General features: G+C 53.6%; 47 protein-coding genes and 1 riboswitch (2 of these 48 only partly in view). Of the genes, 33 read left to right on the top strand and 14 right to left on the bottom strand.

All coding sequences use genetic code 11. The annotated features are described in order from the left end of the window. From FHS30_RS04340 to FHS30_RS04315, 6 genes are all read left to right on the top strand, one after another. A protein-coding gene (locus tag FHS30_RS04340) for a flavin-containing monooxygenase (protein ID WP_183908661.1) crosses the window boundary here: on the top strand, positions 1-1,340 show its 3' portion. It extends 13 nt beyond the left edge of the window; the window shows 1,340 of its 1,353 coding nt (coding positions 14-1,353); its start codon lies beyond the left edge, outside the window; it ends in the stop codon at positions 1,338-1,340. Next, entirely contained in the window at positions 1,340-2,245 is a 906-nt protein-coding gene (locus tag FHS30_RS04335; RefSeq protein WP_183908659.1) for a bile acid:sodium symporter family protein, read from the top strand. Before FHS30_RS04340 ends, FHS30_RS04335 begins: the two co-directional genes overlap by 1 nt. Further along, entirely contained in the window at positions 2,235-3,191 is a 957-nt protein-coding gene (locus tag FHS30_RS04330; RefSeq protein WP_246341123.1) for an SDR family oxidoreductase, read from the top strand. The genes FHS30_RS04335 and FHS30_RS04330 overlap by 11 nt, the downstream gene beginning before the upstream one ends. Beyond that, a complete protein-coding gene (locus FHS30_RS04325) occupies positions 3,181-3,981 on the top strand; it encodes an SDR family NAD(P)-dependent oxidoreductase (RefSeq protein WP_183908657.1) in 801 nt (266 codons plus the stop codon). The genes FHS30_RS04330 and FHS30_RS04325 overlap by 11 nt, the downstream gene beginning before the upstream one ends. Beyond that, positions 3,978-4,709, top strand: a complete 732-nt coding sequence (locus tag FHS30_RS04320; RefSeq protein WP_183908655.1) for a sulfite exporter TauE/SafE family protein — start codon at positions 3,978-3,980, stop codon at positions 4,707-4,709. The genes FHS30_RS04325 and FHS30_RS04320 overlap by 4 nt, the downstream gene beginning before the upstream one ends. Before the next feature lie 146 nt (positions 4,710-4,855). Beyond that, positions 4,856-5,620, top strand: a complete 765-nt coding sequence (locus FHS30_RS04315; protein ID WP_183908653.1) for a hypothetical protein — start codon at positions 4,856-4,858, stop codon at positions 5,618-5,620. A 60-nt stretch (positions 5,621-5,680) separates the two neighbouring features. Here FHS30_RS04315 and FHS30_RS04310 read toward each other — a convergent pair whose 3' ends face one another. The 5 genes from FHS30_RS04310 to cobA form a co-directional block, all read right to left on the bottom strand. Then, positions 5,681-7,444: a bifunctional protein-serine/threonine kinase/phosphatase gene (locus FHS30_RS04310; RefSeq protein ID WP_183908651.1), complete on the bottom strand. Its 1,764-nt coding sequence runs from the start codon at positions 7,442-7,444 to the stop codon at positions 5,681-5,683. Positions 7,445-7,485: 41 nt separating this feature from the next. Beyond that, positions 7,486-8,955: a NarK family nitrate/nitrite MFS transporter gene (locus tag FHS30_RS04305; protein ID WP_183908649.1), complete on the bottom strand. Its 1,470-nt coding sequence runs from the start codon at positions 8,953-8,955 to the stop codon at positions 7,486-7,488. Between the two features lie 370 nt (positions 8,956-9,325). Further along, positions 9,326-9,652, bottom strand: a complete 327-nt coding sequence (gene nirD / locus FHS30_RS04300; protein WP_183908647.1) for a nitrite reductase small subunit NirD — start codon at positions 9,650-9,652, stop codon at positions 9,326-9,328. A gap of 53 nt (positions 9,653-9,705) precedes the next feature. Continuing rightward, positions 9,706-12,249 carry a nitrite reductase large subunit NirB gene (gene nirB / locus FHS30_RS04295; RefSeq protein ID WP_183908645.1) on the bottom strand — a complete coding sequence of 848 codons (2,544 nt, stop codon included), beginning with the start codon at positions 12,247-12,249 and terminating at the stop codon, positions 9,706-9,708. Between the two features lie 14 nt (positions 12,250-12,263). After that, positions 12,264-13,136, bottom strand: coding sequence for a uroporphyrinogen-III C-methyltransferase (gene cobA / locus FHS30_RS04290; protein WP_183908643.1), 873 nt, complete (start codon positions 13,134-13,136; stop codon positions 12,264-12,266). Between the two features lie 495 nt (positions 13,137-13,631). Between cobA and FHS30_RS04285 the strand changes: the two genes are divergently transcribed. The 6 genes from FHS30_RS04285 to FHS30_RS04260 all read left to right on the top strand — a co-directional run bounded on the left by FHS30_RS04285 (position 13,632) and on the right by FHS30_RS04260 (position 21,381). Then, positions 13,632-15,881 (top strand): molybdopterin oxidoreductase family protein, encoded by a 2,250-nt coding sequence (locus FHS30_RS04285; protein WP_183908641.1) that lies wholly within the window; start codon positions 13,632-13,634, stop codon positions 15,879-15,881. A gap of 151 nt (positions 15,882-16,032) precedes the next feature. Beyond that, the gene (locus FHS30_RS04280; protein ID WP_183908638.1) at positions 16,033-18,036 is read left to right on the top strand and encodes a DmsC/YnfH family molybdoenzyme membrane anchor subunit; all 2,004 of its coding nucleotides are present in this window, start codon (positions 16,033-16,035) and stop codon (positions 18,034-18,036) included. Positions 18,037-18,079: 43 nt separating this feature from the next. After that, complete coding sequence (locus FHS30_RS04275; protein WP_183908636.1) at positions 18,080-18,454, top strand: hypothetical protein; 375 nt, start codon at positions 18,080-18,082, stop codon at positions 18,452-18,454. Positions 18,455-18,531: 77 nt separating this feature from the next. Continuing rightward, the gene (gene moaA, locus FHS30_RS04270) at positions 18,532-19,512 is read left to right on the top strand and encodes a GTP 3',8-cyclase MoaA (protein ID WP_183908634.1); all 981 of its coding nucleotides are present in this window, start codon (positions 18,532-18,534) and stop codon (positions 19,510-19,512) included. A gap of 161 nt (positions 19,513-19,673) precedes the next feature. Further along, positions 19,674-20,990: an extracellular catalytic domain type 2 short-chain-length polyhydroxyalkanoate depolymerase gene (locus tag FHS30_RS04265; protein ID WP_183908632.1), complete on the top strand. Its 1,317-nt coding sequence runs from the start codon at positions 19,674-19,676 to the stop codon at positions 20,988-20,990. 118 nt (positions 20,991-21,108) lie between these two features. Next, a complete protein-coding gene (locus tag FHS30_RS04260) occupies positions 21,109-21,381 on the top strand; it encodes a hypothetical protein (protein WP_183908630.1) in 273 nt (90 codons plus the stop codon). Between the two features lie 204 nt (positions 21,382-21,585). Here the strand turns inward: FHS30_RS04260 and FHS30_RS04255 are convergent, their stop codons facing one another. After that, positions 21,586-22,284, bottom strand: a complete 699-nt coding sequence (locus tag FHS30_RS04255) for an alpha/beta fold hydrolase (protein WP_183908628.1) — start codon at positions 22,282-22,284, stop codon at positions 21,586-21,588. Positions 22,285-22,481: 197 nt separating this feature from the next. Between FHS30_RS04255 and FHS30_RS04250 the strand changes: the two genes are divergently transcribed. The 4 genes from FHS30_RS04250 to FHS30_RS04235 all read left to right on the top strand — a co-directional run bounded on the left by FHS30_RS04250 (position 22,482) and on the right by FHS30_RS04235 (position 24,420). Then, positions 22,482-22,808 carry an ArsR/SmtB family transcription factor gene (locus FHS30_RS04250; protein ID WP_343048912.1) on the top strand — a complete coding sequence of 109 codons (327 nt, stop codon included), beginning with the start codon at positions 22,482-22,484 and terminating at the stop codon, positions 22,806-22,808. 3 nt (positions 22,809-22,811) lie between these two features. Further along, positions 22,812-23,228 (top strand): SRPBCC family protein, encoded by a 417-nt coding sequence (locus FHS30_RS04245; protein WP_183908626.1) that lies wholly within the window; start codon positions 22,812-22,814, stop codon positions 23,226-23,228. 33 nt (positions 23,229-23,261) lie between these two features. After that, entirely contained in the window at positions 23,262-23,654 is a 393-nt protein-coding gene (locus FHS30_RS04240; RefSeq protein WP_183908624.1) for an MAPEG family protein, read from the top strand. A 112-nt stretch (positions 23,655-23,766) separates the two neighbouring features. Beyond that, positions 23,767-24,420: a class I SAM-dependent methyltransferase gene (locus tag FHS30_RS04235; RefSeq protein WP_183908622.1), complete on the top strand. Its 654-nt coding sequence runs from the start codon at positions 23,767-23,769 to the stop codon at positions 24,418-24,420. A gap of 23 nt (positions 24,421-24,443) precedes the next feature. Here FHS30_RS04235 and FHS30_RS04230 read toward each other — a convergent pair whose 3' ends face one another. The 3 genes from FHS30_RS04230 to FHS30_RS04220 form a co-directional block, all read right to left on the bottom strand. After that, entirely contained in the window at positions 24,444-25,931 is a 1,488-nt protein-coding gene (locus FHS30_RS04230; protein WP_183908620.1) for an amidase, read from the bottom strand. Positions 25,932-26,104: 173 nt separating this feature from the next. Continuing rightward, positions 26,105-26,920, bottom strand: coding sequence for an SDR family oxidoreductase (locus FHS30_RS04225; RefSeq protein ID WP_183908618.1), 816 nt, complete (start codon positions 26,918-26,920; stop codon positions 26,105-26,107). Positions 26,921-26,944: 24 nt separating this feature from the next. Continuing rightward, entirely contained in the window at positions 26,945-27,709 is a 765-nt protein-coding gene (locus tag FHS30_RS04220) for an enoyl-CoA hydratase (protein ID WP_183908616.1), read from the bottom strand. Between the two features lie 157 nt (positions 27,710-27,866). Here FHS30_RS04220 and FHS30_RS04215 point away from each other — a divergent pair, with 157 nt between their 5' ends. The 6 genes from FHS30_RS04215 (at position 27,867) to FHS30_RS04190 (ending at position 35,226) form a co-directional block, all read left to right on the top strand. Continuing rightward, positions 27,867-28,397 (top strand): GNAT family N-acetyltransferase, encoded by a 531-nt coding sequence (locus FHS30_RS04215; protein ID WP_183908614.1) that lies wholly within the window; start codon positions 27,867-27,869, stop codon positions 28,395-28,397. A 77-nt stretch (positions 28,398-28,474) separates the two neighbouring features. Further along, entirely contained in the window at positions 28,475-30,535 is a 2,061-nt protein-coding gene (locus FHS30_RS04210; RefSeq protein WP_183908612.1) for a S9 family peptidase, read from the top strand. Positions 30,536-31,004: 469 nt separating this feature from the next. After that, positions 31,005-31,469 carry a hypothetical protein gene (locus tag FHS30_RS04205; RefSeq protein WP_183908610.1) on the top strand — a complete coding sequence of 155 codons (465 nt, stop codon included), beginning with the start codon at positions 31,005-31,007 and terminating at the stop codon, positions 31,467-31,469. 222 nt (positions 31,470-31,691) lie between these two features. After that, positions 31,692-33,386, top strand: a complete 1,695-nt coding sequence (locus tag FHS30_RS04200; protein WP_183908608.1) for an amidohydrolase — start codon at positions 31,692-31,694, stop codon at positions 33,384-33,386. A 177-nt stretch (positions 33,387-33,563) separates the two neighbouring features. Then, positions 33,564-34,076 (top strand): outer membrane beta-barrel protein, encoded by a 513-nt coding sequence (locus FHS30_RS04195; protein WP_183908606.1) that lies wholly within the window; start codon positions 33,564-33,566, stop codon positions 34,074-34,076. Between the two features lie 121 nt (positions 34,077-34,197). Further along, the gene (locus tag FHS30_RS04190) at positions 34,198-35,226 is read left to right on the top strand and encodes a COX15/CtaA family protein (protein WP_183908604.1); all 1,029 of its coding nucleotides are present in this window, start codon (positions 34,198-34,200) and stop codon (positions 35,224-35,226) included. 33 nt (positions 35,227-35,259) lie between these two features. Here the strand turns inward: FHS30_RS04190 and FHS30_RS04185 are convergent, their stop codons facing one another. Together FHS30_RS04185 and FHS30_RS04180 are read right to left on the bottom strand one after the other, a co-directional pair. Further along, positions 35,260-35,919 carry an SDR family oxidoreductase gene (locus tag FHS30_RS04185; protein WP_183908602.1) on the bottom strand — a complete coding sequence of 220 codons (660 nt, stop codon included), beginning with the start codon at positions 35,917-35,919 and terminating at the stop codon, positions 35,260-35,262. 38 nt (positions 35,920-35,957) lie between these two features. Then, on the bottom strand, positions 35,958-36,302 hold the full coding sequence (locus FHS30_RS04180; protein ID WP_183908600.1) for a DUF3088 family protein: 345 nt from the start codon (positions 36,300-36,302) through the stop codon (positions 35,958-35,960). A gap of 49 nt (positions 36,303-36,351) precedes the next feature. On the opposite strand from FHS30_RS04180, the gene FHS30_RS04175 reads away from it, so the two are divergent. The 5 genes from FHS30_RS04175 (at position 36,352) to FHS30_RS04155 (ending at position 46,318) form a co-directional block, all read left to right on the top strand. Further along, positions 36,352-36,894 carry a hypothetical protein gene (locus FHS30_RS04175; RefSeq protein ID WP_183908598.1) on the top strand — a complete coding sequence of 181 codons (543 nt, stop codon included), beginning with the start codon at positions 36,352-36,354 and terminating at the stop codon, positions 36,892-36,894. A 335-nt stretch (positions 36,895-37,229) separates the two neighbouring features. Continuing rightward, positions 37,230-39,374 carry an extracellular catalytic domain type 1 short-chain-length polyhydroxyalkanoate depolymerase gene (locus FHS30_RS17065; protein WP_246341122.1) on the top strand — a complete coding sequence of 715 codons (2,145 nt, stop codon included), beginning with the start codon at positions 37,230-37,232 and terminating at the stop codon, positions 39,372-39,374. A 202-nt stretch (positions 39,375-39,576) separates the two neighbouring features. After that, a complete protein-coding gene (locus FHS30_RS04165) occupies positions 39,577-40,650 on the top strand; it encodes a GGDEF domain-containing protein (RefSeq protein WP_183908596.1) in 1,074 nt (357 codons plus the stop codon). A gap of 192 nt (positions 40,651-40,842) precedes the next feature. Beyond that, complete coding sequence (locus FHS30_RS04160) at positions 40,843-43,083, top strand: S9 family peptidase (protein ID WP_183908594.1); 2,241 nt, start codon at positions 40,843-40,845, stop codon at positions 43,081-43,083. Between the two features lie 205 nt (positions 43,084-43,288). Next, a complete protein-coding gene (locus tag FHS30_RS04155) occupies positions 43,289-46,318 on the top strand; it encodes a ligand-binding sensor domain-containing diguanylate cyclase (protein ID WP_183908592.1) in 3,030 nt (1,009 codons plus the stop codon). Here FHS30_RS04155 and FHS30_RS04150 read toward each other — a convergent pair. Further along, a complete protein-coding gene (locus FHS30_RS04150; RefSeq protein ID WP_183908590.1) occupies positions 46,315-46,716 on the bottom strand; it encodes an SMI1/KNR4 family protein in 402 nt (133 codons plus the stop codon). The genes FHS30_RS04155 and FHS30_RS04150 overlap by 4 nt on opposite strands. 290 nt (positions 46,717-47,006) lie before the next feature. On the opposite strand from FHS30_RS04150, the gene sstT reads away from it, so the two are divergent. From sstT to FHS30_RS04120, 6 genes are all read left to right on the top strand, one after another. Beyond that, on the top strand, positions 47,007-48,206 hold the full coding sequence (sstT, locus tag FHS30_RS04145; RefSeq protein ID WP_183908588.1) for a serine/threonine transporter SstT: 1,200 nt from the start codon (positions 47,007-47,009) through the stop codon (positions 48,204-48,206). 51 nt (positions 48,207-48,257) lie between these two features. Further along, positions 48,258-49,694 carry an alpha/beta fold hydrolase gene (locus FHS30_RS04140; RefSeq protein ID WP_183908586.1) on the top strand — a complete coding sequence of 479 codons (1,437 nt, stop codon included), beginning with the start codon at positions 48,258-48,260 and terminating at the stop codon, positions 49,692-49,694. Between the two features lie 30 nt (positions 49,695-49,724). Continuing rightward, positions 49,725-50,459: an ABC transporter ATP-binding protein gene (locus FHS30_RS04135; protein ID WP_183908584.1), complete on the top strand. Its 735-nt coding sequence runs from the start codon at positions 49,725-49,727 to the stop codon at positions 50,457-50,459. Continuing rightward, entirely contained in the window at positions 50,456-51,622 is a 1,167-nt protein-coding gene (locus tag FHS30_RS04130; protein WP_183908582.1) for an ABC transporter permease, read from the top strand. The genes FHS30_RS04135 and FHS30_RS04130 overlap by 4 nt, the downstream gene beginning before the upstream one ends. Positions 51,623-51,645: 23 nt before the next feature. Continuing rightward, complete coding sequence (locus tag FHS30_RS04125) at positions 51,646-52,062, top strand: DUF1801 domain-containing protein (protein WP_183908580.1); 417 nt, start codon at positions 51,646-51,648, stop codon at positions 52,060-52,062. Between the two features lie 68 nt (positions 52,063-52,130). After that, a riboswitch (SAM-I-IV-variant riboswitch) is annotated at positions 52,131-52,270 on the top strand. A 133-nt stretch (positions 52,271-52,403) separates the two neighbouring features. After that, on the top strand, positions 52,404-52,754 hold the full coding sequence (locus FHS30_RS04120; protein ID WP_183908578.1) for a hypothetical protein: 351 nt from the start codon (positions 52,404-52,406) through the stop codon (positions 52,752-52,754). A gap of 76 nt (positions 52,755-52,830) precedes the next feature. Here the strand turns inward: FHS30_RS04120 and FHS30_RS04115 are convergent, their stop codons facing one another. Further along, a complete protein-coding gene (locus FHS30_RS04115; RefSeq protein ID WP_183908576.1) occupies positions 52,831-55,395 on the bottom strand; it encodes a TonB-dependent receptor plug domain-containing protein in 2,565 nt (854 codons plus the stop codon). 211 nt (positions 55,396-55,606) lie between these two features. Then, positions 55,607-57,671, bottom strand: partial view of a TonB-dependent receptor domain-containing protein gene (locus FHS30_RS04110; protein WP_183908574.1) — the 3' portion only. 776 nt of this gene lie beyond the right edge of the window; only the last 2,065 of its 2,841 coding nucleotides appear in the window; its start codon lies off the right edge, out of view; its stop codon occupies positions 55,607-55,609.

Genomic DNA, 57,671 nt, shown 5'->3' with positions numbered 1-57,671 from the left:
ATTACGCTGTAATTGGCGCAGGCCCCATGGGGCTGTGCACAGCGCGACAATTGAAGCGATTTGGCATCCCCTTTGTTGGCCTTGAGCTGCACCGAGACGTGGGCGGTCTGTGGGATATCGACAATCCCCACTCCACCATGTACGAGACTGCGCACCTCATCAGCTCCAAACACATGACGGAGTTTGCCGACTTTCCCATGGCCGAAGAGGTCGCCACCTATCCGCGTCACGATGCCTTGCGGGACTATTTTCAGGCCTACGCGCGCGCGTTTGAACTCTACCAACACTACGAATTTGAGACCCGCGTGCTAGAGGTAAAGGCCAATGAGCGCGGCTGGCAGCTAACCAGTGAGTGCGCGGGTCAGGTGCAAACTCGCCAATTCAAGGGGTTGCTCATTGCCACCGGCACCCTGCACCAACCCCTGCAGCCGGCCCTGCCCGGCGAATTTTCGGGGGAGCTGCTACACGGTGCGCAGTACACATCGCCGCAGCAGTTCGCAGGTAAACGCGTGCTGATTCAAGGCTGCGGCAACAGCGCTTGCGACATGGCCGTGGACGCCGTGCACCACGCTGTATCGGTAGATATGAGTGTGCGACGTGGCTACTACTTTTTACCAAAATTTCTCATGGGCAAACCCATCGATACCTTGGGCGGCTTGGTCAAAATGCCTCGTCGGATAAAACAATGGCTGGACGCCCGATTGATTCAAATCATTATGGGTAAACCCAGCCAATTCGGCTTGCCCGATCCCGATTACCGCATGTACGAATCACATCCCGTGGTTAATTCGCTAATCTTGCACCATTTAGGCCACGGAGACGTTGGTGCGCGCCCCGATATCGCCGCGGTTTCGAACCGAACGGTGACCTTTACCGATGGTTCCCGCGCCGAATACGACATGATTTTGCAGGCCACCGGTTATCAACTTGACTACCCTTTTATCGATCGCGCCGATTTAAATTGGCAGGGAGATGCGCCGGCACTCTACCTCAACATGTTTCATCCCGAGCGCGAAGATTTATTAATGATGGGCATGATTGAGGCCACGGGGCTCGGCTGGCAGGGTCGCAATGAACAAGCAGAATTGGCTGCACTTTATCTGGCACAGCGCGCGCACGGCAGCGACAGCGCAGGTGCACTGCGCGATACCATCCAGCAAAAAAATGCCCAGAAAGTCGATGGCGGCTATCAGTACTTGAAGCTTGCTCGCATGGCCTACTATGTGGACAAAGCGAGCTATCGAGCTGCACTCGCGCGCCATCGGCGTGCACTGGTTGCAGACTGGCCCTCAAATAAATCGCTACCCAGCAGCCACTCCCCCACGACAGGATGTCAATAATGGAACCGGTAATTCACTTTGGGCCAGAACAAGTGGTGTTGCTCAACACCATCATGGCCATCATGATTTTTGGTGTATCGGTCACCCTCAAGCCCGCCGACTTTACACGGGTGATTAAAAAACCCAAAGCGCCGCTAACGGGACTCTTTGCGCAATTTATACTCTTGCCCGCCATGACGTGTGGCCTGACTTGGCTATTAGATGTCGATCCAGCAATGGCCATGGGCATGATGTTGGTTGCCGCCTGCCCCGGCGGCACCTTTTCCAATATCATGACGTTTTTAGCCCGTGGCAATACCGCGGTATCCGTGTCGATGACTGCCGTGTCCAGCGCGACTGCGGCGGTGTTAACGCCCTTTAACTTTGCGCTTTATAGCAGCTTAAATCCCAACACACTGCCGCTCCTTAAAACCATTGCTATGGATCCCGTGCGGCTGGCCATTCTGTTCTTTTGCGTACTGGTTATTCCGTTAGTATTGGGCATGCTTTTTGGCCACAGGTGGCCGGCACAGGCCCTCAAAACCGAGCGGCCATTCCGAATATTTTCTATCCTGACTTTGTTTTCATTTGTGGTGATTGCGGTAGGCCAAAACATTGAAACACTGATGACTTATATGGGCTTGCTGGTGGCGCTCGTGGTCGGTCACAATGCCCTTGCTCTCCTTCTTGGATATCTCTCAGCGCGCTTTGCGCAATTAAACACGCAGGATACACGGGCTATCACGCTCGAAGTGGGTATCCAAAACTCCGGCCTAGCGCTCGCTATTTTATTTACCTTTTTTCCAACCCAAACCAGCATGATGGTGGTCGCCGCCCTGTGGGGCGTGTGGCACTTGGTCAGTGGTGGCCTGCTTGCATTATTCTGGAACCGCAAGGTGCTGTGTGAGGATTGCTTTGTCCGCTAAGCGAATTTTGATTACCGGTGCCGCTGGTTACCTGGGTCTGCAGCTGGGCCATCGGCTAATGGATGACTTCTACCTGCTCGGCTTGGATGTAAGGGGCAATCCCACCGCTCGCTTTCCCATTGAGCAAATGGATATTCGCAGCCCGAATCTGCAAAATTTTATCGCCCAACACCGCTTCAGCCACGTGGTTCACTTAGCGTCAGTGGTGGCGCCATCGAACGATAGCGTGCGTGATTACGACATCGACGTGAATGGCACGCGCAATTTATTGGCGGCCTGTGCCACACAGGGTATCAAGCATATTACAGTTACCAGCTCTGGGGCTGCCTATGGCTATCACGCAGATAGCCCTGCACAACTGCGTGAATCCGACCCGCTGCGGGGCAACACCGAATTTTCGTATGCCTATCACAAGCGTGAAGTTGAAGCGCTGCTCACCGACTACCGCCTGCGCACCCCGCAACTGGCGCAACTCATTTTTCGCCCCGGCACCGTATTGGGACAGCACACTGACAATCTCATTACCCGCCTTTTTACGGGTTCACATCTAATCGCCATCGCGGGCTCCGATTCTCCATTTGTATTTATTTGGGACCAAGATGTGCTGGCGGCAATTGAGCAGGGCATACGCCTCGACAGTGCGGGCATTTACAATTTAGCCGGTGACGGCGCGCTGTCCATGGCCGCCATTGCGCGGCGTTTGGGCAAGCCGTTGATCAGCCTACCGGCGTGGCTGGTGCGCACCGCGCTCGCCATCGGTCACAGCTTGGGCGCAACGCGCTACGATCCATCGCAAGTTAATTTTTTGCGCTATCGCCCGGTGCTAGACAATCGCGCGCTCAAACAAGATTTTGGTTACACCCCCCAAAAAACTTCCGCTCAAGTATTCGACTATTTTATTGCGCACCACATCAACCTAACACAGGCCAAACACCGTGAGCCCTAGACCGGTAGCACTCATCACCGGCGCAGCCAGCGGATTGGGTTGGGCACTGAGCCGTGCACTCGCACCCCATTGCGACCTGCTGATGACCGATATAAATGGCGATTTACTGCGCACCAAAGCTGGCGAATTGTCGCAACCGTTTGTTGCGGCGGATCTCGTCGACGCTGACGAGCTAGCGCACCTAGTGGCAGCCCTTGAAGCGCGATTTGAACGATTGGATTTTCTCATCAATTGCGCCGGCATTACCCATCGCTCACTGGCCCAGCACACAGACCCGCAGGTGATTCAACAGGTGATGGCAGTGAACTATCAAGCGCCGGTCAATCTGGCACTCGCCTGCCTACCGCAGCTCAAGCGCTGCGGTGGAAAGATTGTCAACATAAGCTCTATGGCTGGCTGGATGCCGGTGCTGGGTCGAGCCGGCTACTGCGCCGCAAAAAGCGCCTTGCACCAATTTTTTGAAACCCTGCGCTGCGAAATTCGCGCAGAAGGTGTGCGGGTGCTCATGGTCTACCCGAGCTTTCTGGATACCGCCATCGAAGCCAACGCTCTCGGTGGCGATGGCAAACCCGCGCGCCACCCGCGCTCGATAATCGGCACGCCGCGCACGCCGGAATGGATGGCCAATCGCATTTGGAGTGCCATGCAACGCTCACAAGAGCGACTTTACCCCGATCCTTTCACACGTTTGGCGGCGCTACTCTATGCCCTTGCGCCGGCATTTTTTTTGCGCGCCATGACCCGAAAATTTGCCAGTGAACTGACCGCTTCAACATCAAGTAACCTATGAGTGGCGTGCTGTTAGGCCTGTTTATATTAGTGAGTTATACCATCGAAGCGATGACCGGCTTCGGCTCTATTGTCATTGCCCTATCGCTGGGCGCGATCATTTTGCCCATAGATACCTTGCTACCCATTTTAGTGCCACTCAATTTAGGTCTGTCTGGCTATTTAGTGATTAACCATCGGCAGCACATCCAATGGCCGCTGCTGCTCAAAGTCATTGCGCCACTGATGCTATTGGGCACACTGGTGGGCATCGCCCTTCGGCCCACACTGGGCAATCAACTTTTGGCCACCTTGTTAGCCGTTTTGGTGGCCGGATTTGGCGCACGGGAGTTATGGAAGGCAAGGCGCAATATTCTGGAGCGGCCACACCGCCGAAGCGTAAACCAACTGCTCATTGCCGCAGCCGGCATCACCCACGGGTTATTCGCATCGGGTGGGCCCCTGTTGGTATTTGCCCTTGCGGGCAATCGGTTAAACAAGGCGCAGCTGCGGGCGACCCTACTGACCGTTTGGTTTAGCTTAAATGCCCTACTGACCTGTCAGTTTGCGTTGCAGGGACAACTTCAATCTGCGCTGTCCGATATTGCAATCTACTTGCCGCTGGTGGTGGGTGGTTTATTCCTTGGTGATTATTTGCACCAGCGCGTGAGTGAACACCACTTCAAGCAATGGGTTTACGGCGTATTAACTGTCGTGGGCGTATTGCTGCTTGTGCGTGCAGCCTTGTGACGCACACAATTGCCAAAACGCACCAATGTGCAGCGTGCAATGCACACAAACTGAAAAATAACCGAGTAATGGCCATCAAATTAACTGGTATAGCCTTTGCATCGTCCTGAGTACGGATAAACCGAAACGTTAATCAGGATTGAATTATGCTTGCCTACGCCAACGAACGAACCCTGCCACAGCACACAGCACAACTCGAATCTGAACTGGCTTTACTGGCCGAACTGATCGGTCTATTGCAAATGCACCGCGGGGCAAGCCTCGCCGCTCTTGGTGGAGCCGCTGGCTTTCAACAAAAAGTTGAAGAATTACAACCCACAATTGACCAACTCATTGCGCGCCTATCCTACGGCTCCTCCCAAGCAGATCCCGCCCTGTGGCAACTGATTCAGAGTGAGTGGCGCAATACCCGCAAGCATTGGCGCAAGGACAATCCACTCAACAATTTTGAGATCCACAGCTTTCTCATCGAAAACTGCCACCGAATGCTGTGGCATCAATTAAAACCAAGAGTGGCGAGCTGCGCACACACCTGGGCTTTGCTAAAAGAGCTCGCTGAACACACGGAGTGCATTGCACAACTGCGCGGATTGGTAAGCTATGGGATGACGAATCACAACAACCCATCAAGCACGATTGATGTACAGGATCGAATTGTGCAACTCAATCGACAAAGCCAATGTGGACTCATCGATACACAGCAAAAACTCATAAAACTATCGAGCCAACAATCCACACCCATACCGGCACTGCGCGCGCGCATACAGCTGACGGGGCAATTTTTACAAGCCGTACAGGCCTATATCAACACCCGCCAAGGGCCACCAGCGGACACAACCTTTCACCTAGGCACGCTGGCGATAGAGGCCAATCAACGGGTATGGCAAATCTTATTGTCGATAGAACATTGATAGCAGCCATCGAGAGCTGCCATTGAAAAGGAAAAAGATTTTCGATCGAGCGGCGTCTTATTAGCCCACAAGATACAGACTTTGCACAATTAACAACACAAATAGTAACAGCGCCAAAGTACGCCAGAACAACACGGGATTGCGATCCAGCAGCGGTTCGGATTCAAACTTTTCGAGCAATTGTGCATTGGGATTTGTTATATCATGCAAGAATTCAGAGAAACCTCCATAGCGCTGGTTGGGATTGGCAGCCAGCGCCTTTTCCAGTGCAAGGTCCAGCCACAGGGGTACATCCTTACGCACCTGCCGAAGCGGCTTGTAACGCCATGGCGCTAGGCTGCGCGGAATATTATTGCGGAGATTAGGCAAGGTATACGGGAGTTTTCCACTCAACATTTCATAGGTCATTGCGGCTAGCGAAAATAAATCCGATCGGTCGCTACCCACCTGCCCCATGAGGTATTCCGGGGCGATGTAATCTACGGAACCCACCGGCAGCTGTTCCATCAGTGGCGAGGCAATCTCACCCAGGCCTGCTACATACACAGTGCCAAAATCGATAATTACCGGCCGCCCACGAGGGGTGACAATAATATTTTCAGGCTTTAGGTCTCGGTGAATCATGCTCAAACGCTGGAAGGCTCGCAAACTTTTCACCAGCTGTTCCACCAATTCCCGTACCTGATTGAAACTCGGCACTGGATTATCGAAAATCCATTGCCGCAGCGTGACGCCTTCGATCCATTCACACACATGGTATAAAAAAGGACTTTGCTCCGGCCGGGGGTATATTTTCATCACGCCAGGGTGGCTAATGCGACGCCCTACCCACTGTTCGCGCACAAAGCCCTCCAGGTATTGAACGTCGTCACTAAAATTATCAGACGGCGCCTTTAGTACACATTCTCGCTTAGATTCAAGATCCAGTACCCGATACACATGGGAACGCGTGCCACTGTGGAGCACCGAAATCACCTCATAATGATCGAGCCGATTGCCCTCCTGCAACACCGGTGGAATAACTAACTGGGTCAGCTTTCGATGCACTTCCTCCAGCTCCGCCAGTGGCAGTTGATCAACCCGCACGAGCAAGCAGGTGATATTGTCATCACTGCCATTGGCAACCGCACGCGCACAAATACCCTCAGCGGCGCTTTCCAAATCGGCGCCCGCATCACATATCCACTGCTTCAGCTCTGCGTCTGTCACCCAATCATGAACGCCATCCGTGGTCAGTATGAAGATGTCATTTTCCGACGTTTCCTCCTGAATGTAATCCACCTCTAGATGACTATCCATGCCTAGCGCACGGGTCAAAAACTGCTTGTTACCCTGCGCTCGGTGGCAGTGCTCCCGGGTTAGGGTTTGCATGTCGTTGTTGCGCAGCACGGAAATGCGGCTATCGCCAGCGTGAAAAATGTGCGCCGTGTTGGACTTGATCAGAAGCGCGCTAAAGGTCGTCACCAATCCATTGTGGCGTGCGCTCGCCTGTTGGCCGTGGTGGTACAACCACGCGTTCAGGGAGGACAGCACACGATTCGCGGCTGTCTTGACGGGCCATGTGTCGGGCGTAGAAAAATAATCTTCAATAAATAAGGTGACGCTCGTGGACGAAGCCTGTTGCGCGTTATCACTGCAACTGACTCCATCGGCAATACAGGCTACTGCGCCCTTCAAAAGCGCAGCCGCACCTGTGGGTAAGTGTGCGGCAAAGGCATCCTGATTTTCAGACTTTGCACCCGCGGCAGAATAGCCGCCAAAGCTGAGCTTTAACGCTCTTTGACCGCCAATGGCTAAGTCGCCGAGCGCTTCAATTGCTGTCATAGTCCTATTTCCATTCTGAATGCCTCACCGACCGGTCGTGATTAAGATACGGTAATTAATTCCACTGAACCGTCCTCTCGCACTTCGGCTATGTGCCCAGCGGGCTCCTCCATGAACAACAAGGTGATGAAGCCTAGAACCGCCGTACCCGCAATGACAAAGAAGAAGCTGGAGTAATCCACGAAACTCAGCACCGTCAAATAGACAACCGCACCCACATTACCGTAAGCACCGGTCATGCCTGCGATTTGGCCAGTGAGCCTGCGCTTAATCAAGGGAACTACCGCAAACACCGCACCCTCTCCTGCCTGCACGAAGAAAGAACACGCCATGGCGGCTATAACAGCCAATACCAATGGCCAACCGGAATCAACCATACCCATCAATGCATAACCCAAAGCAAGGCCCGCGGTTAGAATCAACAAAGTGGACTTGCGACCAAAACGATCCGACAGCCAACCTCCACCAGGACGGGACATGAGGTTCATGAATGCATAAGCGGAGGCAACCATGCCAGCCATTACCGGCGTCAACGCAAAGGTGTCGGCGAAAAACAGCGGCAACATAGAAATCACTGCCAATTCGGAACCAAAGGTGGCGAAGTACAAAACATTGAGCACGGCCACCTGTTTAAATTTGTAGCGGTGAATTTCAGCCACAGGTTGTTGGAAAATATTTTTATTCACTTTCCAGACGTGGGACATCTCATAGCAAAAGAGCAGCGCCAAGCCCACGTAGAAGCACAGGGCCACCGTGTGCGACAACATGCTTACACCTTCTGGTGACAATTTCCACGTCAGCAACGCTAAGGCGGCATACATCGGAATTTTCATCACGATGAGCAAGAAAAAATCACCTTTACTGGTAACCTCCAATGCACCCAAATTTTTCGGGCGAAAATAGGTTGATCCCTTTGGCGTATCGCTGACATTCAGGTAAAACACCACCGAGAAAATCAGGCTCAAGACACCGGTAAGGCCAATGGCGTAGCGCCAACCGTCATCGCCACCAAACAACAATGCAACGGTGGGCAAGGTAAACGCAGCCGCCGCCGACCCAAAGTTGCCCCAGCCACCATAGATTCCCTCGGCAGTGCCCAATTCATTGGCGGGGAACCATTCACTCACCAGGCGGATACCAATCACAAAGCCCGCACCAATAAATCCTAGGGCAAAGCGTGCGATTGCGGCCTGCACAAAGGAATCAGCTAATGCAAACATCAAACAAGGGATGGCACACACCGCTAGCAGCCCAGAATAGACGAGCTTTGGACCATATCGATCGGTCAGCATGCCTATCAACACGCGGGCGGGGATGGTGAGCGCCACGTTCAAAATAAGCAGCGTTTTAATTTCTGCGGGGGCCAAACCTAGCGACGCGGCCACAGCCTGCAACATAGGTGCAAAGTTAAACCAAACCACAAAAGTGATGAAAAAAGCCATCCAGCTCAGGTGAAGAATCTTCATCTTTCCCGAGAAGGAAAACAAATTGAACGTTTGTGCGTGACTCATATCAAGCTCCCTAGATTAAATAACCTGCGTTAGGGGAGCTAGAGCAAAGGCCATGCCTAAAGTGCTAAATAATTAAATATATTCGTGAAGCACCAGCACCACTGGCCAATAGCGATAATAAATGGATGCAATACAATGATTCATACTCATTTATGTGCATGATAGATGCGTAAAACCGCACAGACATAGTGCAGACCGCACTTGTGCGGGGCAGTGTTGATGAAACCAATATTGGGTCGCGACGTTAGGGTGATAACGATTGCCAGGAATCGTTTACTGCAGAGCATTGACTATTTCGGATGGCGCACAACAGCAATACAAAAAGGGCGGCGCAGGAAATTTCCTGACCGCCCACAGATGCAAATTGACATTATGCCGCGACTTCAATCAGTCCATGTTGTTCGCGTACTTCATACACAGGAATGCGCACGTCCTCCTCTAGACAGAGGCCCGTCGCCAACGCAAAGTGCTGTTTATACAGCGGTGAAGCCACCACCAGGGTTTCGCCAATCGAACCCTGTATCCCTCGCGACAACACATTGGCTCTACCAATGGGGTCAAAATTATCGAGTGCGAATAGCTGTCGATCCTTAAACGTTCGAAAAATTGCCACCTGCTTGCCTTCAACCAGCGCGCACACCCCGGTGCCAGGGATCACCGCCTCTGAACGACACACTACATGCCACGATACACTCATCGCTGAACTCTCCTGTACTCAAATAGTTTGTTAACACGCGTATGACATTGCGATTAAACCAACGCTGGCTCAACCACTTCTACTGTACTAATTCGCTCTTGTTCGCGGGCCGGCCGGACCTGTGCACGCTCTTGCACATAAACCAGATTGTCATCGCGTGCATCCGAGTTGATGAAATGACTAAATCGTTTCAGTTTGGCGGGATCACTTAAGGTCGTTTTCCACTCACACTGGTAGCGAGATATTACATGCTGCATCTCAACTTCCAGTTCTGCGCCTAGGCCTAAACTGTCTTCGATGATCACCTGTTTGAGGTAATCCAACCCACCTTCTAGATTTTCTAACCACACAGAGGTGCGCTGCAGACGGTCAGCGGTGCGCACGTAGAACATCAAAAAACGATCGATATATCGAATCAGCGTATCGCTATCCAGATCTGTGGCGAACAAGTCTGCGTGACGAGGACGCATACCGCCATTGCCGCATACGTACAGATTCCAGCCCTTTTCAGTGGCAATGATGCCAACATCTTTGGATTGGGCTTCCGCACACTCACGGGTACATCCGGACACAGCGAACTTTAATTTGTGGGGCGAACGAAGGCCTTTGTAGCGATCTTCAATGTCGATGGCCAGCCCCACGGAATCATCAACCCCGTAACGACACCAAGTCGAACCCACACAGGATTTCACCGTACGCACCGACTTTCCGTAGGCATGGCCCGTTTCAAAACCCGCATCCACCAGTTGCTGCCAAATAGTGGGTAAATCGTTTAATTGAGCGCCAAACAAATCGACTCGCTGCCCACCAGTGATCTTCGTGTACAAATTAAATTGTTTGGCGACTTGTCCCAATACGATGAGCTTTTCAGGTGTAATCTCGCCGCCGGCAACACGGGGTACAACCGAGTAGGTCCCGTCTTTTTGCAGGTTTCCTAGAAAGATATCGTTGGTATCTTGCAACCCAATGTGGTCGTCCTCGAGAATGTAGTCATTCCAAAAGGACGCCAGTATGGAGCCTATCGCGGGCTTGCAGACATCGCAGCCATGGCCCGTACCATGACTTTCCAACAGTGCAGAAAAACTTCGGATTTTCTTCACCCGAACAATATCCGCCAGCTGCTGTCGTGAATATGCAAAGTGCTCGCATATATCATTGTTCACTTCGACACCCAGCTTTGTAAGCTCTGCGTCCATAACTTGTTTTACCAACGCCGAGCAGCCGCCACAGCCCGTCGACGCCAGTGTTGATGCCTTTAGCTCACCCATATTTTGGGCACCCGCCTGCACAGCACAACAAATGGCACCTTTTGAAACGTCAAAGCAGGAACAAATTTGAGCGGTATCCGGTAGAGAATCCACACCCATTAACTGGGCTGCCCCATCAACTGCGGGAAGGATTAACACATTTGGATCTGCAGGTAGGTCCATGGCATTGACACAGAGCTGCTGCAAGGTGCCGTAGGCCTCAGCGTCCCCCACCATTACCGCACCCAACAAGCGTTTGCCATCGGCCGAAACTACAATGCGTTTATAGATATCCTCCACATCGTTGCTGTAGATATAACTTTTACTGTTTGGCGTGCGTCCCTGGGCATCGCCCACCGACGCGACATCGACGCCTAACAACTTGAGCTTGGTGCTCATGTCGGCACCGGTAAAGGCCTCGTCACCTCCCATAATATGAGACAAAGCAACTTTGGCCATGTGATAGCCGGGTGCAACCAATCCAAAAATTTGTCCGCTCCAGAGTGCGCACTCACCGATGGCGTACACATCCGGCTCCGATGTCTGGCAGTAATTATTTACTTTAATGCCGCCACGCTCGCCCAGTTCGAGACCACACAGCCTTGCCAATTCATCCTGCGGTCGAATACCGGCAGAGAATAGAATCATGTCGGTTTCAAGGTGGCTGCCATCTGCAAAGTTCATGCGATAACGGCATTTTTCGCCAGCGACGATTTCAGTAGTTGCCTTTTGGGTGTGCACCGTCACACCCATGGCTTCAATTTTACGTCGCAGCAATTGGCCACCACCTTCATCGAGTTGTACCGCCATCAAGCGCGGGGCAAATTCAACAACGTGAGTGGAGAGCCCGGCTTGCTTGAGGGCGTTGGCCGCTTCTAATCCAAGCAAACCACCGCCCACCACAACGCCAACCTGGGATTGCTTGGCGGACTTGGTAATAGCCTCTAGATCTTCAATCGTGCGATATACCAGGCAGTGAGGCTGATCGTTTCCGGGAATGGGAGGCACAAAGGGAAAGGAGCCCGTAGCCAACACCAACTTGTCGTAGGCTTCACGTCTGCCGCTGGCGGTGATCACTTCCTTATTGATGAAATCCAGTCGTTCAACTTTATCTGACAGCACATAATTAACACCATGGGCCTGATAATAGTCTTCATTGGTCAGGGCCAAATCTTCAGCGGTGGCTCCTGCAAAATATTTTGACAGCTGGACGCGATCATAGGCAAGACGAGGCTCTTCGGAAAAGGTTATGACCTCAAATTGTCCCGATTGATCGCTGGCGATCAAGTTGTCGATGAATTTATGTCCCACCATGCCGTTGCCGACCACCACAATACGCTGCTTATTCATGCCTTCCCCCCAATTCACGCTGAAATTTTTCCAATGGCTGTCAATTCACCGAGCCCTGTGCACTGCGATTTACTCCGCGCATTTTCTGAATCTTGAAATGCCTCCCATGCCAACTGGTCACGCAATCGAACGACGTCGCCCACCACAATCAATGCAGGCGACTCAATATTGTGAGTGGGTATGAGATCAGGCATTTCCGACAAATCGGCGCAGAAAATCCTTTGTTCCTCGGTGCAACCTCGCTCAATGATGGCCGCGGGCGTCTGACCGGAAAGCCCTGCACGCTGCAGAGATTCGGCAATGACCGATGCCGTTGTCAGCCCCATGTAAAACACCAGGGTATGCCCGCCGCTGGCGAGCGAATGCCAGTTTGCACGCAATTCTTGCTCACCCTGAGCCGTTACAAAGGTCACACCCTGCGTTAAACCGCGGTGCGTCAGCGGAATGCCCGCATAGGCAGTGGCGCCCGCGCCACTGGTAATACCCGGCACAACGGCAACCTCGATACCCGCCGCCTTGAGCGCCAACATTTCCTCACCACCGCGACCGAATACAAACGGATCGCCGCCTTTGAGTCTGCAAACGCGCAGGCCCTGTTGAGCCGCGGCCACTAACAACTGATTGAGATTTTCCTGCGGCACTGAGTGTCGACGCTTAGCTTTGCCAACATAAATGGCGGCGGTACCCGCAGGAAAAGTCGCGCGGATTTCCGCACTGACCAATCGATCGTAAAAGATCACATCGGCCGAATGCAGTGCGTTGATCGCTTTTAACGTCAGCAATTCCGGATCGCCCGGACCGGCACCCACTAAATCAACGCGCGGAGCAACGGCGGGCTGTTTCGGTTTTATTGCGGCAATAATTTGAATGGGTTCACGATTCGACATGTGTGCACTTCCCAGTTGAAGATCATTTCTTCAAATAGCCTGAGCAAAGACAATGCCAAATTTCGATTGCGCCCGTTTTTATTAAATGAATGGTCCGACTTTCAGGTTTTCAAGGATTAAACGGTAAATTTCGTTCAGCCTTCGACCTGATTGCGCTCCTTTGTGGTGCCAGCGCACCACAATAGTCCCACCCCACCCATCGCTTGTGCACTGAGCATGTGCAGTGCGCACCATCAGAGATCACTGCATTTTTTTTGCGCGCACCAACATTGCACATGATTGCGCATTGCGCGCCAAACTAGGCCATTACTCGCGGCTTGCGCTCAGATTATTGATGAACAAACGGGGGACAAACGCTTTGTTGGCCACCAAATCAACCATCGATATTGGTTACTGGAAAAGTTGGTTCGCTTATTGCTCTCTAAAACCCTATGTAGGTAAAACGCTAACCCGTAGCGCCGCAACACTGCGCGTACTAGTAGGACAAAAACCAAGATGATATATGGCCGCAGAAAACGGAAACCCATTAGCATTCCGTCTAAACCCGTCAAGGAGTGGAAATACACCACCTGCAATTATTGCTCTACCGGTTGCTCGATTGAATTGGGGGTCAGCGCTGAGGGCAGAGTCATAACCAGCCGCGGCCATGCGGGAGCCGATGTCAATCGCGGAAAACTGTGTATTAAAGGCATACTTGAACACGACCTGTTTCATTCCCCCGGCCGCGGCACGCAACCGTTAATGCGTGAGCGCGCACATCAGCCTTTCGCCGCCTCAGACTGGAATAGCGCACTGGACAAAACGGCCAAACAGATAAAGGCCATTCAAGACCAGTACGGACCAGACAGCTTCGCCATCGTATCCACTGGCCAACTGCTCACAGAAGAGTTTTACGCCCTGGGTAAATTGGTGCGAGGTCAGATTGGCACCAACAACTATGACGGCAACACCACACTTTGTATGGCATCAGCTGTGTCTGGCTATAAGCGTTCATTCGGCTCAGACGGCCCACCTGGGTGTTACGACGATTTCGAGCACACCGGTTGCCTTATGGCGTTCGGTTCCAACCTACCCGAACAGCACCCCATCATTTACTGGCGCTTGAAAGAGGCGCGCGAAAAACGGCATTTCCCCATGATTGTGGTGGACCCGCGCGTCACCATGCTGGCGCAGTTCGCCGACATTCATCTGCCTATCACACCGGGTACGGACACGGTACTGATCAACGCGATGATGCATGTGATCTTCAAGGAAGGGCTGGCCGACGAACACTACATCGCCCAACACACACAGGGCATTGACGATCTAAGGCAACTGGTTCTCGACAAATACGACCCAAAGCAGGCGCAACATATTTGTGGCATCGACGAAGATCGCATTCGCCACGTTGCACGCGTCTATGCAAAGGCCAGCACTGCCATGAGCATTTGGACCATGGGGATCAACCAATCCACCCACGGCTCCGATGGAGTGTGCAACATCAACAACTTGAATTTAATCACCGGCAACATTGGCAAACCCGGTGGCACCAGCCTCTCGATCACCGGCCAGTGCAATGCCATGGGCACCCGCGAATGGTCCTCTTGCTCGGGCTTGCCGGGTTATCGCTATTTGGAAAAGTCTGAAGATCGCCAACACATCGCCAATTTTTGGGGCATCGATGAAGCGTTTTTTCCGCCCGCCCGCGGCCTGGCTCAAACCGATATTTTCCCCGCCATTGAATCCGGTCAAATCAAAGGTCTGTGGTTAGTGGCCACCAATCCTATGACGTCCATGCCCAACCAACCGCGCATTCGAAAAGCCATGGAGCAGTTGGAATTTTTGGTGGTGCAGGATGTGTACGAGGATGTCGAGACCAACAAGTATGCGCACGTCTATTTTCCCGCCGCGGTGTGGGCGGAAAAAGAGGGCTGCCACACCAATACTGAGCGACGGGTAAACTTGACCCGCAATGTGCTACCCGCCTTTGCCGATTCCAAACCCGACTTTTGGATTTTCAAAGAGATGTCCAAACGCTTTCAAGATCGCAATCCCATCGCCTTCCCCCAAACCGCAGAAGCGGCATTCAATGAAATGCGCGAGCTTTCAAAAGGTGAGGGCCGCACGCTGGATATTTCAGGTATGACGTGGGACCGAATCGAAGCCGCGCGGGGCATTCAATGGCCCTACACGGAAGCTGATGCAGCAGCCGATGAGGCGCGCATCGGCAAGGTCATCGCCATCGACACCCAATTGCGGGTGGACTATAAAGGCGCGCGCCGGCTTTACGTTGATGGCAAATTTCAAACAGACAGCGGGCGTGCACAGCTAATTTGCGTCGACTTCGTCAACAACAATGAATGCCCCGATAAAGACTACCCCTTCTGGTTGAATTCTGGTCGCGTGGTTGAACATTTCCACACCCGCACTCGCACGGGCAAGATCGGCAACTGCAATAAATTCAGCCCAACCCCCTACATGGAAATGAATCCAGACGCCGCAGCGGAGTTGGGGATTGAACATGGGTGCTATGTGCGATTGGTTAGCCGTCGAGGCGACGCCGTGGTGATGGTGCAAACCACACACCGCGTGGGCCGCAACATGGTATTTATTCCATTTCATTTTCACGACTGTGTAAACCGACTAACACTCGGCTTGCTCGACCCTTATTCCCGTCAACCCGCTTTTAAACAGAATGCCGTGCGGGTAGAAAAAGTGGATCAGAAAGAAGCCGCGCAACTGAATTTGGAACGCCGGAAGTTTTGATGCGCGTTGAACCGGGCAGTGAAGGTTATTGGCGTTTTCAGATACTGGGAAACACGACAGACGCAGCCCACAACGATAAGCACCACAGAAAAAGCGCCAAACAAGAATTTCAGTTTTAAAACGTTTTAGATTGATTACGCGAGACAGGTTAATGACAACGAACAACGAGTTACACAACCAGTTCGAGAAAATCCCAGACCAGGATGCGCCGGGTGCCGGGCCTACAGGCGAAGAGCGCTCAGGCAGTCACGGCGCCATGATTTGGGAGATTCGCACCGAGGAACAACCCTATGCGTTTTTATCTGACAAAGAAATAAAAGACACCAATCGCTACGGCCAGAAAATCGACCTCATTGATTTAACCGAGCACAAACTGCCCGTAGGCCGCTCGCTGTACATCAATGAAAACCCGGCCGTGGGCACCAACCCCAATCGCAACAAACAGCACGGGTTTTTCTTCACAGCAGACAACTGCATTGGTTGCCACGCCTGTGAGGCCGCTTGCAGCGAGAAAAATGAAAACCCTGCACATTTGGCATTCCGCTCTGTAGGCTATGTGGAAGGCGGCAGCTACCCAGACTACAAGCGCATGAACATTTCCATGGCCTGTAATCACTGTGATAACCCGGTGTGTTTAAAAGGTTGTCCCACCCGCGCCTACACCAAGCATGTTGAATACGGTGCGGTGCTGCAGGACCCTGAAACCTGCTTTGGCTGTGGCTATTGCACCTGGGTGTGCCCCTACAATGCGCCCCAACTCGACCCCATAAAAGGTCAAGTTTCCAAGTGCAACATGTGTGTGGACCGCTTGGAAGTAAATCTTAAACCCGCCTGCGTTTCCGCCTGTGTAGGCAACGCGCTGGATTTTGGCGTCATCGAGAATGTGCCCGAAAACCGCGAGCAAGCGCTCACGGATATTCCCGGTTTTCCGGCGCCGGAGATTACTCACCCCAATATTCGCTTCCAGCAGATCAACCAACTGCCCGACGAAATGAAGCGCACCGATTCTATGCCACTGAAATACCACAAGGATGAAAATGGCCGCTATCGACCCGCTGTTGACCAGAAAAAGGGCAAAGACAAACACTGGAACCTTGGGCGTTTAAGTTCACGTGAAAACCCATTGGTGCTCTTTACCCTGTGCTCGCAAGCCGCCATCGGGGCCTTTGGCCTGAGCTTTTTAGGTGCGCAACTGGGTATTGCAGAATTCGTTGCCTTCCGGGACACGGCGCTCTATGCACCGCTGGCACTGTTATGTTTTTTGTTGGTGGGCTTTGGCTTGTTTATGTCCACCATGCATTTGGGTAAGCCCCACCGTTTTTATCGCGGCTTTAATAATTTGCGCCATTCGCCCGTCTGCAGAGAAGGCTTGGGCATTGCCCTATTTATGGCGGGGTTAGGGTTGCACATTGTTTGTAGTCTGCCCAATAACAGCCTGCTTCAATTTATCTACCAATGGGCACTGGGCAGTGAACTGCATCAACTGATCACACCTGCGACCGCTGCCACGTGGGCGCAAGGTTTTGGCTACTTCGCCATTCCTGCCAGTGTGATCGGCCTGTACTACATGAACAAATGTTATCGCATAGAGGCGCGGCCCTTTTGGAATCACTGGCAAGTGGCCAGCGCGTTTTTTGGCAATATGCTGTCGCTGGGTGGCTTAGTGGTAGGCGCGGTTATGGTGCCCACATTGGCTCTGAGCCAGCAAGACTATACCCACGCCCTGCTCACCTGCGGCAGCGCAATGGCCTTTGGGCTGTTGATCGAAGCAATGGGGCACATCGCGCACAGCCGCGCCATGGGCCGTGCCCAACACGAAGGCGGCGCGTCCTACTACATCCAAACCACCACCTTTGGCAAAAGCTTCTGGGCTCGCAACGTTTTACTGGGGGCCAATTTGGCCTTAGTCGTGGCGCTGCTCACCGCGCTAACGGTGTGGAATATCAGTGGTCTTTACGCGCTACTGGCATGGGCGCTTGCCGGCCTTATGCTGCTGGCAAGCGCCATCGTAAGCCGAGCCCTGTTTTATGTGCTGGTGGTTCCCACCACCATGCCAGGCGCCTTTTTCTGGAAGAACAAGGGTTTCGAAGAGCACGCCCGCGATATTGGTTTGGCCCATATGCCCCAAGTGGGCGTAGTGCCTATCACTCACTGACCATCAAAGTAATGCCCCGCACAGGGCGGGGCCGGAACACATTATGGATCTGCAATCACTGATCGGAAAAACCTGTGTCATTGGGCTGTCCTACTTTGACGTGGACGGCCAGCTGCTGAAACAAAACCAATGCTGCGGACAAGTGGTAGCAAGCGATGCACAAAAGGGAATCACCATTAAATTGCAGCACAGCAATGGCAGAGCCGCCGCCGCGGATTTTATCCTGCCCCCTAATGAGCGCGCCTGGTACAAGGCCCCAGCAGGCCACTATCGCAATCCTGAAGGCGGCGTAGACATAGAAAACCCCGACTTCCTAGTGACCTGGGACATCCATCGCACACAGCAAGATCACAGCGAAGGCCAACATGAATGGTGGGAATGGCGACCCAATACCCAGCCCCCGCGCGTCGGTAGCTAGTCACGGCGAGGGGCCGTCACTGGGCAGCCGGCGTCCATTTACGGTAAGCTGCTAGTCTCTATGGAGTTTTTCCACCAATGCTGATCGACCGCTTCAATCGCACCATTGACTATATTCGCCTGTCGGTCACCGATCGATGCGATTTTCGCTGCGTCTATTGCATGAGCGAAGACATGACCTTTATGCCCCGTGCACAGGTTCTGACGCTGGAGGAATTGGCGGAAGTGGGCGCGGCCTTCGTAGAGCTGGGCGTCAAGAAAATTCGGATAACGGGCGGCGAACCGCTGATTCGACGCAATGTCATGCAACTGTTTCGCACCCTGGGGCAATTGCCGCTTCAGGAGTTGACGCTTACCACCAATGGCTCGCACTTAGCACAGCACGCCAACGCGCTTAAAGCCGCAGGCGTTAAGCGAATCAATATTAGCTTAGACACTTTAGATGCCGATAAATTTAAAGCCCTCACCCGCACCGGTGATCTGAACCAAGTGCTCGACGGCATTCACGCCGCGCGTGCAGCGGGCTTTGAGCGCATCAAACTGAATGCGGTGGTGTTAAAAAATCGCAATGCCGACGAAGTGCCAACGCTGGTGCGCTTTGCGCTAGAGCATCAGTTAGATATTAGCTTTATCGAAGAAATGCCACTGGGCGCCATTACTGAACACAGCCGCGCATTGGAATTTTGTTCCAGCGCAGAATTGCGAGACCAACTACAAACGGTGTTCACCCTCGAACCGCTGGATAATGAAAGCGCCGGGCCATCGCGCTACTGGCAAGTGCCCGGCTCCACCAGCCGCATCGGCTTTATTTCCCCCCACTCGGAAAACTTTTGCGCCAGCTGTAATCGTGTTCGGGTAAGTGCTGAAGGTAAATTGCTACTGTGCCTTGGCAATGATCACGCCGCCGACCTTCGGCACCTACTGCGTGCGCACCCCGGTGATCGTGAAATACTCAAGCAGGCCATTGTCAATGCCATGCAATTAAAGCCTGAGAAGCATCACTTCACACACGACGACACACCGCAGATCGTACGCTTTATGAATGCCACCGGGGGTTAATCGCCCTGCCCCCGCAGCCTATCCAAGATCTAGCCGTTTGAAACCCACAATTAAGCACATTGCACCCTCATACTTTGGTCGAGTATGCACAACGCCCGTTTGTCAGTATGTTTTTTGAACAGCGCTTTGCGCCCCATACGACTTATAAAAGGGCACCAGTCATGTCTCCAAAATTCGCTAATCTGCTCGCTGCCATTGCAACGCTGAGCCTGCCCGCAGTGGCCGCCCAGCTGCCCGCGCTCAACATCGACCAAAATAAAACCACGCTTTCTGGAATATCCAGCGGCGGTTATATGGCTCAACAGTTGCACACCGCATATGCCGATAAATTCATGGCTGTAGCCATTTTGGCCGGCGGGCCTTTTTACTGCGCAGAAAACAATATCGGACTTGCCCTGCGTCGCTGCATGAAGCCCACAGCACTCGATATGCCCGATAAAAATCGCTTGGTATGGTTGACGGAGGAGTTTGCTAAACAGGATAAAATTGCACCCACTAGCGCAATGACACAGGACAGAGTGTGGATATTTTCCAGTCCCAGAGACACGGTAGTGCATCAATCTGTTGCCGATGTATTGGCAGGATACTACCAACATTTTGTGCCCACCCAAAATGTGCAGTATGTAAACTCGATCGGCGGCGAGCACAGCATGCCCACCGACGATTTTGGTTTTGACTGTAATTATCTTGGTGCGTCTTCCAATCCCGATGATCACTTCATCAATAACTGCGGCTATGATGCGGCGGGTGAACTCCTCAAATTTAGTTACAACCGTTTAAAAAGACCGGTAGAAAAAAATGCCCTTCAGGGTGAATTTTTAACGTTCGACCAATCGGAATTTACAGCCAATCCCAACGCACACGGGTTGGCGAGCCAGGGCTTCGCATACGTGCCCGCACAATGTGCTAAAGGCGCCCGCTGTAAACTGCACATTGCGCTGCACGGATGCCTGCAATCTGCCGATCGTATCGGTGACACTTTTTATCGCAATGCCGGCTATAACGAATGGGCCGACGCCAATAAAATAGTTGTGCTCTACCCGCAGGCAACGGCCAGTTTGCACGAAGGCAATGGCAATGGCTGCTGGGATTGGTGGGGCTATGACGATGCCGACTATGCGTTTACCCATGGCCGCCAAATGCAAGCGGTAATGGCCATGGCCAATAAGCTCATGCAGGCCGATGACAAACGCACGGCACCAAAACCGCCTACCAATGTGATGATTGGCGGCCAAATCGCCACTCAAATTACCTTGACGTGGACACCCAGTGCCGATGCTCAGCAGTATCAGGTTTATCACAGCCAGAACGCTGGGGGCCCCTACCTACAGGTAAATACTCAGGTAATAATTGACCAACAAATTTCTATGGATGAACTTGCAAAAGGACGGCACTATTTTGTAATCACCTCGGTAGATGCCTCGGGACTAGAGGGCGGCCCCTCAAATGAAGTTGCGGTCACTGTCCCGGGCCTTTAGCGCCAAATTATTGCGCCCACCAGCGCGACAAATCACTGGATACCGGTGCCAGTCCAGACCATAATACCCACGACTTAGGGCGGCAAACGCCTTTTACTTACCCGCTGGGAATTACGTCGTGTCCGTCAGATTAAAACGTCAACTCTTTCTTACGGCGAGTTTGACGCTCTCGATTTGGTATCTGTTACTGCTGTGGGATCTCGCTCGAGGGCAATCGCTGCCTTGGTTGCGCCCCTATGTGGCCGATTTACTGCAGGTGGCGGACGGTGCACTGGTCATCATCGCGGGTTTGCTACCGTTAATTTTATTTTGGGGTTGGGCCAGTAAAGTATTCGCGCATTTAGCGCTTAAGCAACTCGCCGTTGACATCAAAAGGCGGCGAAACCCGTAGAGGGTAGTTTGCGTTAAGAGCGAAGATTTACAGATCGATATTTGACACTCATTAAGCACCTGCCCACAGCCTTCCCATCGATAAATAAATCTCACGGGTCATCTTAAACCTTTTTCCTCGCCTTGTAGAAACTGCTGCCGTTTTAATGCCGCAATAAAAAATGGGCAGCCAAGGCTGCCCGAAATTTGAGGAAAATATTCACATCTACAGCAGGTCAAGTTGACGGCTCACTGTGTATTGCTGCAATCCAAAATGGCCGTAGTTATAGGAATAAGTCGCTCGTTCGCCAGCAATTTGACTTGAATGCACACCACCCACGCGGCAGGTACCCGAACCGCACACGATTTGATCCACCCAACTTTTTATGGAATACACGCGGCTGGCAATGGTTCGACCATAAAGCCAATCTAAAAATGGACTAGACACCGATAGACCATCGCGACCGCAGGTGCTGTTATAAACGTTATAGGGGTACACGCCGCAATTCCATAAGCCCCGATAGGCACCAGCAATACCCACAAAGGCATCCACTTTATTTTGCACACCTAACTTTATAATTTGCTGCGCAGCTAACGTCACCCCCATGGAATGACCGATAACATCAACTTTGCCCGTACAACTTTGGCCTATAGCAGTGGATATCGCGTTGCGAACAGGAGTTTCTTCTGAACCCGCATGGTTGTTGCAACTGGCGCAAGACTTGGAACCCCACGAAGGGCGAAAAATTTGACTGCTGCTGTAGCCGCGCGACAACAAACCATCATAAGTGGCCGACCAATCACTGGGATCGCCGGTGTTGCCGTGCACCAACACCACATTGTCGACACATGCGCCCCACACAAGGGCTGGGCCAAAGAGCGAGAAGCCGATTAAAAGTCGCTTAAGGAAGTTATTAATTTGCATAGGTTGCCTCATCAGTGTTCATTATTGTTAGCCCAAAGGCCCTGTAACTGATACCTCAACACTACCCACGCTAGAGCAAATGGGCGCCTCACACCATGCGACCTTGGTCGCACAATCGCACGTAATTAAACCAAATGGTTGAATAACTGGCGCCCAGGTGAGATATTCAACCAACTAGTTAAATAAAGAGCGAACCCGTGCCCAGCAACGACCCACTCGACCGCGTATTCATGGCCCTCGCCGACCCCACAAGGCGCCTGCTGGTGCAGCGCCTGACTCAAGGTGAGCAGTCCGTGGGTGATCTGGCGCAGGGAATTGATATGTCATTGGCCGCTGTGTCCAAGCACATCAAAGTGCTGGAAACCGCGGGTTTACTGCGCCGCCGTGTGGCAGGTCGCACCCATTGGTTCAGCTTAGTGCCCGAACAACTTACCGGGGCTCTCGATTGGATTAGCATCTACCGCAATTTCTGGCGCAATCGACTGCAAGCATTAGCCGATGATCTAAATCAACCTGAGGATTAACCCATGCATACACTGGAAATCACTGAAACGTTTGAGGTGCCCGTCGCCACCCTGTTCAGAGCGTGGACCCAGGCAGAACAATTGGCGCGCTGGTTTGCCCCCGGCACTATGACGGTGCCAAGCGCAGAGGCGCAGGTCACGCCAGGAGGCCACTACCGAATAGTGATGCAGGAGGATAACGGCGAACAACACATTGTGGGCGGTACATACCTCGAAGTCGTAGACGAGGCCCTGTTGCGCTTTAGTTGGTGCTGGGAGGGCAGCGATCACACCACGGAGGTGACCGTCGCTTTCCAATCGCTTTCGGCGACGCAATCTTCGCTCACGCTCACCCATTCGGAATTTGTAGACCAAACAAGCTGTGACAAACACCAACAGGGCTGGCAAGGTTGTTTGGCAAATTTACTACAGCGCTTGTAACAACAATAACTTCACAACCCACAAGGAAACACTATGGAAATGGCAATTGCGATCATTCTCCTCGCACTGATTCAGTACATGATTTTCTCCGCCCGTGTCGGCTGGGCTAGAGGCAAGTACGGCGTCTCGGCGCCAAAAACCACAGGGGATGAAACCTTCGAGCGAATTTACCGTGTGCAGATCAACACGCTCGAACAATTGATTATCTTTATTCCCGCCACCGTCGCGTTCAGTATTTACGTGCACAACTTTTGGGTGTGGGTGCCGGGTGTGGCATTTTTAGTGGGCCGCCTATGGTTCGCTCGCTGCTACGAACACGCCCCCGAAAAACGAGCGCCCGGCATGGTTTTGGGCTTCCTAGCCAATGCCATCATGGTGCTGTGGAGCTTGGTGATGATCAGCATCGCACTCCTCAATCACGGTTAAATGCGAACGTAAAATGCGTCGCCTTCAGTGGGCTCTCAGTGTATGCTGGAGCCCAGCTGTTCCGCTAGCCTTGCGCCCATTGGCGCTGGCATCATCAACATGAAACCCCGCCATGGCCAAGCCCAAATTTCGTTATCAAACCCTCGCCGTGGGCGAGTCTCTGGTGCATATGCGCACCCTGTTCGACAATCAACAGTTTTCAGACGATGAAGGCGTCGCTGAAGACCTTGGTATCAGCTCGGCCACCTGGCCCATCTTTGGGACCCTGTGGCCCTCTGGCCAAGTACTGGCCAACCTGATGCAAACCCATCAAGTTGAGGGTAAGCGCATTCTTGAAGTGGGCTGCGGAATGGCACTCTCAAGCCATGTGCTCAACGCACGCCTTGCCGATATCACGGCCACCGACTACCACCCGGAGGCCGAGGCCTTTTTGCAGGAAAATACTCGCATCAATGCAGGCAATCCCATTCCGTTTATTCGCACGGGTTGGGCCGATCCCATGGGCGACTTGGGCTTGTTTGATTTAATCATAGGCAGCGATCTACTGTACGAAAGTGAGCATGTCGCCATGTTGGCCGCGTTTATTAATCAACACGCCAATACCCGCTGCGATGTCATCCTCATCGATCCGGGCCGCGGGCACCACGCAAAATTTAGCAAGCGCATGGTGCAATTGGGATTTACCCACAGCCAGTATTCGCCCGACGCCACCCCTTACTTAACGCAACCGTTTAAAGGCAAAGTGCTGCAATACACGCGCAGCTAACGCTTACAGTCAGCGACTAAAGGTTACAGCAGAGGGCGCCGCTCAAACCACGGCTGTGCCACTTCCAACTGACGTGCCAATTGCAGCATGCGCCTTTCGTCGAGCATGCGCCCCACAAACTGTGAGCCGAGTGGCAACCCGTTTGGGGTCCAATGCAAGGGCACAGACATTGCGGGCAGGCCGGTCACATTGCCCATCAGGGTAAAGGCCATGCGGCTCAACACCCGTTCCGACAAAGAAAATAGCAGGCCCGACTTCATCAACAGTTTGCCCATGGGCAGGCGATGCCCAAGGCGCATTTGAAAGGATTCAAAAGCCGAAGGTGGAATGACGCCATGGGCGGCGGGCTCTCCAATCAACGTGGGTGTGAGCAGCAGGTCGTAGCGCGACAAATAGCGGGCCATGGCATGGCGCACCTGATGCCACCCCTCTTTCGCTTGGGCCACATCGGCACTGGTGAACGAGCGACCCAACATGGCGGCACTTAAAGTACCAGGCTCCAGACTCCCTGCTACCTTCGCCCCCCAAATGGCCTTAATTTGATTCACTTTGGCGGCGGTATGGCCGCTGATAACAATCATAAAATCTTGCCACATCTGCTCGGCGTCGATTTCGGGGTGGGCCTCTTCCACGTGATGGCCCAAGTCTTTTAACAATTTAACGGTGTTTGCCAATGCCGCTTTGGCCTCTGGCGACACCTGTGCCGGCACCATGGGCCGGTCCGAATAACCGATGCGCAGGGGTTTCAGCGGCGCGTCTAGGGTTGTCAAAAAAGATTGTGCTGGCGCTGGCGCAGGCACCGCGAAGCCTGCGCCCAGTTCTGGCCCCGCCAAGCTGTCGAGCATGGCGGCGCTATCGCGCACCGACAAAGTGATCGGGTGCCCGGCGATGGCCCCATCCCAGCCTTCGGCATCGAGCGGGCCAGTGGGGTTGCGACCGCGCGAAGGTTTGAGACCGAACACCCCACAACAGGCTGCGGGAAAGCGAATTGACCCGCCGCCATCGTTGGCCGAAGCCATGGGCACCACCCGCGCGGCCACCGCCGCCGCGGACCCACCACTGGAACCGCCGGTACTGTAACCGAGCTTCCATGGATTGTGCGCCGGGCCAAAGGCTTTGGATTCCGTGGTGATCATCAAGCCAAATTCGGGCAAATTTGATTTGGCGAAGGGCACCAGCCCCGCCTTCAAGTAGCGATTGACGATCTCGGCATTTTGCTCGGGAAACCAACGCACCTGAGCACTGCCGAGGCTTGTGGGTTCACCGGCCAAATCGTCGAGCAGGTCTTTCAAAATGAAAGGCACCCCGGCAAAGGGCCCAGCGGGCAGCGGTTTGCGCGCGCGGGCCTCAGCGGCCGTTAAAAACGTGTGTATGACGGCATTGAGTTGCGGGTTGACCGCCTCCAACCGCTGCGCCGCCGTGTGCAACAATTGCGTCGGGGTCACCTCACCCTTGCGCACCAGCTCCGCTAAACCCAAGCCATCGTACTGGCAGTATTCAGAAAATTTCATCCTAGCTCCCTCCCCTCATTGTTATTGTGTGGGATGCCACATTGACTTGCATTGTGCCCGACTCAAGCGCGGCTTAATACGACGGCCTTAACGAAATAATGAACACCGAGCCGGCACCGTTTTTCAGCCAAAAAAATGGCGGCAAAAAGCCGCCAGACAATCAAAATCCTTGCTTACTTCTCGCTCATGCGCGCGAACGCCGCCAGCGATGCACTCATGCTGCCCGCGCCATTTTGCGCCCAGCCGCCATCCACCGGCAGCACTACACCGCTCACATAGCTGCCCAGCTCGCTGGCCAAAAAGAGACAGGCATTGCCAATGTCTTCCGTACTGCCCATGCGCTTGAGCGGTACCGACTCCACACAGGCCGCGCGCATCTCATCCGTGGGCGCAAGGCGCGCCATGCCTTCAGTTTTATCAATGGGCCCGGGCACGATGGAATTAATACGCACGCCGCTAGGCCCCCATTCCAGTGAGAGCGTGCGGGTAATCATGTCCACGCCCGCCTTGGCCGCACACACATGGCTTTGCGCTTCCATGGGAATAAAGGCCTGGGGCGCCGAAATGTTGATGACGCTGGCACCGGGTTTGCGCAGGTGCGGAAACACCGCCTGCATCACATGAAAGGTGCCCAATAAGTCGATATCGATTACCGCTTTAAATGCATTGGTCGACATGCCCATGGCCGTGGCGGGAAAGTTACCTGCCGCGCCAGAGACCACCACGTCAAAATCACCGAACGCGGCATGTACCTGTGCCACGCCGGCCTTTATTGCATCCGGCTGGCGCACATCGGCCGCAAAGCCCATGGCATCGCTACCGAGCGCTTTGAGCGCAGCCACTGTGTCGTCTACTTTATCTTGCGATCGGCTGGCAACGGCTACGCGCGCGCCGTGCTTAGCAAATAACTCAGCCACGCCGCGATTGATACCACTGGTGCCGCCAACGACCAACACATTCTTTCCAGAAAAATCAAGCGTAATACTCATGTCGCGCTCCTCGCTTACCGCTATTTAAGAAAATGATGAAAAATCGGGTTTGCGCTTTTCAAAAAATGCCGTGGCGGCCTCTTTGAATTCAGCCCCTGCTAAGCCTTCACCAAAGCCTTTAAATTCAGCTTGCATTACCGCTTGTGATTCAGCCATCAGCGGCGCACGCAACAGCGCCTTGGTGGCACGCACTGCCGCTGGCGGCTGTGCGGCCAAGCGCTCCGCCTGGGCGCGGGCTTTTTGCAGCGGATGGGCTTCTACCCCATTGATAAATCCCATGGCAGCGGCCTGCTGCGCGCCAAAGCTTTCGCCCAACAACAACAGCTCAGCCGCGCGCACCTGCCCCACCAGCCGTGGCACCAATAGGCTGGACGCAAACTCTGGCACCAAACCTAAATTGACAAAGGGCATCTGAAACTTCGCACTGTCATCGGCATAGGCCAGATCGCACTGCAGCAGCAAGGTCGTGCCAATTCCCACTGCAGCGCCAGACACAGCAGCCACTACCGGCTTCGGAAAGGTCATTAGGGCCATCAAAAATTGAACCACGGGGTTATCGGCATTCAATTCGCCGCCCGCCAAAAAGTCCTGCAAGTCATTGCCGGAGGTGAAGCAATCTTCGGTGCCGGTGATGAGCGCCACCCGAACTTCCGGATCTTGCGCCGCGTCATTTAACGCCTGCGCCAATTGCGAGTACATAGCCCGGGTAATGGCGTTTTTGCGCTCGGGCCGATTGAACTGGAGGTGCAAAATGCGCTGTTCGCGCCCAATAACAATGTGCTCAGACATGTTAGCCTCTTAAAATACATTCACGATGCGCCTGAGTGTAGCAGTCAGGCCGCGAGTTTCAGTGGCATTACCGCCCAAATTCAGTGGTAGAAACGACTGATGTTCAATGGAATTACTACGTCCTTTTACTAGGCATTCTCATCACAGCGAAACCACTATGGCCCTATTGCGCACTGAAAGGTTGGAACTCGTACCGCTGGCGAAGGCCCATGCTCCACTCTTGCTAGACCTATTTAACGACCCCGACTTCTTGCGATTTGTCGGCGATAAGGGCCTGCGCACGGTGGCACAGTGCGAGGACTATATCGCCAGCACCGCAATCCCCGCTCAAGTTCAAGGTATCACTAACTATGCCGTGCGACTGCGCGATTCAGACCAATGGTTGGGCACCTGCGGGCTACTGCAACGCCCCTATTTTGACGCACCGGACTTGGGCTATGGATTTTTACCCGCCGGCCGAGGCCTCGGTTTAGCCCGCGAAGCTGCCCGCGCGATATTGTCCCAAGCGAATATTCAACACTGGCCACACCTGTGGGCCATGGTCAATTTAAAGAATTTACGTTCGCGCCAACTTTTATTGGATCTTCAATTTAAAGCGATCGCAGCCGAGGCGCACGCGTGCCCACTGCCCAACACGCTGGTAATGGCACGCAGCCTAGCTGACCAGCTAGGCCAGTCGCCAGTGTAGCGCCGGCCCCTATTGAACTATGATTAGCTGCAACACTGCGCACGAGAATATCAATCCAACACAATAAGGATAATAGTATGCCGTTTTTACGTCGAACCGCCGCACTGCTGTGCGGCGCACTCTGCCTATTTATGGCCGGTCTAGTGAACGCCGCTCCCATGCAACTGACAGATGTGTTTCAACTGGAGTACGCCAGCAACCCCCAGCCTCATCCCGACGGTAAACACGTCATCTTCGTGCGCAACTATTTTGACCACCAGGCCGATAAAAAGCGCAGTAACCTGTGGCAGGTAGCCGTAAAAACAGGTCACACTGAACCCTTAACGAGTGGCCTCTACAACGACGACTCCCCCAGACTGTCACCGGACGGCAAGCGTTTGGCGTTTATTTCAAACCGCACAGGCAGTGCACAAATTCACATGCTATGGCTCGACTCAGGCCGCACAGCTGTCATCTCGCAACTCACCAGCGGACCCAGTCAGCTTACTTGGAGCCCCGATGGCAAGCAGTTATTTTTCACCCAATTTGTCAATCGCGCGGCCAAACCACCGATCGCACTAAAGGGTAAACCCGAGCAGGCAAAATGGGCTAAGCCGCCCATATTTATTGATGAAACCTACTACCGCATCGATGGTGTAGGCTATCTTAAATCCGGTTTTCAACAAATATTCAGTATCGACGCCAACGGCGGCAGCGCCCGACAGCTCACCCATGCAGACATGCATCACTTCGGACACGTGGAACCCTCGCCGGACGGCAAATTTTTATATTTTTCAGCGGTGGCAGATCGGGAGGGCGCGCCCATTGACAGCGCGCTCTATCGACTCGCGCTGGATAGCCTAGCGGTAGAAAAAATTCTAGATCGCAACGGCCCTGACACGCACCCCCGCCTGTCACCCGATGGCAAAACACTCGCGTTTTTAGGCTTTGAAGATCAATTGCGCCTCTACGAAGTCACCCGATTGCATCTGCTGGATATTAACAGCGGCGTGGTGAGCGTGCTTACCGACGACCTCGATCGCGATATCAATGACGCGCAATGGCGCCCCGATGGCAAAGGGTTGGTAATCAGTTACGACGATCACGGTGAAACCCATCTGGCGTGGCAGCCACGCAAAGGCAAACGCAAATTATTGAGTCGCGCAGTGGGTGGCACCACCCTCGGACGCCCCTATGCCAGTGGCGATTTTAGTGTCGTGGGCAATCACGTGGCCTTCACACACAACGATGTGTCGCGCCCTGCCGAAGTTGCGCTGGCTGACGTCAGCAAAGGTAAGGCGCGCCAACTCACCCAACTCAACGATGACTTTTCTCGGCACGTACAACTGGGTGAGATAGAGGAGCTCAACTACCAATCGAGCCTGGATAAACTGCCGCTGCAGGCCTGGATTGTTTACCCGCCGAATTTTGACCCCGCGAAAAAATACCCGCTCATGCTGGAAATTCACGGCGGCCCCGTGGCCAACTACGGGCCGCGTTTTTCTGCCGAGCTGCAATTGTTTGCCGCCGCGGGCTACGTGGTGGTTTACGCCAACCCGCGTGGCAGTGACTCCTACGGGCCGGACTTTGTAAATGAAATTCACCACAACTACCCTTCCAAAGATTACAACGACTTAATGGACGCGGTTGATCAAGTCATCGCAAAAGGCTTTGTAAATGCCGATCAATTATTTGTGACCGGCGGCAGCGGCGGCGGTGTACTCACGGCATGGATTGTGGGCCACACAGATCGCTTTAAAGCCGCGGTTGTGGCCAAACCTGTCATCAATTGGTTTAGTTTTAGTTTGACCGCTGATAAGTACCCCTACTTTTCGCGCTACTGGTTCGCTAAAAAACCCTGGGAAGATATTGCGCAATACATGGCCCGCTCGCCCATAAGTTATGTGGGCAAGGTCACCACCCCAACGATGTTGCTCACCGGCGAAGCCGACTACCGCACACCCATGTCGGAAACCGAGCAATATTACCAAGCGTTAAAGCTTGCCGGCGTCAAAACCGCGATGGTACGCATTCCCAATGCCGGCCACAGCATCGCTGCACGCCCCTCTAATTTAATGCATAAAGTGGCCTATATTTTGTGGTGGTTTGAGCAACATGGGGGGCCGAGCCCAGCCAACAGCAAGGCCCACCCCCAGTAATATCATCGACTCGAGCGGAGACTTTACCCAGCTGAACCTGATCATTTGGGTAATGTTTTCCGCCAAAGATGTTTTAAGCGCCAATCACCCATATATCTTGCCCCTTACTTATTGCCAATTGGCCTTTTTTAACCATACTGACTCTTGATAGACTGCAAGACAGCTATGGTTGGAAAATTGATTTTTCGAACGGATGAATTTGAGCGAGCTTCCTGTGGGTTGTGTGGATTGTGTGAGATTTGCGTGAGCACTTCGTGAGGATGCGTGTAGATTTCATGAGCGTTACGTTATCGACAGGAATAGCTTGAAAGCTTCGAATGATTCAAAAGCCACGAAAAACACCAATGTTATAAAAGCTACAAACGAATACGATTTTGCCAGCCACGCGATTAACGCCGCGCCGCACGATCAGCTTTACTCGCGTTACATGGATAGACGCCGCTCTCACCAGGCATAAGGAGATAGAACAATGACTCAGACCGCGAAAAATCCACAACAATCAATCGCTCAGTCACAGGAACAGCAGCACTTTTCCGTTCACACCCATGCCAATGGCGATACCGATGCGAATGAGCAGCCAACCGGTCTCGATGTACTCTTTATAGACAAATACATTGACCCCTCCAAATCCATGGCGCTGCTACAAAAATTGCAGTTAAAATTTTCATTCAGCGATCACACGCGTCAACAACTGGCGAGTGGCTACCCCGTCGTTATCAAACACAATACCGACCACGAATCAGCACAAAAGCTCGTCGATTACGTCAATGGGCTAGGCGGAGACTGTTGGATGCAAGACAGCAGTCCCGAGGGTTACGAAGATCGCCGCGCCGACAACCGCCGCCTCTCGGTAGACCGTCGCTTGTTACACCGCGGCTGGGCCATCACTCCCGATCGCAGGAAAACCCGAGAGCGCCGGGTTTTCTTTCACTGATTTTTCTGCCAGCGTATACCCACGTTTCCCTTTGGCGGCATCTCCCATTGACGCGCTGCGCCCCATAAGCGCAGTGACGTTTCGCACCAGTGATTGGCACCGAACTACCTCATTTTATAAAAGCTTGGGTCCCATTGATTTGCCATGTGGCGCCTCACTGTTACACTCGCCCCTTCTCGTTGCCCAAACCCATAACCACAACACGTTCACGAGGGGTTCGCCATGCCGTTGATTCGCTACCTAACACCGCACCTTAAAATTGCACTCTGTAGCCTTACGTTAATGTTTACTGCCTCGCCTGCCGCAGCAGACGACCTGATCATTGACAATGTCCGAGGCTACACCCACAGCCAAGGCTCTGCCAAAACAACCCCCACCAGATTCAGTTCACTGTTTATTCGAGACGGCCGGGTGCTAACCACCGACCCCGATCAAATCGCAAAACTTGCCAACGGCAAGACCCAGCGCATCAACGGGCGGGGCCGCGTTTTACTGCCCGGCTTGATTGACGCCCACGGACACCTCGCCGGATTAGCGCAGTTGCTCGCCAGCGTCGATTTACGCGATGCGTCTTCAGCACAAGCGGCCGCTAACAAAGTCGCGCAATTTGCCGCGCAATCAACGAATGCACTCTGGATCGGGGGGCGTGGTTGGAATCAAGAAAATTGGGATGGCAAGCAATTTCCCACAGCGGCACATTTAGATGCGCTAAACATCGACAAACCCATTGTGCTTGAACGGGTAGACGGCCACGCCGTGTGGGTTAACAGCAAAGCCCTGTCAATAGCGGGCATCGATAACACCACAGTTGATCCGGCGGGCGGTCAAATCGTGCGCGATGCCAAGGGTCGCGCCACGGGTGTGCTAATCGATAATGCCATTACATACGTGACCAGTAAATTACCCAGTACAAGTGCGGCAGAACGAGAGCGCACACTCAACCTTGCGTTTAATCACCTGCTGAGTTTGGGGGTAACGGGTGTACACGATGCGGGCATTGGTCAACCCATGATTGATCTGCTCACGCTGCGCGCGGCACAAGGTGGCCTGCCCATTCGCGTTTATGGCATGCTCGATGGCAGTGATAAATCGCTACTAAACTGGTTAAAAACCGGCCCAATTGCAGATGCCAATGACACCCTCAGTATTCGAAGTGTCAAACTCTACGCCGATGGCGCGCTGGGCAGTCGAGGTGCGGCTCTGTTAGCAGATTATGCCGATGACCCAGGCAATCGCGGCTTACACCTCACCAGCCAACAGGCACTCATGGACCTGTTTACCGCAATTGATAAACACCAATTTCAAATTTGCGTGCACGCCATTGGCGATCAAGCCAATCGGCAAGTGCTAGATAATTTTGAAGTGCTTTTTAAACGCGGCGGCAATTCTGCGCTGCGCCACCGCATTGAGCATGCCCAGGTCATCGAGCCGACGGATTTGAAGCGCCTCTCCAATCTCAACCTTATCGCATCGATGCAGCCCACCCATGCCACCAGTGACATGCACATGGCCGAAGATCGCTTGGGTCAGTCTCGTTTGACGGGTGCCTATGCTTGGCAAACGCTGCTCAAAGGCGGCACCCGCATGGCCTTTGGCTCAGATTTTCCCGTGGAGTCGGCCAACCCCTTTTTCGGCATTCACGCCGCGGTAACGCGACAAGATCATAACAACTTACCGGTAAAAGGATGGCGCGCGGATCAAGCGGTGAGCGTAGGTGAAGCATTGCGTATTTTTACGCGTGATAACGCTTGGGCTGCGCATATGGAAAATCAAGTGGGCACACTAGAGCCCGGCAAATGGGCAGATTTTATACTATTGGAGCAAGATCCCTACACCCTGCCGGCGCACCAACTGTGGCAAATCACCGTGGATGAAACCTGGGTCGCGGGCGAGCAGCGCTGGCGGGCACCCAAATAACTAACAGGTCCAAAATACTGGCAGGCCCAAATTACTAACAGATAGTAACTACCTTACTTGCCAACAATAAATTGCCTCACATTAACTAGGCAAAGCATATAAGTTGACTATTTAAAATTGTTAGTTAGGATAGCCGCGCTTAATTACTGTTCGTTAAAACATTACCGGGATGTAAAAATGCTTAAACATGGCTTACTTGGCGCAATGTTCACCACATTGATGTCAACCGCAATTGCAGACACCAATTCGAATCACTCGGAAAGGAATGGCTTTTACGGGGGCGGCACACTGGGCTTTATGGCTGTCGATGTTGATAATGTCGACCCTTTATTCAATGCAGGCCTGCAGGTGGGCTATCACTTCAACGACGGTTTTGCAGTTGAAGCGCAATACACAGACACCTTGTCAGGTGGAAGTTATGATATTAACTACGGCTATGGTAGCCGTAGCATCGATATCGATATTCGAACTCTTGCTGCCTACGCGGTATACCGCAGCCCTGGCTCTGTTTACTTTAAAGGTAGAGCAGGTGTATTAAATGAAAAGATAGGTAGCATGAGCGATACTGGCCTATCTGCAGGTGTCGGCATTGGCTTTAAAGCTGGCGATTCCGCAGCATTTGAAATCGAAGCAACCGTCATTGAACAGGACGTGAATTTTATTTCTGCATCTCTCAATATCGGCTTCTAAACCTCCTTTTTCTGCACCAGAATACAAATACCTTAGAACACAAAGCTAAGGTATTTGTATTGCATTTATTACACCAGCTCAGTATGTTTAGCCTTCAAAAAAATAATGACAGACTGAACATATGATCGACTCCCAAGACCGACTGAACGACCAACGCATTGCCCAGTGGCTATTGTTTTGCGCTGCCGTTATTTTTTGCATGATTATTTTGGGTGGCGTGACTCGGCTGACGGAATCGGGCTTGTCCATCGTCGACTGGAAACCTGTCACAGGGATATTGCCGCCGCTCAATGAGGCTGAGTGGCACGAAGAGTTCGATCGCTACAAAGCATTTCCCGAATACCAGCAGGTCAATCGAGGCATGAGCCTGGATGAGTTCAAAAACATCTTTTACTATGAATACGGCCACCGCCTGCTCGGCCGCATCATTGGCCTATTGTTTTTACTACCGTTTTTGTACTTCCTTTTCGCAGGCCGGATCAAGGCAGGGCTGACGCCCAAGCTATGGTTTCTTTTTATTTTGGGCGGACTACAAGGTGTGCTCGGCTGGTACATGGTCAAGAGTGGTCTGGTGGACAACCCCCGCGTCAGCCAATACCGGTTGGCGGCACACTTGGGCATGGCGGTGCTTATCTATGGCGTCATGGTCTGGATTGCTCTGGGGTTATTGCAACAGCGCGGTGCTGCGCAACGTTTTGCAGTGCGCACGCAAACGCTTTGCGGCTTATTGTTTTTGATGATCCTCTCCGGCGCATTGGTAGCGGGCACTCGAGCGGGCTTGGTGTACCCCACCTGGCCGCTGATGGGCGACAGTTTTATTCCCGCCCAACTCTATGCCACGACACCCGTCTGGCTAGCGGCATTTGAAGATCTGACCACCATTCAATTCAACCACCGCATGTTTGCCTATGCCTTAATTCTGATTTGCGCAGCACTCAGCGTCGGCATCTGGCGCAGCAAACCCGCGCGGCAAACGAAACTCGCTGTAATCTTGTTACTACTGGCGCTGGCCGCACAAGTGAGCCTTGGCATTGCTACGTTACTGCACCAAGTGCCCATTACCTTGGCCGCCACTCATCAGGGTGTCGCCATTGTGTTGTTCACCTGCGCGATCTATTTGGCCCACAGCGTGCGGTTGCCGCGCCAATAAAATGTAGCCGGCTATTAGCTTCCCCCTAGCCGCCTACCAGGGCAGCGCTTCACCGTTGGAGTGGCGGAAGCTACCTGTGGTCTCCATGGTCAGCTCATCAATTCTCATAATTAACCGGCTGGCGGCCACATCGGCGCTTATGTCGCCAGCGTGATTAACCATTTCAGTTTGTACAAAGCCGGGGTGGAATAAGCCAACGGCAATACCGAGGGGCTTTAAATCCACAGCCAAGGATTTACCGGCAATATTTAACGCCGATTTTGACATCCGATAACCGTAATATCCGCCCGAGCCATTGTCGGCAACAGATCCCATGCGACTCGTAATCAGCGCCACTTTAGATCCGCGCTTTAAGTTCGCCAGCAACGCCTGAGTAACCCGCAAAGGTCCCAAGGTGTTCACAGCAAACTGACGCTCCAATTGGGTCCAATTCAGATCAGCTAAGCTATCGCCGACCAAGAGCCCGGCATTGTTGATTAGCAGGTCGACCGCCTCGCCCGCCAACGCCGATTGCAACTCTGCAATACCGTTTGCATCAGTGACATCAATGCCATCAATAATGCGGGCGCCACTGGCTTTTAGGGGCTCACTCGCCTGCCGACAGACCGCCGTCACTTGATGTCCCTGAGCGCGGTATTGTTCGGTAAAGGCCAAGCCAATGCCGCGGTTGGCGCCGGTGATGACTAGGTGCATAGTAACTCCTTAAACATTGTTGAAAGGTCCACAGCGATTCAGGAAGGTACGAGGCCACCAAAGGTGCTGCCAAGCCAGTGACAGATCGCCCGTCCATCATTGAGATAGGCCCTGCCCGTAATGGGCGATACCGACACATCATTGGGCAATACGCCCTCTGGAAAAATCAGTGCCGGACTGTTTTGTAAATCCTCACCCAACAATGTCACCAGTTGTTGCCTTGGGCGAGTAAAATCGATTAACTCAATGTCGACCACTGAAGCCATCGCCGGCTCGTATTGGAGATAACCCAGCACCAGCGCGCAATCGGGGCAAAATTGATTGCCCCCGTCGCCGTAACCGGGTTTCAATAAAAATAATTTGGGTTTGATTGGCGCATTCATTATTCTGCTAGAACCTATTTAATCAATTACATAGAAGTGGAAGCCTAGCATGTGGACTACCAGACTGCTGTTGATCATTTTACTCGTCAGTTTACCGCTGCATCACGGCCTTGCCGATTCTGCGGCGCGGGCATATCTCATACCCGAACTGGAGCAACTCCGCCCATTCCTCGGCACCACATACCGCGCTGAATTTGACGGTGAGAACCAAAAGAAGCTGGTGGATATTGCACGCTGGGAGCGAGCGCTCAACGGCACAGCCGTGCGCATTCTACACTCTATAAACAAGGGTGAGTACGGTGGCGAATCCATTATTTTTTACGACAAAACCCAACAGTCGTTGCGCTTTTACTACTTCACCACGGCGGGATTTTACACGGAGGGCAGGTCCCACTTTGAAGATGGAAAATTAATTAGTATTGAAACGGTCAAAGGCAATCAAGACGGCATTACGCAAGTTATTTCCACGGCCTCGCTGTCACCGTCGGGCGTTCTGACCATGAGTTCTGCCTTTAAAAAAGGCCAAGAGATCGCCTCTACCCATACAGTGCACTACACACCCGTCGAGAACCAAACCCCCACCTTTAAATAGCCTGCCTGGGCCCCTAGCGCGCCGCTATCACGCTAGGGGCGCGCCACAGCCCAGCCAATACAGCCCCTAATACCAAGGTCTAGTGGTGCGGTTGGTACAGACTGCTAGGGTAATTAGCGCTGCCATGGAGGCAAAGGGGATGGGCGCGCACTGACCGCCGTCGCACCGTCAATATGGCGCAGGTGTTGTCGATTTATTCGCTAGCACGACGCCCACCCCCACCGAGCCCGAGCCAATCGGCCTGGTCACACCTGCGGTATCGGTCTTCCAGCAATCTGCGCGCCCTAGGCGCCGGCTCAAACCACACCATAACAATACGTGTTTGGAGCAATGCAATGAACAATCTACTTCGCGCACCATCGGTGGCGCTGATCACCCTATGCACCCTGCTGTTAATGCACTTACCTGCCCACGCAGGCAGCTGGCAAAGCAATGTCGCCGTTGGTGGCTTTAATCGGGTTCACATCTATACCCCCAATAGCCTATCGCCCATTGGCTCTGGCAAATCGTTACTGATTGTGCTGCACGGCTGCACGCAAAGTATCGATGCCTATAAAACGGCGAATCTGGAATTGGCCGCTGAACAGTACGGCATGGTGGTGGCCGTGCCCGACGCGATGAATAAGTCTGGCTACAGCTGTTGGCACTACTGGGACAGCACGAAATCGCGCAACCACAAGGATTACAAAAACTTGATTTCGCTCGCCACTAGCTTGAGCAGTGACAGCAGTCGCAATATCGATGCCGATCAAGTGTACATAGCGGGCCTCAGCTCTGGCGCCGCCTTTGCCAACACCACTGCCTGCCTTGCGCCCGACGTATTCGCCGGCATGGGCATCAGCGCTGGCCCCAGCATTGGCACCAGCTCCAGCGGCGCCATTGGCACCTGTGAAAGTGCCAATGTTACCAGTCGATGCAACAGCTACGCGGGCAGCTTTGCCACCCACTTTGCAACCCAGATAGCCTCCATTGCGCATGGCGATAAAGACACTACCGTCGACACTTGTTACAACCAACAAAATGCCAACGGCATGGCGGGGGTTTACGGTGTCGCCTTGCAAAGTGGTAGTCAAACCCTCAGCGAAGGCAATAAGACCGCGCAGCAATTTTTATGGGAAGACGGCCGCGTGTCGATGCTGTGGCTGAACAATCTCGACCATAGCTGGTCCGGTGGCACCGGCGCCTCTGGCAGCTATATCAGCAGCGCCAGCATCAACTACGCCAGCTATCTCGGCGAGTTTTTCAAAAACAATAATCAACGCGTAAGCCGCAATACCGCACCTACTTTGAGCAATGTGACGGCCTTTGCCAACGGCAATAGCTTGCAGGTATCCGGGCGCGCAACGGACCTCGAAGGCAGTGTGGCCTCGGTCACTGTCGCAATCGACGACTTCGATTCCAGCACGCCATTGATCACCCTAAGCATCAGCACCGATGGCGCAGACAACTTTAGTGTCAGCGCCAACAATTTAGCCGACGATTTATATCAAATAACCGTGACTGCCACAGACAATGAGGGCGCCGTTACCTCACCGGCCACGGTGCTAACGCAACGGGTGGGCCCAGAACCGCCGGCCACAGCACCGGTCATTCAATCAGTCAACGCCACGCTCAATGGCCAGTGCGCAACTGTCACAGGCACCGTGTACGACGACAACAATAATCTAAGCAGCGTCAGCGTCAGCTTTAGCAACGGCACACAAATGGCGACGCTGACGGGCAACCAGTTCAGCGCCGAACAGTGTAATTTGCCCGGCGGCCAAAATACGGCCACGGTAACAGCCACCGATAGCACTTCGCTCTCAAGCCAAAGCAGCGTGAGCTTCACCGTCGATGCCGGCTCTACTGGCAATTACAACCATCACATTAATGCCGGCCACATCACGTGGGGCGATGGCTATTCCGCATGTTACCTCGCCTTTGGTACCAGCGCGTTTACCATGCGCGAGTACAGCGCCGGCAACAACCAATGCGAATGGATTGCCGACGGCGAACCCAGCTGCAACGGCCCAACGCAGGCCTGCAGTGGCGCAAGCATCGAAGACGCCGACGGCGATGGCATTGCCGACAGTGCAGACAATTGCCCTAACGCTGCCAACACCGATCAAGCCGATAACGATGGCGACGGCATCGGCAACGCCTGCGACAGCACGCCCGACGGCGACCCTACCCCAGACGCCGATGGTGATGGCGTTGCCGATGCGGTAGACAACTGCCCCGCCACCCCCAATGCCGATCAAGCCGATAATGACGGCGATGGCATTGGCAACGTCTGTGACAGCACGCCTGACGGGGAATACCAATGCACCCAAACCACCGCGAGTAACTACAGTCACGTGCAGGCCGGTCGCGCCACCACCAGCGGTGGTTATGCCTACGCAAAGGGATCTGGCGGCTACATGGGCCTGTATAACACCTACTACAGCAGCACCTTGGCGCAAACAGCACCCAACTATTTTATTATCGGCAACTGCCCCTAGTTATTGTTTGAAATAGTCGCTGTTCGCACTGTCAAATGGCACCTTCGGGTGCCATTTCACTATCCCAACTAGCGGTCTCATACACCCCATTAAACCGACTTTCGCCCCCCACAGACCGTTAACTCAACTATACTTCGAGCTCACCATCTACTTCAGCGCGCAGGACCCGCATATTTTCAGCACACAGAAACCAGGACGTTCCATGCAATCCAGTGAAATGACTCACAGCAAATACAAACGGGTCTTGCTTCGCAACACGACCCTGTCCTTTGTGGCCTATCACATCGGTTTTGCGCTGACGTTGTTCATTCACGCCTATACCAACGCCCGACTAGATACCTACGCGCTGCTTTCCTTTTTAGCGTTTATTTACCTGTCCCATTGCGCGCTTTTTTATGCCATTAAAACGCGCCCAGTGGTTACACTGCACTTCACCAAAGTCATGCTAGTGGCGCAAATGGTGTTGTGGATGATTGTCTTTATTCCGTGGAATTACTTTCTTGGTAGCGCCAAACCGCTGGCACTCATTTTGGCATTTTTCGGTGTTCACTACTTATTTTTGTACGCGCGCTTTTTATTTTCAGCGCTCACCATTTCCTATTTAGCCGTCGTTCATTTGGTCAACAGCTATATTGCAATTCACTATTTCGGTCTAGACGATGAGTTTTATCTACAGATCGTATACGTCGCAGGCTTTGTTTTATCATCCGGCTTAATTGCGCTTCACTCCAGCCATGTGGCGCAAAAAATCCGCGACAATGCCGCCAAGGATTCGCTCACGCAATTGTACAACAGGCGCCATTTTTTAAAGCTGTTGGAAGTCGAGCAGGAGCGCGTTAGACGCCACGGCGAAGTGGCCAGTTTATTGATGCTCGACATCGATCACTTTAAGAATATCAACGATTCCTTCGGCCACTACACTGGCGACAAGATTTTGACCGGCTTCGCACAATGCATTACCAAAGAAATCCGAGCGAATGATTTTTGTTGCCGCTGGGGCGGCGAGGAATTTTTAATTTTACTCTGTCACACCAATAGCACTCAGGCCTACGAGTTCGGTTTGCGCTTAAAAAACTGCATTTGTACTCAGGTGCTACTGCCGAATATCGAACCACAAACAATTACTTTTAGCGGTGGCATCAGTCAACTGGACGCGGAAAGCACAGTGCACGAATCGATTAACCGCGCAGACGAACTTCTCTATTTAGCCAAAGAGGGCGGGCGCGACCGAATCTGTGGCCCGGACATCGGTACCGCCCGCGCGCAAATCGCCTAGATACTGCTGTACAAAATTCAAACAATCCCAGCCGCAATCCCACGGCAAAATCGCTTCAAGTCCCCTCAAATTTCGCCAATTTTTGCCCCCACTGGCGATATCACGCCAATTCTTGCGGTGTCTGTTGCTGCGATTGTCCTTTTTTACGCATTGCATTAACGTGGCGGCACTCGTTTATCAGGTGAAACAACTATGAAATCGCGTTTGTGTTACTTACTGGCTGCCGCCCTCTGTACCCCATTATTTGCCGGTGCAGAAGCTAACGAATCCTTAACCATTGAGCGCATTTACGCCGACCCCAGCCTCAACGGCCCCGAGATGCGCGGCCTGAGCCTCAGCCCTGACGGCGAGCAGGTCACCTATTTGCGCGCAAAAGAGGACAACTTTGAGCAGCTTGACCTGTGGGCCTACCACCGCGCAACTGGCAAGCACACCCTGCTGGTGGATTCTGCGAAGCTCGTGCCCGAGCGTGAATTGTCGGATGAAGAAAAAGCCCGCCGCGAACGAGCGCGCATCACCCACAGCGGCATCATCACTTACCAGTGGGCCACCAACGGCAAAGGCCTACTGTTTCCACTCTCTGGCGACCTGTTCTTTTATGACCTTGGGACGCAAACGCCCAAGCAGCTGACGGCCACCGAGGCCTTTGAAACCGACCCGCAATTGTCGCCGGACGGCACGCAAGTGGCCTTTATCCGCGATCAAAACATTTACGTGGTCGCTATCGACTCCGGCGCCGAGCGCCAACTCACTTTCGATGGCAAGGGCACCATTAAAAACGGCATGGCGGAATTTGTGGCGCAGGAAGAAATGGGCCGCAGCACTGGCTTTTGGTGGTCACCCGACAGCCAAAAAATCGCCTTTATGCGCATTGATGAGAGCCCCGTCGGCATCGAGCAGCGCTACGAAATCGAGGGTGAATCTTTCAAGGTTTTCGACCAGCGCTACCCCCGCACGGGCACCGCGAACGTGCTCAATAAAGTGGGCGTACTGACGCTCAAGCAGCGTAAACCCACTGCCCGCTGGATGGATATCGGCACTGAAACCGACATCTATATTGCCCGCGTCAATTGGTTTGCCGACAGTCAGTCTCTGCTCATTCAGCGCCAAAATCGCGCCCAAACGCAATTGGATATGCTGAAAGCTCGCAGCGATTCGGGCAAATCACGTGTGCTGTTTACCGAAACTGGCGAGCATTGGGTAAACCTCCATGACCATTTAAAATTTCTCAAAGATCAGCAGCATTTTATTTGGGGCAGCGAATCCGCCGACACTCTGCAGCTGTACCTCTACAGCGTCGACGGTAAGCGGCTGGGTGCGATAACCCAAGGCGAGGGCGTTGTGCTATCTATTGAAGGCGTCGATGAAGCCAACGGTTGGGTGTACTTCACCGCCAATTATGACAATCCCTTAGAAACCCACTTGTACCGCGCCAAACTGTTTGCGAAAACACCGCAGGTAGAGCGCATTAGTCAGCGGGCGGGCACCCACAACATCACCTTGTCGAAGCAAGCTAACACCTATTTGGACAACTTTTCCTCTGTTAGCCAGCCCACGCAAACTAGCTATCACAGTATCGATGGCAAACACATTGAGTGGTTGGAACAAAATGCCTTGGATAGCAAACACCCCTATGCACCCTATCTAGGCAAACACATCGCCTCCGAATTCGGCAGTTTAAAGGCCGAAGATGGGCAGGCCATGTATTACCAGTTAATCAAACCCGCACACATGCAGAAAGGCGTGCGCTACCCGGTCATCATCGACGTCTACGGCGGCCCGCACGCACAGCGCGTGAAAAATAGTTGGTTAGGTCGCAATAGCTACTGGCACCAATTCATGGCCCAGCGCGGCTACGTGGTGTTCAAGCTGGACAATCGCGGCAGTGGCAACCGAGGCCTGAAATTTGAAACGCCGATCCACAAAAAACTGGGTGACATTGAATTGCGCGACCAATTGGTGGGCGTGGAATTTCTGAAGTCACTGCCCTATGTGGACGCCCAACGCATCGGTATTTTTGGCTGGAGCTACGGCGGCTACATGACCGCCATGGCGCTGTTCAAAGCACCCGACGTGTTCAAAGCCGGCGTTTCCGTGGCCCCGGTTACCGACTGGCGCTTGTACGACACCCACTACACTGAACGCTACCTAGGTCACCCCGAGGAAAATAGCGCCGGCTACGATGCCAGCAACGTCTTTCCCTACGTCGACAACTACCGCGATGGCTTGCTCATTGTGCACGGCATGGCGGACGACAACGTGCTGTTCCTCAATGCCACCAAGCTCTATGGCGCCCTGCAAAATCGCATGAAGCCCTTTGAGCAATCCAATTATCCCGGCAAAAAGCACGGTATTCGCGGTAAGGAAACCCGCATTCACCTGTTCAATCAGATCACCGAGTTCTTTGACCGCAAACTCGCCCCCGCAGACTAGTGACACCGGCGGCACCGCAAGGTGCCGCCGCCCGCCCTCGGCGCAACGCTCCCTTGCTGGTTTTTGATGCCAATCATGTTTAGCGCGCCAACGCTGTGCTACATTCTTAGCTCGTAGCGCGGCCTAACGCTACCCGCACGGCCTATACTTATAAGAAGCCAGCAAGCTATACGCCTTGGCATCACTGACTACGGGAGCCAACCCCTTGACGGAGCACAAACACTGGGTGCCTGGGTATCGCCATTACTGTGGCATTTTGGCGCTGTTGTTCACGCTCTGTTTCAACCCTTCCCACGCCAGTCAAACACCGCTGCAAAACTACCAGTACCACACGTGGAGCTTGGCCGATGGCCTGCCACAAATCACGGTCAATGGCGTCACTCGCGATCCAGACGGGCGCGCGTGGATTGCCACCGAAAATGGGCTGGCACGCTTTGATGGCAATCGCATGGAGGTGTTCACCAGTGCAAACACCCCCGCACTAAAATCCAATTGGATCAACGGGTTACTGCGAGACCGTGATGACAATCTGTGGATCAGTACCCTAAAAAATCTGGTGCTTTACCAACACGGGGAATTTACTGAGGTAGCGGCGCAGAGCGGCATTACCCAAATGGTGCAAACCGACGCTGGCGACCTTTGGTTTGGCGGAGATCAGCTGTGGCAATTCCGTCAGGGGCGCCTGCATCAGGCAAGCCACTGGCAGGGCGAGGTGCGTGCGCTCATGGCGCAGGGCAATACGCTCTTTGTGGCCGACCGCGGTTCGCGAATCCACGCCATTACAGGCCAGGAGATTACCCAATTCAACCTGCCTTTCGCGGATAGCCAAATATTGGTGAATGATTTGGCCTGGCATGACAATCATCTGTGGGTGGCCAGTGACCGGGGCCTATTTCACTGGCAGGCACAGGAGCGCGGGTTCCGCCCCTTTTCGCTGCCCATGCACGACCAATCGCATTCTTTGGCGCCGGTGCAAGCCATGGCAACCAGTACCTCGGGCGCTCTACTGGTGCTCTACGCAGATAGCATTGCGCAACTGGTCAACGGCCGCGTTACCGGTATATTCGGCCGCGATCGCGCAGACGCACTGCCCGCACTGCGCAGTATTTTCGCGGATACCGACGACAGTTTTTGGGTAGGTAGCTTAACCGCCGGCGTCCGCTATTTTTGGCCTTCGCCAGTCACTCAACTTGGCCGTAGCGCGGGCTTGAGCGAAGACTATGTCTGGTCCTTCTGGCAGGACGCGCAATCTTTGCTGATTGGCACCGACGCCGGTGTTTTTGAATGGAATGGTCGCCAGTTTTCAGAGCATGTCCCCGCCGACTGGTTGCCCGGTGGCGTGGCCTACTCCCTTTTGCGCGATCGGCAACGACAGCTATGGGTTGGCACACGACAGGGGTTAGTGCGGGTAGATCCCGAAACCGAAACCACCGATACTTTCCCGCTGCTGCACGGACTTCAGATCAACGGCATCGTCCAAACCGCCGATGACACTGTGTATTTCGCCACCGCCAAGGGGCTGTTTGCGTGGCGCGACGGGCTGATCATTCAGCGCTTTGCCGACGAAATAGGCGCGCGCGCTGTGCGCTTCGTGTTTGAAGACAGCAATCGGTTACTTTGGATAGGCACGGAGTCGGGCCTCTGGCACCAGACAGAACAAGGTCTACAAGCCGCCAATCAGGACACTGCCGCCACCGCCTTTGTCACCGCAATAGCCGAACTTAAAGACGGCCGCATGATCGTCGCCACCTACCAAGATGGCTTACTCGTGCACGACGGCGAGCGCTGGTATTCGCTGGCCTCTGAACAAGGGCTACCCAGCACAGGGGCCAATTTTGTCGGCCAAGCGGGCAACTGGCTATGGGTGCTGTATACCGACGGTATTTATCGCGTCGACATTGCCTCCCTTGGCCCAGCCCTGCAGGGCAGCGCTCCACTCAACACCCAAATGGTGTTGCACGATACCGGATTGCGCCAAGGCCATTCTCGGATCCGCTGTTGCAACGGCGCGGGCAACGGTAAGGGCATGCTACAAGGCAGCTGGCTTTGGGCGCCAACCCTTGAAGGCGCCGTGCGCGTCAACGTGCAAGCACCGCAGCTCCCCGCCCCGCAGGCGCGCATTCACGCCCTCATCCACGCCGGCACTAGTCTTTTGCCCACACCAGCACTCTCACTAGAGGGCCCCAAGCGCGATCTGGAAATACGCTACAGCGCCGTAGAGTTTCAATACGCCAAAAGCCTGCGCTACCGCTACCGCTTGCACCCCTATCAAACTGATTGGGTGTACGCCGACAATCGTAGTACCGCCTTCTATACCAACTTACCGCCAGGCCAATTTACTTTTGAAGTGCAGGCTAAATACAGCTTGGGGAATTGGGGGGCGGCCAGCACGCAAGCATTGGATATCCAGCCACACTACTTTGAAACTTGGTGGTTTCAATCAATGATATTTGCGTTGCTGGTTGGGCTGTTTATGCTTGGCTTTCAATGGCGAACACGGCGCCTAAAGGCGTACCAACGCCAATTGCAACAAGAAGTGGCGCTGCGCACGCAAGAGTTGAAACGGGCCAACAAGCAGCTGGCGCAGCTCAATCAAAACCTGCAGAAAACCAGTGTCACCGATGAGCTGACGGGCTTGCGCAATCGACGCTTTATACAGCAGCAAATGCCGAGCATATTGGCTCGGCTGAAGCGCTTGCGTGAAAATAAAGGCGACAACTGGGTGCTCGGCATTTTGATGCTCGACTTAGACCATTTTAAAAAGTTGAACGACAAATACGGACACAACATGGGCGACCGTGTGCTCGAACGCACGGCAAAAAAACTCGCCAATATTATTCGCACTGAAGACTATCTGTTGCGCTGGGGTGGTGAGGAATTTCTGCTGCTGGTGCCAGACATCCATCAATCTCAGCTGCCAAGTATTGCCGAGCGAGTGCGCGCAGCGGTCATGGCCGCCAAGGGCGATCTTGAAATAGAGGAACCCGTTTCCGCGTCCATTGGTTGCGTGCGCCACCCCTTAGTGCCCACCGATCAGCCACTTGAAAATTGGCAGGCCAGCCTAGCTGCCGCCGACTTCGCGCTCTACGGTGCAAAAAATGCGGGCCGCAATCGCTGCGGCCTGATCAACTTCAATGCCAATGGGCATTATTCGCTAACCGGCAATGTCGGCAGTGAAACCCTTGACGAGTGGCAACGCACTGGCCTAATCAAGTTGAAAATACTAGGGGCTTAACTTTCCAGCCACACGTCCCGCGCCCAGTACCAAATGGTCTCCCAAGTTTCGTCAGTCATTGCACCGTCGCGCCACAGCTGCACTTCACCTTCGGGATCTAAACAGTAATAGGAATCTCCAGCTTGGCAAAAAACCAGCAAGTGACGCGGCACCCCCACATCCCACGCGGTGGCGCACACCTCAGGCAAATAATTGTGTGCCGAGGGGTCGGCCACCACCGCAGGCTCCAAACTGCCCACCAACACATCGCTAACAGTGAGCAAGAACTCGCGATAATCCCGTGGTAACGGCAGCAAAATTTGCTCCTCCGCCTCCACCGTCATCTCGTGCGTTGGTAACTCCAGGCCCCACGCCACTTGCGTATTGGCCTCACGCAACTGCTCAATAATTTCTTCCATATCCCCTCCTTTAGGTCTGGCGCGCATTTAACCCTAGCGCTTAACCGGCTGCAATGGACAGTCGCCGCCCTATCCTATGGGACGCGCCACCTCGCATCAGGCGCCTTTAGCTGCCAGTCGGCCATTGCTTACAGGGCGAAACTTTGGGACACGGCTTGCGCCGATGGCCATACCAACTAAAGGAATAACCTCAAAAAACCGGAAATAACGGTTGCCTGTCTCATCTCTAGCCAGTACTTTTACCCACCTCGCCCCCTAAACTGACAACAACAACGGGTGTACCCCACGTTATGAAAAACCTGATTTCAAAACTCGCCGGCACTAGCCTGATCAGCCAAATTGCCTTTGGTATTGTCGCCGCCGTCATACTGGCTGAAATTTCGGCCTCTGCCGCCACCCAAGCCGCCATGTTAGGCAGCTTATTTGTGCAGGCACTAAAGGCCGTGGCGCCCATTTTAGTGTTCGTGTTAGTCGCCAGTGCCATTGCCAATCAACGGGGCGCCAACAGCCAAATGCGCCCCATAGTCGGGCTTTATTTAGTGGGCACCTTAAGCGCCGCTTTTATCGCCGTGCTATTGAGCACCCTATTCCCCTCCACGCTGGCGCTGACCGTCACTGAACAGAGCTTGAATGCACCCCAGGGCATTGGCGAGGTGCTGCACACACTCGTTTTCAAATTGGTGGACAACCCCATCAATGCACTACTGACGGGCAACTTCATCGGCATTTTGGTGTGGGGCATAGCGCTGGGGTTAGGGTTGCGCCACGCACAGGAATCCACCAAGAGCAGCTTCGCCGATACCGCACATGCCGTTACCTACGTGGTGCGCTTTGTCATTCGCACGGCCCCGCTCGGTATCTTTGGTCTGGTGGCTGGCAATTTGGCCGAGGGCGGCTTGGGCGTGTTGGCCGGCTATGCACAAGTGCTCGCCGTATTGGTGGGCGCCATGCTCATCATGGCGCTGTTGGTGAACCCGGCCATCGTGTGGTTTAAATTGCGCACTAACCCCTACCCTCTGGTCTTTACCTGCCTAAGAGAAAGTGGCGTCACCGCCTTTTTTACCCGCAGCTCAGCAGCGAATATACCTGTTAATATGGCCCTGTGTGAGAAGTTAAAACTGGACGAAGATACCTATGCGGTGTCTATCCCACTGGGTGCCACCATCAACATGGCCGGTGCCGCTATCACCATCACCGTGCTGACTTTGGCCGCCGTGCACACCTTGGGCATTCAAGTTGACCTGCCCACCGCACTGCTGCTGAGTGTTATTGCTTCACTGTCGGCCTGTGGCGCCTCGGGCGTTGCCGGCGGGTCACTGCTGCTGATTCCTATGGCTTGCGGACTGTTTAACATTCCCGACGACATCGCCATGCAGGTAGTGGCGGTTGGCTTTGTGATCAGCGTGCTGCAAGACTCTGCCGAAACGGCGCTGAACTCCTCCACTGACGTGGTCTACACCGCGGCGGTGTGTAAAGCACAGACTGATTGATCGCAACTTACGTTACACCCGCTACCACCGTTTATCGCCAAAGGAATTGACGTGAAAGCTTCGAAATACCTAGGAATTTTTTGTTTAGCAGCCGCTTTGCCGGTGACCGCAGGCGCGCAGAATACAGGCGCGCTAACAACCGAAGACTGCTACCTCAAGGGGCTGTCGGACAAAGCCGAGTGCTTCACGTTACAGGTGCCTGAAAACCCTGCTGAGCCAAGCGGCACGCTACTGACGTTGCACGCGGCCCGGCTGCCCGCGCTAACGCCGAGTGAACTTCCACCGCTAGCGGTGCTGGCGGGCGGACCGGGTCAATCTGCCATTGAAATTGGTGGCGGCGTTGGCAAGGTTTTTCACGAGCTGTTGGCCGACCGCGATATCATATTTCTAGAGCAGCGCGGCACCGGCAACAGCAATGGCATTAAATGCGCATCGGAAGACGACGACCCCTACGAGGATCTTTATTCCGACGCGGAGAGCGAGAAACTTGTCGCACAATGTCTAGCGGATTTTGAGGGCGACCTGAGTCACTACAACACGCCCAATGCGATCCACGATTTCGCCGCCATGGTGCGGGCGCTCGGCTACCCCAAAGTGCATTTGTACGGTGGTTCATACGGTTCACGGGCGGCACTGGTATTCATGCGGCTGTATCCAGACATGATCGCAAGCACTGTGTTGGATGGAATGGCACCGGTACAAGTGGTGGTAGGCCCCTTCGCCCGCCACGGACAACGCGCGCTGGAGTTATTGTTTGACGAGTGCGAAACCACACCCAGTTGCCAACAGCGCTACCCAAACCTGCGCAGGGATTACTGGCAGCTATGGGCGGCGATTAAACAACGCAACGTGATTGCGGACATCTATCACCCCACCACTCTAGCGCCCCACAAACTGCGTCTTGACGGCACCAAATTTTTTCAGTTAACCCTGAGCTACTTGTACTCCCAAGAACAGCGCCAACTGCTCCCCTTTGCCATCGATGCCGCAGCAAAAGGTCATTGGCAACCTTTTGCGGGGTTAATCGCCGCGGGGGGTGATAACGGCATGTACACGGGTTTGACCACCAATATTTTATGTAATGAAGATATGCGCCGCGCCTCAACCGATCAATTGGCCGCCGATAGCCAGTCGATGTTTGGCGATGCATCAATAAGACTTTTACACGCCATGTGCGCGCACTGGCCAGGGCGCTACCAACTCGATAAGACACATTTTGAACCCGTCACCAGTGCCATTCCCACCTTGGCACTGTCTGGCAATCTCGATCCTGTGACGCCACCTGCCTGGGGTGATTCAACGGTGACACACCTCTCAAACGCCACCCACATTGTCGCTGAGCAAGCCGCGCACATTGTGGCCATGCGCGGTTGCGGACCAAAACTGGTTCGACAATTTTTGAATGACCCATCGGCGCCGCTCGAAAAAACAGACTGCTTGGCCGATCTGCCCAGCGTCACTTTTATGCGCTCTAACAATGCCCATTAGGGATATCGAACACGACGAAAAGGATTCCCCATGCTAGAGGTACGGCAACTCACTAAACATTTTGGCGACATCAAAGCGCTCGACCAACTCAGTTTTCGCGCAGAAGATGGACAAATAACCGGCATATTGGGCCCAAACGGCGCAGGTAAGACCACCGCCCTGCGCGTCCTGTACGGCTTGCTGAAGACAGAAACAGGCAGCGCGCAAGTCGATGACATCGACGTGGCCAAAGAGCCGCTGGCAGCGCGCAGAAAGCTGGGCGTATTTCCCGATAAATTTGGGCTCTACGAACGCCTAACGGCGTTCGAACAGATTGCCTACTTTGCGGGCCTACACGGGCTGACCGGCAACGCCGGCAAAGCTGCCACGCAGGCTATTATCGAAAAGTTATCGCTGCAAGACATTGCCCACCGTCGCACTCAAGGCTTTTCACAGGGCCAGCGAATGAAAGTGGTATTGGCGCAAGCGCTCGTGCACCAGCCTCAAAATTTTGTGCTGGACGAGCCCACGCGCGGATTGGACGTGATGAGTACGCGCATCCTGCGCCAACAATTGCGCGATCTGCGAGACGCGGGCCACTGCATATTATTTTCCAGTCACGTGATGCAAGAAGTAGCCGCGCTCTGTGACCAAGTGATCGTGGTCGCCCAAGGTCGCGTGGTGGCCGCGGGAACACCCGAACAACTCTGTGAGCAGACTGGGCAGACGCAACTTGAAGAGGCGTTTGTTGCTTTGATTGGCAGCGACGAGGGAATTGCCGCATGAATTCTGTATTTCAAACACTTTTATACAAAGAAATCATCGACGCCATGCGCGATCGGCGGGCACTCATGGGCGCGCTGCTTTACGCGTTATTTGGCCCAGTAATTTTGGCCTCGGCGCTCAATTTTGCCATTGCCAACAAAGAAGATGACAAAGCCATCTACATCGATATTAAAGGCGCGGAATATGCCCCCGTGTTGGTTGAAAAGCTCGCCCAACAGCATATTCTGCCACTGGGTTCCGGTGCCGCCGATGACGAAGAACGCTGGCGCGAGCAACCCATCACGCTAGAAATCCCCGAGACCTATCGGGCGAATATTGAACAGGCCAAAAAAGTCAGCCTAAGCCTGTGGATTAACACTGCCGAGGAAGGGCGCAACAGCGCCAATCAGCGCGTTAAGGCCGCGCTGCAGCAGTATGGCAATGAACTGGCTACCTACCGCTTGGTATTGCGCGGTATCGATCCGCATTTGTTAGCGCCCTACTCTGTGGACATAAAAGATCATGCCAGCGCGCAGGAAAAAAGTGGCATGGTAATGGGCATGTTGGCCGTGTTTGTGTTGATGAGTGTGTTCGTGGCCAGCACCAGCATCGCCATTGACACCTCCGCCGGCGAGCGCGAGCGCAACGCCTTGGAATTGATTTTGATCCAACCCATTACCACCACCCAGTTGATCGGCGCCAAATTAATCGCCGTCTCATTGCTGGGCAGCTTGGGGGCATTTTTAACCCTGTGCATGACCTCGCTGGTAATGGGTTTTGTCCCCCTCGCGAAAATGGGGATAGGTTTTGAACTCAACGCCCTCACCATAATCACCATTACGCTGGCGATGTTGCCGCTCGCAATTTTTGCCGCCGCCTTCCAACTTTTTTGCGCCTTCCAAGCCAAGAGTTTTAAAGAAGCGCAGTCCTATATATCGCTGACCATCATGGTGCCGCTTACCATTCCATTTGCAGTGCAATTTATGCCTCACAAGCCCGACTGGGTAAACTGGGTACCGGTGGCCAGCCAAAGCGGATTGATTGAAAGTATCGCCAAGGGCCAAGAAATTGACTGGCTTTCCATCGGCACAGGCGCAATGCTCACCTTGTTATTGGCCGCAATCTTGGCCGGCTGGTTGACGCGCACCCTAAAATCAGAAAAGGCAATTTTGGCACTGAGTTAATTGGCCGCAGCGGAGGCCAATATGTGACGTTAAAAACCCGCCCGTCTGACGCCTCTGTTGCCGATTTTTTGGCAGCCGTAGAGCATCCCACTCGGCGAGCGGATGCGCTGGTTTTATTGGCCCTGTTTGAACGCATTACTGGCGAGGCTGCGGTGCTTTGGGGCGAAACTATTGTCGGCTTCGGTGGCTATGACTACCAACGGCAGGGCGAAACACTGCAGTGGATGCAAACGGGATTCTCGCCACGCAAACAAAACCTGTCCATTTACGTCATGAACGGGTTTTCTGACTATACCGCTCAATTGGCCAAGCTCGGCAAGCACAAGACCTCTGTTTCGTGCCTCTATATCAATAAACTGGCCGATGTCGACCTGACCGTCTTGGAGGCCATCCTGGCGGATTCTTGGGCTAAGATGCGTGCCGGGCAGCGCATTTGTTGACTTCCTCACTGGGCAAAACCCCACCAATGGGATAGTGTTGACCCTTGTGCCGCCACCGTGTAGAGTGCGCGCCACATCAAGAGAGTGGCTGACGCCAACGCCAACCTGCCGAACCTGGCAAGGTGGTTCCCCCTAAAGCTGTTAGGCATTGGGGATGCGGTCGCCAGAGTATCCCGCCGGATACACTGCGACAACGAAGAGGATGCAAGCACCGCTTGCGCAATCGTCAGCCCTCAACAACGAGGGTTTTTTTATGTCCACTGCACTGCCATTCCGAATGTGATGCGCGATTTTGCACACAGCTCCTGACACATGTTTAAAGGCGATTCGGAATATTTACCATGACACTGCTTAACATCAATCAAATCCACATTCAGCGCCACGTGATTACCGATCACTTCGTGGGGCCGCAGCACCCTTATTTGGGGTTGTGTCGCAGTCGCTGCCACACGCTACTCAAGCGCGGCAACTGGCAACAAAAAGGCATTATGGAAGGCGACCACTACCTGTATGTGAGTCGTGCCTTTCAAGCAAAAGGTCGCGTAAAAGGTTTTTGCGTCAATCATTGGCAAATCAGCACGCGAACTTTCGTCAATCAAACATTCGTAACCGACTTAGGTTTGGCGCTAGTGCTCGCAAACAGTGCGGCACAAGGCTTGCGAATGCGACGCGCAATGCCCCAAGCCGCCTGATCTCTCAATGAACGGCGAACCATAAAAAAGCGCCCCGAAGGGCGCTCAAAATTAACTACGTAAGCAGGATTGAAACTTAGAACTCGTAACTTGCTTTCAAGTAGTAAAAACCACCACCGATCCCATAGGGCGACGTTTCGTAGTAAATACCACCGAGCACACTGTCATCTTCGCCCACGATTGAACCGTCGATCTTGGCTGCTTCCTGATCAAACAGATTCGAGGCACCCGCGGTAAACGAGAACTCTTGCGTTGCATGATAAGTGGCTTCCAAGTCTACCGTAAACGCTGTTCCGACTTGCTCGCCAAACCAATCAGCGTGGACACCCACGTACTCACCGTAATAGTTAGTACGTACAAAGGCGCTTACATTTTCCCATTTTTGCGACATGGTAAACGAAGCGCGATGCTCTGGCAGGCCGCGCTCTAAGCGAACGGCCTTACAGATTTCGCCTTTGTTACCGACAAAAGAACCGCCACACGAGGTGTCGCCACCCACAACTTCAGTGGTTGTCCAGTTATACGCCAAACTAAAGTCTGTGCCGCCACCGAACAGTTCCGCTCCGTAAGTTGCAACCACATCTAAACCGGTGGTTTCGGTATCGAAGTCGTTAGCAAAATAGTTGATCTGTCCGATCAGCTCTGGGTTGGGCACACCTGCTGCAGCCATTGCAGCACGTTGCGCAGTTGTTGGCGTTGCGTTATCTGTAAGCGCGATGCGATCAGTCACTTCAATGAAGTAAGCATCAACAGTTACATCGAGCCCACCGAAATTCATCACTAAACCAGTGGCAAAGTTTACTGATTCTTCAGGTTGCAGTTCGGCCTCGCCCAGTTTCGGTGCAGGCAAGGTTTGCGCCTGAGTCAACTGACCGCCAACAATGGAGGTTTGGGTGTTAACAACTGAGGCCTGACCCAGGGTTGGTGCACGGAAACCCGTACTGTGTGAACCACGCCATGCAATGTTATCGGACAGCTGCCAGTTAAAGACAACTTTGTAGTTGATAGTATCGCCAAAGGTATTGAAATTTTCGTAGCGCAGTGCACCGCCCAACATCAGGTCATCAGTTGTCTGGTTTTCCACGTCCAGATAGAGGGCATAGTTACTGCGCTCTGAAGTGCCGGCAGAATCAATGGAGAAGCCAGCAAATCCGTGGGAACCGATGTTAAAGCCCTGCTCGGCTAACGGACCAACCTGCCAAGACATGCCCTCACCGGCGACAATTTGAAAGGACTCTTCGCGATACTCAGTACCCATGGCAACACTGGTGTCACCCATTTGCTTTTGCAAATCAAAGTTGATGGTTTTTTCGAGCTGAATGTAGGCACCGGTATCAAAATTGCGTTTAGTGTCGGGGCCAAAGGACGGGTTGATGGTATTATTCAATCCAAATTCAGATTCGTTTCTGCCTACCGAACCGCTCAAATCGAAATTCCAATCTTCCAGGAAGCCAGATGAAAATTCGCCGCGACGACCCGCAGTGAACGATGTATCGGTAATATTGCCCACAAAGCGTGGCGTATAGCCACCGGGGATTATTTGCTTAAAGCCGAAACACACATCAGGGTTTAATGCATTAAATATCGCGTCATCCGCTGGGTCACCGGGGATCAAAGTATTCGGGCAATTACCCGACATATCATCGGTCATATCTGCGATTAAGCGGGCAGAGAAATCATCATCTTCATCACCGGGTGTACCGTTGTCATTGGTATAGGTGTAAACCCCACCGCGACCGTTGGGATTACGGTAGTAAAAACCGCCATCCACCTCGCGATTGGAGTAGTTACCGAAGGCATAAATCTCTGTGCCGTCTTTCAGGTCAATGCCAAAATTGGCAAACAACGTCATGTCATTTTCAATAATGGGTGAACCCCAGATTTGGGCTGGCACCGCTACCGCGGTATTACCTGCGTCAATCAATGCTTGCGCATCGGGGCGCTGAACCGAGCGCGAAGTGGCATCGGCATCTTTCATTTGGAAGCTGAGATTCAAGAAGCCTGAATCGGTCATTGCCATGCCGTAATTACCGGCAATTGTGGTGGTCTGACCGTCGCCCTCATAAAATTGACCGGTTTTAACTTCCAGCGCACCGCCTTCAGCATCGTCTTTTAATACGAAGTTCATAACACCGGCAATGGCGTCAGAACCGTACTGTGCCGCGGCACCGTCGCGCAATATTTCAACTTGCTTCAGCGCGATACTTGGAATTACCGAAATATCTGGACCTTGAGCACCATCGTTTAAGCCACCGCCCTGGAAAGCGATAACGGAAGCGCGGTGACGACGCTTGCCATTGAACAAAATTAAGGTGGAGTCAGAGGACAGACCACGCATGTTAACGGGGCGAATCATCGACGCGGCATCACTGATCGGTTGATCGTGCACATTGAAGGACGGTACCGAACCCTTCAGCATATCCAGCATGTCGCTGCTACCCGTCTGCGCGAGGTCTCTGGCGCTGATGACGTCAACCGGTACGGGAGACTCAGTGACCGAGCGCGGCTTGGTTCTCGAGCCAATAGTAACCACTTCTTCTAATAAATCTAAATCGTCCGATTGTGCAAAGGCCACCGGCATACCGAGGCTGCCCAACAGCGCAGCAGCAGAGATTGAAGTTACAATCTTTCTCTGAATCATCTTTGTGTCTCCCAAAGAACTTTTATTGATTATTTACGATTTGGTTATACCACCCGGTAAGGATAGACCAGCCCGTGCTAGGAGTACGTAAAAGCGTCAAAAAACCGCTATTGATTCAACGCACGCAGACGCAGAAAATTAAATTTTAATAACCCGGCGACACAAATCAGGAGAATTATTTTGAGTTAATCAAAATGTAAGGATAGACAGACTAAAAAGACCACTCTGCACGGATGTAGTAAAACGCGCCATTAATGCCGTAGGGCGACGCTTCCCAAGGGTATTTAAAGCTCCCCCCCGATATGGCCGCCAATAAACTGTCTTCCGAGAGACGCTTGGGATAAGTGTCGAGCAAATTGTTGCCACCTGCGGCCAGCGTGATGCCCGAATTAAAACTGTAGCTAATGTCGCCATCGAGCAGCCAAGCATTGCCCGAATGGTGCACAGAGTCTTGTACATTGGGCAAATCCACCCCCAAGCCACTCTCCGTGAAGTAGCTGGTACTCACCGAACCAAAGTGGTTGGCGCGCACGCCCACTGTCCACCCTAAATACTGCCAATCCACATTAATTAGCAGCCGACGACGCGGCTGCCCCTGCTCCACGAGCATGATTTGCGCGTCTGAAAATAACAAGCCTGGGGGAATATCCGCAGGCTCGGCCAGCGCCACCACTTCCGTGCTATTCAGGTGAGCCAAAAGCGCGACACCAGTCGATCCAAACCGGTGACTCCAGCGGTAGCGGGCAACCAAATCGAGACCGGTGGTGCGGGTGTCCATTGCGTTATACAGGAATTGGACGGCGCCCACATTGTGCGCCTGTTGTGCCAGCGCCTCGGTCAGCGCACAGGCGGAAGGGCAAGGCTCATCCTCCGCGGCAATCACATCGCTCAAGGCGATGGCATCGGCGACGTCGATCATGAAGGCGTCCAACGTTACCGACAATGCAGGCATTGGCTGCCAAACTAACCCCACACTCGTTTGGCGCGAGCGCTCAGCGGAAAGCGCAGGCACATTGAGGGCACTCAGCACCGGATTGCCCTCGGCGGCATGCAGGGTATTGGTTAATACATCGGGGCCAATGTTGGTGATAATGTGGGTGAAATTGGCCTGATTTATCCCCGGTGCTCTAAACCCTGTGGCCAAGGTGCCGCGCGCACTTAACTGTGGCGTCATCGACCACCGCATCGACACCTTGCCACTGAGATTGCTGCCCATGCGCTCATAGTGCTCCCACCGACTGGCCAGTGAGAGCGTCCAGGCAGCATTCACCTGCGCCTCGCTTTCAACGAACCAGGCCCCGCTTTGACGGGTATCAGCCGCAGCTAGACGGTAGCCAGGGTAGGCCTGCATGCCAGCCTGGGCTCGACTGCGCGGCTGCCCATCGCTGCACAGGAGTGCGCCCTGCTCATTTGGGCAGGGGTCTAACGGGCTGGGAATAAACAGGTCAAAGTTGTCGGTGGGGCCGTAGGCATAGGAGGCAAAGTCGCCTTCACTGATGCGGTAGTGTTCTCGCCGCATCTCAACGCCCAGCGTCACCAATAGTTCATCGATGCCGCTGGCCTCCACCAACCCAGACGCCACTGCACCATGCTGCCAATGGCTATAGCGCAATTCACCGTTATCGGCCTGTGTCGGGCTATCCGAGCCCAGCGACACATTGACGGAGTAGTCGGTGCCCTGCATGAAGCGGTTGGCGCCATAGCTCGTAAATAGATCTAAGTTCCACTGCTCGGTGAGCTGCCACTGCGCGCCCAACGTCAGCGCATCATCTTCTGTGCGCGTTGTTTGCAGAGGTAAAAAACCCAGCGGATCGAGCGCCGGCAGGTAGCGAGAACTCACGGGCGGCTCACCGGCAACAGCACCCGCACCGCGATAAAATCCGGCCGACAACCCTTCACGGCGAGAAACACCACCAAATGCATACAGCTCATATCGATCACTGCCCCGCCACTGACTGTTGGCAAACAGGCTATAGCTGGATTGCGCCGTATCGCCGATACGCATGCTTACGCGCGGCGGCGCAAAACGAGAATCAACGCCCGCGCGGTTTGTCGCACCTCGATCCTGCCCCTCCAAGGTGAGAAACACGCTACCCTCCTCACCCAGCGCCAGGCCGCCCGACAGGCTGGCGATAAGCGTCTCGCCATCACCTTGGGCGGTGTGTCCATATTGCGCATCCAGCTCAGGGGCTTGCTCGCCCTCCTTGAGCACCAAATTGAGCACTCCGGCAATGGCGTCGGAGCCGTATTGGGCGCTCGCGCCATCGCGCAACACC

It is taken from the genome of Simiduia aestuariiviva (assembly GCF_014192475.1).
GTDB lineage: Bacteria > Pseudomonadota > Gammaproteobacteria > Pseudomonadales > Cellvibrionaceae > Simiduia > Simiduia aestuariiviva.
This window is presented reverse-complemented; position numbering and strand designations above follow the sequence as displayed.

Excerpts from the sequence above, each read along its gene's own strand:
- FHS30_RS04190 (WP_183908604.1), top strand. The coding sequence starts at position 34,198 with ATGATCGACTCCCAAGACCGACTGAACGACCAACGCATTGCCCAGTGG.
- FHS30_RS04130 (WP_183908582.1), top strand. The coding sequence starts at position 50,456 with ATGAATTCTGTATTTCAAACACTTTTATACAAAGAAATCATCGACGCC.
- nirD (WP_183908647.1), bottom strand. The coding sequence starts at position 9,652 with ATGAGTGTATCGTGGCATGTAGTGTGTCGTTCAGAGGCGGTGATCCCT.
- FHS30_RS04175 (WP_183908598.1), top strand. The coding sequence starts at position 36,352 with ATGTGGACTACCAGACTGCTGTTGATCATTTTACTCGTCAGTTTACCG.
- FHS30_RS04230 (WP_183908620.1), bottom strand. The coding sequence starts at position 25,931 with ATGAAATTTTCTGAATACTGCCAGTACGATGGCTTGGGTTTAGCGGAG.
- FHS30_RS04120 (WP_183908578.1), top strand. The coding sequence starts at position 52,404 with ATGACACTGCTTAACATCAATCAAATCCACATTCAGCGCCACGTGATT.
- FHS30_RS04115 (WP_183908576.1), bottom strand. The coding sequence starts at position 55,395 with ATGATTCAGAGAAAGATTGTAACTTCAATCTCTGCTGCTGCGCTGTTG.
- FHS30_RS04235 (WP_183908622.1), top strand. The coding sequence starts at position 23,767 with ATGGCCAAGCCCAAATTTCGTTATCAAACCCTCGCCGTGGGCGAGTCT.
- sstT (WP_183908588.1), top strand. The coding sequence starts at position 47,007 with ATGAAAAACCTGATTTCAAAACTCGCCGGCACTAGCCTGATCAGCCAA.
- FHS30_RS04275 (WP_183908636.1), top strand. The coding sequence starts at position 18,080 with ATGGATCTGCAATCACTGATCGGAAAAACCTGTGTCATTGGGCTGTCC.
- FHS30_RS04210 (WP_183908612.1), top strand. The coding sequence starts at position 28,475 with ATGCCGTTTTTACGTCGAACCGCCGCACTGCTGTGCGGCGCACTCTGC.
- FHS30_RS04335 (WP_183908659.1), top strand. The coding sequence starts at position 1,340 with ATGGAACCGGTAATTCACTTTGGGCCAGAACAAGTGGTGTTGCTCAAC.
- FHS30_RS04225 (WP_183908618.1), bottom strand. The coding sequence starts at position 26,920 with ATGAGTATTACGCTTGATTTTTCTGGAAAGAATGTGTTGGTCGTTGGC.
- FHS30_RS17065 (WP_246341122.1), top strand. The coding sequence starts at position 37,230 with ATGAACAATCTACTTCGCGCACCATCGGTGGCGCTGATCACCCTATGC.
- FHS30_RS04220 (WP_183908616.1), bottom strand. The coding sequence starts at position 27,709 with ATGTCTGAGCACATTGTTATTGGGCGCGAACAGCGCATTTTGCACCTC.
- FHS30_RS04280 (WP_183908638.1), top strand. The coding sequence starts at position 16,033 with ATGACAACGAACAACGAGTTACACAACCAGTTCGAGAAAATCCCAGAC.
- FHS30_RS04200 (WP_183908608.1), top strand. The coding sequence starts at position 31,692 with ATGCCGTTGATTCGCTACCTAACACCGCACCTTAAAATTGCACTCTGT.
- cobA (WP_183908643.1), bottom strand. The coding sequence starts at position 13,136 with ATGTCGAATCGTGAACCCATTCAAATTATTGCCGCAATAAAACCGAAA.
- FHS30_RS04285 (WP_183908641.1), top strand. The coding sequence starts at position 13,632 with ATGATATATGGCCGCAGAAAACGGAAACCCATTAGCATTCCGTCTAAA.
- FHS30_RS04255 (WP_183908628.1), bottom strand. The coding sequence starts at position 22,284 with ATGCAAATTAATAACTTCCTTAAGCGACTTTTAATCGGCTTCTCGCTC.
- FHS30_RS04135 (WP_183908584.1), top strand. The coding sequence starts at position 49,725 with ATGCTAGAGGTACGGCAACTCACTAAACATTTTGGCGACATCAAAGCG.
- FHS30_RS04160 (WP_183908594.1), top strand. The coding sequence starts at position 40,843 with ATGAAATCGCGTTTGTGTTACTTACTGGCTGCCGCCCTCTGTACCCCA.
- FHS30_RS04315 (WP_183908653.1), top strand. The coding sequence starts at position 4,856 with ATGCTTGCCTACGCCAACGAACGAACCCTGCCACAGCACACAGCACAA.
- FHS30_RS04215 (WP_183908614.1), top strand. The coding sequence starts at position 27,867 with ATGGCCCTATTGCGCACTGAAAGGTTGGAACTCGTACCGCTGGCGAAG.
- FHS30_RS04150 (WP_183908590.1), bottom strand. The coding sequence starts at position 46,716 with ATGGAAGAAATTATTGAGCAGTTGCGTGAGGCCAATACGCAAGTGGCG.
- FHS30_RS04310 (WP_183908651.1), bottom strand. The coding sequence starts at position 7,444 with ATGACAGCAATTGAAGCGCTCGGCGACTTAGCCATTGGCGGTCAAAGA.
- FHS30_RS04165 (WP_183908596.1), top strand. The coding sequence starts at position 39,577 with ATGCAATCCAGTGAAATGACTCACAGCAAATACAAACGGGTCTTGCTT.
- FHS30_RS04245 (WP_183908626.1), top strand. The coding sequence starts at position 22,812 with ATGCATACACTGGAAATCACTGAAACGTTTGAGGTGCCCGTCGCCACC.
- FHS30_RS04320 (WP_183908655.1), top strand. The coding sequence starts at position 3,978 with ATGAGTGGCGTGCTGTTAGGCCTGTTTATATTAGTGAGTTATACCATC.
- FHS30_RS04305 (WP_183908649.1), bottom strand. The coding sequence starts at position 8,955 with ATGAGTCACGCACAAACGTTCAATTTGTTTTCCTTCTCGGGAAAGATG.
- FHS30_RS04265 (WP_183908632.1), top strand. The coding sequence starts at position 19,674 with ATGTCTCCAAAATTCGCTAATCTGCTCGCTGCCATTGCAACGCTGAGC.
- FHS30_RS04240 (WP_183908624.1), top strand. The coding sequence starts at position 23,262 with ATGGAAATGGCAATTGCGATCATTCTCCTCGCACTGATTCAGTACATG.
- moaA (WP_183908634.1), top strand. The coding sequence starts at position 18,532 with ATGCTGATCGACCGCTTCAATCGCACCATTGACTATATTCGCCTGTCG.
- nirB (WP_183908645.1), bottom strand. The coding sequence starts at position 12,249 with ATGAATAAGCAGCGTATTGTGGTGGTCGGCAACGGCATGGTGGGACAT.
- FHS30_RS04185 (WP_183908602.1), bottom strand. The coding sequence starts at position 35,919 with ATGCACCTAGTCATCACCGGCGCCAACCGCGGCATTGGCTTGGCCTTT.
- FHS30_RS04180 (WP_183908600.1), bottom strand. The coding sequence starts at position 36,302 with ATGAATGCGCCAATCAAACCCAAATTATTTTTATTGAAACCCGGTTAC.
- FHS30_RS04195 (WP_183908606.1), top strand. The coding sequence starts at position 33,564 with ATGCTTAAACATGGCTTACTTGGCGCAATGTTCACCACATTGATGTCA.
- FHS30_RS04205 (WP_183908610.1), top strand. The coding sequence starts at position 31,005 with ATGACTCAGACCGCGAAAAATCCACAACAATCAATCGCTCAGTCACAG.